The organism is Paucibacter sp. KCTC 42545, assembly GCF_001477625.1.
Taxonomy (GTDB): domain Bacteria; phylum Pseudomonadota; class Gammaproteobacteria; order Burkholderiales; family Burkholderiaceae_C; genus Paucibacter_A.
The window spans coordinates 5,088,679-5,142,704 of record NZ_CP013692.1 but is presented as its reverse complement, the minus strand read 5'-3'; the positions used below and the strand labels follow the sequence as shown (position 1 = coordinate 5,142,704).

Annotated in this window: 67 protein-coding genes and 2 tRNA genes (2 of these 69 only partly in view); 16 read left to right on the top strand and 53 right to left on the bottom strand. The window is 61.4% G+C overall.

The genetic code is table 11. From position 1 onward, the window contains the following. Positions 1-266 carry the 5' portion of a hypothetical protein gene (locus tag AT984_RS22140; protein ID WP_058721955.1) on the bottom strand. The gene continues 262 nt to the left of window position 1, outside the view, so the window shows 266 of its 528 coding nt (coding positions 1-266); its start codon is at positions 264-266; the stop codon falls past the left edge of the window. A 51-nt stretch (positions 267-317) separates the two neighbouring features. Here AT984_RS22140 and AT984_RS22135 point away from each other — a divergent pair, with 51 nt between their 5' ends. The 3 genes from AT984_RS22135 to AT984_RS22125 all read left to right on the top strand — a co-directional run bounded on the left by AT984_RS22135 (position 318) and on the right by AT984_RS22125 (position 3,510). After that, on the top strand, positions 318-1,583 hold the full coding sequence (locus tag AT984_RS22135; RefSeq protein ID WP_082680258.1) for a CaiB/BaiF CoA transferase family protein: 1,266 nt from the start codon (positions 318-320) through the stop codon (positions 1,581-1,583). A 198-nt stretch (positions 1,584-1,781) separates the two neighbouring features. Next, positions 1,782-2,978, top strand: a complete 1,197-nt coding sequence (locus tag AT984_RS22130) for a hypothetical protein (RefSeq protein ID WP_058721954.1) — start codon at positions 1,782-1,784, stop codon at positions 2,976-2,978. A gap of 25 nt (positions 2,979-3,003) precedes the next feature. Further along, on the top strand, positions 3,004-3,510 hold the full coding sequence (locus tag AT984_RS22125) for a TlpA disulfide reductase family protein (protein WP_058721953.1): 507 nt from the start codon (positions 3,004-3,006) through the stop codon (positions 3,508-3,510). A gap of 113 nt (positions 3,511-3,623) precedes the next feature. On the opposite strand, the gene lipA is transcribed toward AT984_RS22125, so the two are convergent. Continuing rightward, on the bottom strand, positions 3,624-4,631 hold the full coding sequence (gene lipA, locus AT984_RS22120) for a lipoyl synthase (protein WP_058721952.1): 1,008 nt from the start codon (positions 4,629-4,631) through the stop codon (positions 3,624-3,626). Positions 4,632-4,673: 42 nt separating this feature from the next. Beyond that, positions 4,674-5,345: a lipoyl(octanoyl) transferase LipB gene (gene lipB / locus AT984_RS22115; RefSeq protein WP_058721951.1), complete on the bottom strand. Its 672-nt coding sequence runs from the start codon at positions 5,343-5,345 to the stop codon at positions 4,674-4,676. A gap of 103 nt (positions 5,346-5,448) precedes the next feature. On the opposite strand from lipB, the gene AT984_RS22110 reads away from it, so the two are divergent. Next, complete coding sequence (locus tag AT984_RS22110; protein WP_058721950.1) at positions 5,449-6,135, top strand: tetratricopeptide repeat protein; 687 nt, start codon at positions 5,449-5,451, stop codon at positions 6,133-6,135. On the opposite strand, the gene AT984_RS22105 is transcribed toward AT984_RS22110, so the two are convergent. The 7 genes from AT984_RS22105 to AT984_RS22075 all read right to left on the bottom strand — a co-directional run bounded on the left by AT984_RS22105 (position 6,119) and on the right by AT984_RS22075 (position 11,100). Continuing rightward, positions 6,119-6,394: a DUF493 family protein gene (locus tag AT984_RS22105; RefSeq protein ID WP_058721949.1), complete on the bottom strand. Its 276-nt coding sequence runs from the start codon at positions 6,392-6,394 to the stop codon at positions 6,119-6,121. The genes AT984_RS22110 and AT984_RS22105 overlap by 17 nt on opposite strands. Positions 6,395-6,408: 14 nt before the next feature. Beyond that, positions 6,409-7,284 (bottom strand): D-amino acid aminotransferase, encoded by an 876-nt coding sequence (locus AT984_RS22100; RefSeq protein WP_058721948.1) that lies wholly within the window; start codon positions 7,282-7,284, stop codon positions 6,409-6,411. 63 nt (positions 7,285-7,347) lie between these two features. After that, a complete protein-coding gene (locus AT984_RS22095) occupies positions 7,348-8,505 on the bottom strand; it encodes a D-alanyl-D-alanine carboxypeptidase family protein (protein ID WP_058721947.1) in 1,158 nt (385 codons plus the stop codon). 50 nt (positions 8,506-8,555) lie between these two features. Next, positions 8,556-9,176: an alpha/beta hydrolase gene (locus AT984_RS22090; protein ID WP_058721946.1), complete on the bottom strand. Its 621-nt coding sequence runs from the start codon at positions 9,174-9,176 to the stop codon at positions 8,556-8,558. A gap of 3 nt (positions 9,177-9,179) precedes the next feature. Then, a complete protein-coding gene (locus tag AT984_RS22085; protein WP_058721945.1) occupies positions 9,180-9,506 on the bottom strand; it encodes a (2Fe-2S) ferredoxin domain-containing protein in 327 nt (108 codons plus the stop codon). 41 nt (positions 9,507-9,547) lie between these two features. After that, entirely contained in the window at positions 9,548-10,660 is a 1,113-nt protein-coding gene (locus AT984_RS22080; RefSeq protein WP_058721944.1) for a VanZ family protein, read from the bottom strand. Positions 10,661-10,671: 11 nt separating this feature from the next. After that, complete coding sequence (locus AT984_RS22075; protein WP_058721943.1) at positions 10,672-11,100, bottom strand: CopD family protein; 429 nt, start codon at positions 11,098-11,100, stop codon at positions 10,672-10,674. 332 nt (positions 11,101-11,432) lie between these two features. On the opposite strand from AT984_RS22075, the gene hemB reads away from it, so the two are divergent. Continuing rightward, on the top strand, positions 11,433-12,449 hold the full coding sequence (gene hemB / locus AT984_RS22070) for a porphobilinogen synthase (RefSeq protein ID WP_058721942.1): 1,017 nt from the start codon (positions 11,433-11,435) through the stop codon (positions 12,447-12,449). A gap of 31 nt (positions 12,450-12,480) precedes the next feature. After that, complete coding sequence (locus AT984_RS22065) at positions 12,481-13,578, top strand: magnesium transporter CorA family protein (RefSeq protein WP_058721941.1); 1,098 nt, start codon at positions 12,481-12,483, stop codon at positions 13,576-13,578. Positions 13,579-13,628: 50 nt separating this feature from the next. On the opposite strand, the gene ybeY is transcribed toward AT984_RS22065, so the two are convergent. Then, positions 13,629-14,066 carry an rRNA maturation RNase YbeY gene (ybeY, locus tag AT984_RS22060; RefSeq protein ID WP_058721940.1) on the bottom strand — a complete coding sequence of 146 codons (438 nt, stop codon included), beginning with the start codon at positions 14,064-14,066 and terminating at the stop codon, positions 13,629-13,631. Continuing rightward, positions 14,063-15,133: a PhoH family protein gene (locus tag AT984_RS22055; protein ID WP_058722539.1), complete on the bottom strand. Its 1,071-nt coding sequence runs from the start codon at positions 15,131-15,133 to the stop codon at positions 14,063-14,065. The genes ybeY and AT984_RS22055 overlap by 4 nt, the downstream gene beginning before the upstream one ends. A 241-nt stretch (positions 15,134-15,374) precedes the next feature. Here AT984_RS22055 and AT984_RS22050 point away from each other — a divergent pair, with 241 nt between their 5' ends. From AT984_RS22050 to AT984_RS22010, 9 genes are all read left to right on the top strand, one after another. Continuing rightward, positions 15,375-16,859 carry a sensor histidine kinase gene (locus AT984_RS22050; protein ID WP_058721939.1) on the top strand — a complete coding sequence of 495 codons (1,485 nt, stop codon included), beginning with the start codon at positions 15,375-15,377 and terminating at the stop codon, positions 16,857-16,859. A 125-nt stretch (positions 16,860-16,984) separates the two neighbouring features. Continuing rightward, positions 16,985-17,638 (top strand): response regulator, encoded by a 654-nt coding sequence (locus AT984_RS22045; protein ID WP_058721938.1) that lies wholly within the window; start codon positions 16,985-16,987, stop codon positions 17,636-17,638. 23 nt (positions 17,639-17,661) lie between these two features. Continuing rightward, complete coding sequence (ruvA, locus tag AT984_RS22040; RefSeq protein ID WP_058721937.1) at positions 17,662-18,234, top strand: Holliday junction branch migration protein RuvA; 573 nt, start codon at positions 17,662-17,664, stop codon at positions 18,232-18,234. Beyond that, positions 18,231-19,289 carry a Holliday junction branch migration DNA helicase RuvB gene (gene ruvB, locus AT984_RS22035; RefSeq protein ID WP_058721936.1) on the top strand — a complete coding sequence of 353 codons (1,059 nt, stop codon included), beginning with the start codon at positions 18,231-18,233 and terminating at the stop codon, positions 19,287-19,289. Before ruvA ends, ruvB begins: the two co-directional genes overlap by 4 nt. 31 nt (positions 19,290-19,320) lie before the next feature. After that, on the top strand, positions 19,321-20,697 hold the full coding sequence (locus AT984_RS22030; RefSeq protein ID WP_058721935.1) for a Gfo/Idh/MocA family protein: 1,377 nt from the start codon (positions 19,321-19,323) through the stop codon (positions 20,695-20,697). Between the two features lie 208 nt (positions 20,698-20,905). Beyond that, positions 20,906-21,538 carry a TetR/AcrR family transcriptional regulator gene (locus AT984_RS22025; protein ID WP_058721934.1) on the top strand — a complete coding sequence of 211 codons (633 nt, stop codon included), beginning with the start codon at positions 20,906-20,908 and terminating at the stop codon, positions 21,536-21,538. A 131-nt stretch (positions 21,539-21,669) separates the two neighbouring features. Beyond that, on the top strand, positions 21,670-22,830 hold the full coding sequence (locus AT984_RS22020) for an iron-containing alcohol dehydrogenase (RefSeq protein WP_058721933.1): 1,161 nt from the start codon (positions 21,670-21,672) through the stop codon (positions 22,828-22,830). Positions 22,831-22,864: 34 nt separating this feature from the next. Beyond that, positions 22,865-23,899, top strand: coding sequence for an NADP-dependent oxidoreductase (locus tag AT984_RS22015; RefSeq protein ID WP_058721932.1), 1,035 nt, complete (start codon positions 22,865-22,867; stop codon positions 23,897-23,899). Between the two features lie 78 nt (positions 23,900-23,977). After that, entirely contained in the window at positions 23,978-24,658 is a 681-nt protein-coding gene (locus AT984_RS22010; protein ID WP_058721931.1) for a type 1 glutamine amidotransferase domain-containing protein, read from the top strand. 429 nt (positions 24,659-25,087) lie between these two features. Here AT984_RS22010 and AT984_RS22005 read toward each other — a convergent pair. The 37 genes from AT984_RS22005 to rpsL all read right to left on the bottom strand — a co-directional run bounded on the left by AT984_RS22005 (position 25,088) and on the right by rpsL (position 47,749). After that, positions 25,088-25,164: transfer RNA gene (locus tag AT984_RS22005), tRNA-Met, on the bottom strand. 90 nt (positions 25,165-25,254) lie between these two features. Next, positions 25,255-25,331 (bottom strand) — tRNA-Met (locus AT984_RS22000). A gap of 38 nt (positions 25,332-25,369) precedes the next feature. Continuing rightward, positions 25,370-27,241, bottom strand: a complete 1,872-nt coding sequence (dsbD, locus tag AT984_RS21995; RefSeq protein WP_058721930.1) for a protein-disulfide reductase DsbD — start codon at positions 27,239-27,241, stop codon at positions 25,370-25,372. A 218-nt stretch (positions 27,242-27,459) separates the two neighbouring features. Continuing rightward, positions 27,460-27,849, bottom strand: coding sequence for a 50S ribosomal protein L17 (gene rplQ, locus AT984_RS21990; protein ID WP_058721929.1), 390 nt, complete (start codon positions 27,847-27,849; stop codon positions 27,460-27,462). A gap of 93 nt (positions 27,850-27,942) precedes the next feature. Further along, a complete protein-coding gene (locus tag AT984_RS21985; RefSeq protein WP_058721928.1) occupies positions 27,943-28,932 on the bottom strand; it encodes a DNA-directed RNA polymerase subunit alpha in 990 nt (329 codons plus the stop codon). Between the two features lie 153 nt (positions 28,933-29,085). Next, positions 29,086-29,709 carry a 30S ribosomal protein S4 gene (gene rpsD, locus AT984_RS21980; RefSeq protein WP_058721927.1) on the bottom strand — a complete coding sequence of 208 codons (624 nt, stop codon included), beginning with the start codon at positions 29,707-29,709 and terminating at the stop codon, positions 29,086-29,088. A gap of 225 nt (positions 29,710-29,934) precedes the next feature. Next, complete coding sequence (gene rpsK, locus AT984_RS21975; protein WP_058721926.1) at positions 29,935-30,339, bottom strand: 30S ribosomal protein S11; 405 nt, start codon at positions 30,337-30,339, stop codon at positions 29,935-29,937. Positions 30,340-30,368: 29 nt separating this feature from the next. Next, positions 30,369-30,734, bottom strand: coding sequence for a 30S ribosomal protein S13 (rpsM, locus tag AT984_RS21970; RefSeq protein ID WP_058721925.1), 366 nt, complete (start codon positions 30,732-30,734; stop codon positions 30,369-30,371). Between the two features lie 33 nt (positions 30,735-30,767). Further along, complete coding sequence (gene rpmJ, locus AT984_RS22725) at positions 30,768-30,881, bottom strand: 50S ribosomal protein L36 (RefSeq protein WP_082680256.1); 114 nt, start codon at positions 30,879-30,881, stop codon at positions 30,768-30,770. Between the two features lie 60 nt (positions 30,882-30,941). Further along, complete coding sequence (gene infA, locus AT984_RS21965; RefSeq protein WP_009855680.1) at positions 30,942-31,160, bottom strand: translation initiation factor IF-1; 219 nt, start codon at positions 31,158-31,160, stop codon at positions 30,942-30,944. A gap of 49 nt (positions 31,161-31,209) precedes the next feature. After that, the gene (gene secY, locus AT984_RS21960) at positions 31,210-32,520 is read right to left on the bottom strand and encodes a preprotein translocase subunit SecY (RefSeq protein ID WP_058721924.1); all 1,311 of its coding nucleotides are present in this window, start codon (positions 32,518-32,520) and stop codon (positions 31,210-31,212) included. A 19-nt stretch (positions 32,521-32,539) separates the two neighbouring features. Next, a complete protein-coding gene (gene rplO / locus AT984_RS21955) occupies positions 32,540-32,971 on the bottom strand; it encodes a 50S ribosomal protein L15 (protein WP_058721923.1) in 432 nt (143 codons plus the stop codon). 27 nt (positions 32,972-32,998) lie between these two features. Beyond that, on the bottom strand, positions 32,999-33,181 hold the full coding sequence (rpmD, locus tag AT984_RS21950; protein WP_058721922.1) for a 50S ribosomal protein L30: 183 nt from the start codon (positions 33,179-33,181) through the stop codon (positions 32,999-33,001). A gap of 20 nt (positions 33,182-33,201) precedes the next feature. Further along, complete coding sequence (gene rpsE / locus AT984_RS21945) at positions 33,202-33,720, bottom strand: 30S ribosomal protein S5 (RefSeq protein WP_058721921.1); 519 nt, start codon at positions 33,718-33,720, stop codon at positions 33,202-33,204. An 18-nt stretch (positions 33,721-33,738) separates the two neighbouring features. Further along, the gene (gene rplR / locus AT984_RS21940; protein WP_058721920.1) at positions 33,739-34,104 is read right to left on the bottom strand and encodes a 50S ribosomal protein L18; all 366 of its coding nucleotides are present in this window, start codon (positions 34,102-34,104) and stop codon (positions 33,739-33,741) included. Between the two features lie 11 nt (positions 34,105-34,115). Beyond that, the gene (gene rplF / locus AT984_RS21935; RefSeq protein WP_058721919.1) at positions 34,116-34,649 is read right to left on the bottom strand and encodes a 50S ribosomal protein L6; all 534 of its coding nucleotides are present in this window, start codon (positions 34,647-34,649) and stop codon (positions 34,116-34,118) included. An 18-nt stretch (positions 34,650-34,667) separates the two neighbouring features. After that, positions 34,668-35,063, bottom strand: coding sequence for a 30S ribosomal protein S8 (gene rpsH, locus AT984_RS21930; protein WP_058721918.1), 396 nt, complete (start codon positions 35,061-35,063; stop codon positions 34,668-34,670). Between the two features lie 25 nt (positions 35,064-35,088). Continuing rightward, positions 35,089-35,394, bottom strand: coding sequence for a 30S ribosomal protein S14 (gene rpsN / locus AT984_RS21925; RefSeq protein WP_058721917.1), 306 nt, complete (start codon positions 35,392-35,394; stop codon positions 35,089-35,091). An 8-nt stretch (positions 35,395-35,402) separates the two neighbouring features. Then, positions 35,403-35,942, bottom strand: coding sequence for a 50S ribosomal protein L5 (gene rplE, locus AT984_RS21920; RefSeq protein ID WP_058721916.1), 540 nt, complete (start codon positions 35,940-35,942; stop codon positions 35,403-35,405). Positions 35,943-35,952: 10 nt separating this feature from the next. Continuing rightward, positions 35,953-36,270 (bottom strand): 50S ribosomal protein L24, encoded by a 318-nt coding sequence (gene rplX / locus AT984_RS21915; RefSeq protein WP_058721915.1) that lies wholly within the window; start codon positions 36,268-36,270, stop codon positions 35,953-35,955. Between the two features lie 25 nt (positions 36,271-36,295). Next, positions 36,296-36,664, bottom strand: coding sequence for a 50S ribosomal protein L14 (rplN, locus tag AT984_RS21910; protein WP_058721914.1), 369 nt, complete (start codon positions 36,662-36,664; stop codon positions 36,296-36,298). Between the two features lie 287 nt (positions 36,665-36,951). Next, positions 36,952-37,461: a peroxiredoxin gene (locus tag AT984_RS21905; protein ID WP_058721913.1), complete on the bottom strand. Its 510-nt coding sequence runs from the start codon at positions 37,459-37,461 to the stop codon at positions 36,952-36,954. Between the two features lie 150 nt (positions 37,462-37,611). Then, positions 37,612-37,884 carry a 30S ribosomal protein S17 gene (gene rpsQ / locus AT984_RS21900; RefSeq protein WP_058721912.1) on the bottom strand — a complete coding sequence of 91 codons (273 nt, stop codon included), beginning with the start codon at positions 37,882-37,884 and terminating at the stop codon, positions 37,612-37,614. Then, positions 37,881-38,081, bottom strand: a complete 201-nt coding sequence (gene rpmC / locus AT984_RS21895) for a 50S ribosomal protein L29 (RefSeq protein WP_058721911.1) — start codon at positions 38,079-38,081, stop codon at positions 37,881-37,883. The genes rpsQ and rpmC overlap by 4 nt, the downstream gene beginning before the upstream one ends. 13 nt (positions 38,082-38,094) lie before the next feature. Then, positions 38,095-38,511: a 50S ribosomal protein L16 gene (gene rplP, locus AT984_RS21890; protein ID WP_058721910.1), complete on the bottom strand. Its 417-nt coding sequence runs from the start codon at positions 38,509-38,511 to the stop codon at positions 38,095-38,097. Between the two features lie 2 nt (positions 38,512-38,513). Beyond that, positions 38,514-39,359 (bottom strand): 30S ribosomal protein S3, encoded by an 846-nt coding sequence (gene rpsC / locus AT984_RS21885; protein ID WP_058721909.1) that lies wholly within the window; start codon positions 39,357-39,359, stop codon positions 38,514-38,516. Between the two features lie 16 nt (positions 39,360-39,375). Then, the gene (gene rplV / locus AT984_RS21880) at positions 39,376-39,705 is read right to left on the bottom strand and encodes a 50S ribosomal protein L22 (protein ID WP_058721908.1); all 330 of its coding nucleotides are present in this window, start codon (positions 39,703-39,705) and stop codon (positions 39,376-39,378) included. An 11-nt stretch (positions 39,706-39,716) separates the two neighbouring features. Further along, positions 39,717-39,995, bottom strand: coding sequence for a 30S ribosomal protein S19 (gene rpsS / locus AT984_RS21875; protein ID WP_058721907.1), 279 nt, complete (start codon positions 39,993-39,995; stop codon positions 39,717-39,719). A 10-nt stretch (positions 39,996-40,005) separates the two neighbouring features. Continuing rightward, complete coding sequence (gene rplB, locus AT984_RS21870) at positions 40,006-40,830, bottom strand: 50S ribosomal protein L2 (protein WP_058721906.1); 825 nt, start codon at positions 40,828-40,830, stop codon at positions 40,006-40,008. Continuing rightward, the gene (gene rplW / locus AT984_RS21865) at positions 40,830-41,147 is read right to left on the bottom strand and encodes a 50S ribosomal protein L23 (RefSeq protein ID WP_058721905.1); all 318 of its coding nucleotides are present in this window, start codon (positions 41,145-41,147) and stop codon (positions 40,830-40,832) included. Before rplW ends, rplB begins: the two co-directional genes overlap by 1 nt. After that, positions 41,144-41,764: a 50S ribosomal protein L4 gene (gene rplD / locus AT984_RS21860; protein WP_058721904.1), complete on the bottom strand. Its 621-nt coding sequence runs from the start codon at positions 41,762-41,764 to the stop codon at positions 41,144-41,146. The genes rplW and rplD overlap by 4 nt, the downstream gene beginning before the upstream one ends. Further along, entirely contained in the window at positions 41,764-42,435 is a 672-nt protein-coding gene (rplC, locus tag AT984_RS21855; RefSeq protein WP_058721903.1) for a 50S ribosomal protein L3, read from the bottom strand. The genes rplD and rplC overlap by 1 nt, the downstream gene beginning before the upstream one ends. 280 nt (positions 42,436-42,715) lie before the next feature. Next, complete coding sequence (gene rpsJ, locus AT984_RS21850) at positions 42,716-43,027, bottom strand: 30S ribosomal protein S10 (RefSeq protein ID WP_058721902.1); 312 nt, start codon at positions 43,025-43,027, stop codon at positions 42,716-42,718. Positions 43,028-43,121: 94 nt separating this feature from the next. Next, positions 43,122-44,312 carry an elongation factor Tu gene (gene tuf / locus AT984_RS21845; protein WP_058721888.1) on the bottom strand — a complete coding sequence of 397 codons (1,191 nt, stop codon included), beginning with the start codon at positions 44,310-44,312 and terminating at the stop codon, positions 43,122-43,124. Positions 44,313-44,551: 239 nt separating this feature from the next. Beyond that, positions 44,552-46,654, bottom strand: a complete 2,103-nt coding sequence (gene fusA / locus AT984_RS21840) for an elongation factor G (protein ID WP_058721901.1) — start codon at positions 46,652-46,654, stop codon at positions 44,552-44,554. A 70-nt stretch (positions 46,655-46,724) separates the two neighbouring features. Next, positions 46,725-47,195 (bottom strand): 30S ribosomal protein S7, encoded by a 471-nt coding sequence (gene rpsG, locus AT984_RS21835; protein ID WP_058721900.1) that lies wholly within the window; start codon positions 47,193-47,195, stop codon positions 46,725-46,727. A gap of 176 nt (positions 47,196-47,371) precedes the next feature. Further along, positions 47,372-47,749 (bottom strand): 30S ribosomal protein S12, encoded by a 378-nt coding sequence (gene rpsL, locus AT984_RS21830; protein WP_058721899.1) that lies wholly within the window; start codon positions 47,747-47,749, stop codon positions 47,372-47,374. Positions 47,750-48,068: 319 nt separating this feature from the next. Between rpsL and AT984_RS21825 the strand changes: the two genes are divergently transcribed. Beyond that, positions 48,069-48,524 (top strand): putative toxin-antitoxin system toxin component, PIN family, encoded by a 456-nt coding sequence (locus tag AT984_RS21825; RefSeq protein ID WP_082680394.1) that lies wholly within the window; start codon positions 48,069-48,071, stop codon positions 48,522-48,524. Positions 48,525-48,544: 20 nt separating this feature from the next. On the opposite strand, the gene tnpC is transcribed toward AT984_RS21825, so the two are convergent. The 4 genes from tnpC to rpoC all read right to left on the bottom strand — a co-directional run. Continuing rightward, positions 48,545-50,047 carry an IS66 family transposase gene (gene tnpC, locus AT984_RS21820; RefSeq protein WP_156422263.1) on the bottom strand — a complete coding sequence of 501 codons (1,503 nt, stop codon included), beginning with the start codon at positions 50,045-50,047 and terminating at the stop codon, positions 48,545-48,547. A 60-nt stretch (positions 50,048-50,107) separates the two neighbouring features. Next, a complete protein-coding gene (gene tnpB / locus AT984_RS21815; protein ID WP_058720432.1) occupies positions 50,108-50,440 on the bottom strand; it encodes an IS66 family insertion sequence element accessory protein TnpB in 333 nt (110 codons plus the stop codon). Beyond that, positions 50,437-50,790: an IS66-like element accessory protein TnpA gene (gene tnpA, locus AT984_RS21810; RefSeq protein ID WP_058720433.1), complete on the bottom strand. Its 354-nt coding sequence runs from the start codon at positions 50,788-50,790 to the stop codon at positions 50,437-50,439. The genes tnpB and tnpA overlap by 4 nt, the downstream gene beginning before the upstream one ends. A 194-nt stretch (positions 50,791-50,984) precedes the next feature. After that, positions 50,985-54,026, bottom strand: partial view of a DNA-directed RNA polymerase subunit beta' gene (rpoC, locus tag AT984_RS21805; RefSeq protein WP_058721896.1) — the 3' portion only. Its footprint extends 1,179 nt past the window's final position; only the last 3,042 of its 4,221 coding nucleotides appear in the window; its start codon lies beyond the right edge, outside the window — the gene reads right to left on this strand; its stop codon occupies positions 50,985-50,987.

The window sequence follows — 54,026 nt, the reverse complement described above, 5'->3', positions numbered from 1 at the left end:
GCCACTTGGGCAGGATCAGCCACCTCGGCCCACGACAGCGAAAAGCTCGCGCCGCCGGCCTTGCATTGCGCCAGCCCCATGCGGCCGGGCGCATGGGCGCCGCCGGCCGGCCGGCTGAGCAGTTCCGGCTTGCAGGGGAATAAGGCCTGCGCGTCCGAACCTTCAGGCCTGACTTCGCGCCAGTCCAGGGTAGGTGCACAGGCGCCGAGCAGGGTGGCGGCAACAGCGGCGAAGCCAAAGGCAACAAAGGTGCGAGCGCTTTTCATGCGGGCATTATGGGAGCGGCGGCCGCCAAACCCTGACGCACAATTCAAGCCATGCCAAACAAGCCTAGCTTTCCCTCCGCCGCCCCGGCATTGCCCGCCATGTCACTGGCCGGCGTGCGGGTGCTGGACCTCTCCCGAGTGTTGGCCGGCCCCTGGTGCACGCAAACCCTGGCCGACCTGGGGGCCGATGTGATCAAGGTCGAACGACCCGGCAGCGGCGACGACACTCGCGCCTGGGGCCCGCCCTATCTGAAAAATGCCGAAGGCGCCGACACCAGCGAGGCCGCCTACTACCTGGGCGCCAACCGCAACAAGCGCTCCATCGCCATCGACATCGCCACGCCCGAGGGCCAAGCTTTGATCCGCCAACTGGCGGCTGGCGTGGACGTGCTGGTGGAGAACTTCAAGGTTGGCGATCTGGCGCGTTACGGCCTGGACGCGCAAAGCCTACAGGCCGCGAACCCTGGCCTGGTGGTCTGCTCCATCACCGGCTTTGGCCAGAGTGGGCCTTACCAAGACCGTGCCGGCTACGACTACGCCATTCAAGGCATGGGCGGCCTGATGAGCGTCACCGGCGAGCGCGATGACTTGCCCGGAGGCGGGCCGCAAAAGGTCGGCGTCGCCGTGGCGGACCTGTTCACCGGGCTTTACGCCACCGTGGCCATCCTCGCGGCGCTGCGCCACCGCGACGCCACCGGCCAAGGCCAAACCATCGACATGGCCTTGCTGGACACGCAACTGGCCATGCTGGCCAATTTGGGCAGCAACTATCTGTGCACCGGCAAGGCACCGGGCCGCATGGGCAATGCGCACCAGAACATCGTGCCCTATCAAGTGTTTGAAGCGGCCGACGGGCATGTCATCGTCGCCGTGGGCAATGACAATCAATTCGCCAAGTTCTGCGACATTCTGGAGCAGCCAGCATGGGCGCAAGACCCTCGCTTCGCCAGCAATGCCGCCCGGGTGCGCCACCGCGAACTCCTGGTGCCACCGATCGCCGCCGTCATCAAAACCCAGCCTCGGCAACACTGGTTGTCGGCCATGGAGGCGGCCAAAGTGCCTTGCGGCCCCATCAACAACTTGGCCGAAGCCTTTGCCGACCCGCATGTGCAGGCGCGCGAGATGACGGTGGCCATGCCCCATCCTTTGAGCGAGCAGCTGCGCCTGGTGGCCAGCCCGATCAAGCTATCGGCCACGCCGGTGCGCTATCGCCATGCGCCGCCCCTGCTGGGCCAGCACAGCCACGAATTGCTGCGCGAAGCCGGCTTGGATGAAGGGCAAATCCAGGCCCTGCTGGCCGCCAAGGTCGTTGCCTGAGCCAGCGGGAATTGGCAAATTTCCCTGGTTTTCGTTAAAACTTACTCGTTTTGCCGCTAACCGGCAGGCATTATCAGGAATTCCCCCGGATCGGGGGATAGACGCTAGCAAGCCTGGCCCCGACCATCAGCGCCGCTGTGGGCACTCCACGAAAAGCCCAAAACCTCTACAAAGGTCTACCCGCAGATTGCACGACCCATGGTCACCAACTCCACTTCCCCTCACTCCGCGAACGCCGGCACCGCTGCCGCGAACGACGTCGCCAGCGCGCCTGACCATGCGCAATGGGGTGAGATCGTGCAATTGCTGGGCGCCGAGATCGCCGGCCCGCTGAGTTCCGCGCTGGAGCGCATCCACAGCCTGGTGAGCACCGGCCAGATCGACCGCCAAAGCCTGCGCGCCCTGCGCGACAGCGTTTCGCAAGCGCGTGAAGCCGGCATGGTGGGCCAGCAACTGGCTCGGCTGGCCTCGGGCCGCTTGCGCCTGTCGCGTGAACGCCTGCACCTGACGCAAATCCTGCGCGGCGTGCTGACCCAGCGCAGCCGTGAAACCCAGGCACGCGGCATCCAGATCCGCCAGTCACTCAAGCCCATCGAAGTGATGGCCGACGGCTCGCTGCTGTTTTCGCTGCTGAACGCCTTGATGGACTGGGCACTGGCCAATACCCACTCCTCCATCGACCTGCGCCTGGACCTCAGCTCCTGGCCGGCCAAGGCTCGCCTGGTCTGCCGCTTTGCGCATCGCTCGCTGGAGCTGCTCGATGCGCAGCAAGAATTCGAAACACCGGCGAACCTGAACGCCCTGGGCTGGCGCCTGGTGGAGCAAACCGCCCTGACCATGGGCGTGCTGCCCCTGCGCGAAGACGAAGCCGGCATCACCGTGCTGACGCTGGAATTCCCCCACACGGTGGGCGAAGAGCCCGGCATGTCGGACGTGGACCCCGAGGGCCGCGAGTCAATCTGGGAATCCAAACCATCGACCACCGCGGGCCGGCGCGACTACCAACCGTCCAGCAACTCCAAGCCCCTGGCCGGCAGCCATGTGCTGATCATTGCCCAGAGCCGCGATCTGCGCACGCAAATCCAGACCGCGATTCAACACATGGGCTTGATCGTCGATGTGGTCAGCAGCATGGACGAAGCCTCGGTGTTCTGCGCCGAGGGCCTGCCGCACGGCATCGTGTTCGAAAGCGCGCTGCGCGGGCCGGACTTCGACATGCTGTTCGAAGACATCATGCGCGAAGTGCCGATGTTCAGCTTTGTCGAGGTGATGGCCGAGTCGCACATGACCCAGCTGTCTACCGCCACCAGCGACGGCCTGGCTCGCATCTCACGCCAGCACCTGAGCGATGCCCTGCCCTCCGTGCTGCTGTTCGAACTCTCCAAAGAGTTCTGAGCCCCGCGCCCGCTAAACTGCGGGTATGAAGACCTCTCGATGGATCGCCCCCGCCCTGCTCCTGCTCGCCCTTGGCGCCGCAGGGCTTTGGGCCACGCTGGGCAGCAAGTATGAAAAAGCGCCGGCAGTCAGCTATGTGCTGCTGGACGGCGCCAAGTTCGATTCCAGCCAGTGGGCCGGCAAGGTCATGCTGGTGAACTTCTGGGCCACCAGTTGCACCACCTGCGTCAAAGAGATGCCCGAACTCATCGCCACGCATGAGAAGTTCAAGGCCAAGGGCTTTGACACTCTGGCGGTGGCAATGAGCTATGACGCCCCGGCCTTTGTGGCCAACTTTGCCGAGAGCCGCCGCCTGCCCTTCAGCGTGGCGATCGACAACACCGGCGAGATTGCCAAACAGTTCGGCAAGGTGCAGCTCACGCCCACCACCTTCTTGATCAATAAGCGCGGCGAGATCGTCAAACGCTATGTCGGCGAACCGGATTTCGCGGCCCTGCACGGCTTGGTAGAAAAGCTGCTGGCCGAGAGCTGAGCGCTTGCGCGCCTTTGCGGCGCCGAAATAGAACAAGCCGCTGAAGTCCCCGACTTCAGCGGCTTGTTTGCTTCTGAGCAGCGCCAAAAAGGCGCCGGCTGCCTGCTGCCTGCTTACTTGCTTGCGGCGGCGTCAATCGCCTGCGTGGCCTGCTCCGCCTGATGGTCGGCGTGATAGCTGGAGCGCACCATGGCACCCACGGCGGCGTGGCTGAAGCCCATCTTGTAAGCCTCGGCCTCGAACATCTTGAAGGTATCCGGGTGCACATAACGGCGCACCGGCAGATGGTGGCCGCTGGGGGCCAGGTATTGCCCCAGCGTCAGCATGTCCACATTGTGGGCACGCATATCGCGCATGACCTGCAGGATCTCTTCGTCGGTTTCGCCCAAGCCGACCATGATGCCGCTCTTGGTCGGCACGCCCGGCACTTCGTCCTTGAAGCGCTTGAGCAGATCGAGGCTGAACTGATAGTCGGAGCCCGGGCGCGCTTCCTTGTACAGGCGCGGCGCGGTTTCCAGATTGTGGTTCATCACGTCCGGCGGCGCGGCACGCAAGATGTCCAGGGCGCGATCGGCGCGGCCGCGGAAATCGGGCGTTAGGATTTCAATCTGGGTGCTGGGGCTGAGTTCGCGAACCTTTTGGATGCACTCGGCGAAATGGCCGGCGCCGCCGTCGCGCAGATCGTCGCGGTCCACGCTGGTGATCACCACATACTTGAGCTTGAGCGCTGCGATGGTCTTGGCCAGGTTCAGTGGCTCGTCCACATCCAGCGGATCGGGTCGGCCATGGCCCACATCGCAGAAGGGGCAGCGGCGGGTGCACTTATCACCCATGATCATGAAGGTGGCCGTGCCCTTGCCGAAGCATTCGCCGATATTCGGGCAGGAGGCTTCCTCGCACACCGTGTGCAGCTTGTGCTCGCGCAGGATTTGCTTGATTTCGTAGAAGCGGGTCGAGGGCGAACCGGCCTTGACGCGAATCCAGTCCGGCTTCTTCAGCATTTCGCCAACCGGCACGATCTTGATCGGGATGCGCGCGGTCTTGGCTTGCGCCTTTTGCTTGGCGCTGGCGTCATAGGCCTCGCCGGTCTTGAGTTCGTGGGTGGTGTTGTCGCTAGCCATTACTGCTTCTTTCGTCAGCTCTTGTGGAGCCCCATTCTTGATTCAGTTTTGCAGCTGCGCGCTGAGGCGCTCGCCAAAGCGCTGGGCCACCGTGGGCCAGTCCGCAAAGACGCCAAGTGTAACGAGGTCCACCGTGGCCAGCCCCGCGTAGCCGCAGGGGTTGATGCCGGCGAAGGGCTTCAGGTCCATGGCCACATTGAGCGCCACCCCGTGATAGGTGCAATGGCGGCTGACCTTGATGCCCAAAGCCGCCACCTTGCCCAGGCCCTGAAAAGGCTGCAAGGGGTCGACCGGCCCGCTCAGCGCCGCATGGGCGCCGGGCTCATCCAAGCGCACATAAATGCCCGGCGCGCCACTGACCCGGTGGCCGGTAAGGCCAAAGCCGCTCAGCGTCTGAATCACCGCCGATTCCAGGCGAAACACATACTCGCGCACAAAGTAGCCGGCGCGCTGCAGATTGATCAGCGGGTAGGCCACCACCTGGCCGGGGCCGTGATAGGTCACCTGGCCGCCGCGATTGGTTTGCACCACCGGGATGCCCTGGGCATCCAGCACATGGTCAGCCTTGCCGGCCAGGCCTTGGGTGTAGGTGGGCGGATGCTCGCACAGCCAGATCTCGTCCGGCGTGTCGGGGCCGCGAGCCTCGGTGAAGTCGCGCATGGCGGCGACGGTGGTCTCGTAGTCGACCAGGCCCAGTGTTTTCACAAGAATCATGGCGGAATGTTAGCGCCAGCCTGTAAGACCCCAGAACCCCGGGCCGACTCAGCTTGAACTAGGCTTGTCAGCCTGGCACCTTGGCAACCGAAAAGGATCTCTTATGCGCGGACCCCTCATCATCGTCACCGCCCTGCTGCTGGGTCTTGCACCGCTGCGCTCTTGGGCCGCAGAAGGCGCCAGCAGCGCCTTGGATCAAGCCCTGGCCGCCTATGAAGCCGGCGATGTGAAGGCCGCAGCCCGCGGCTTCAAAACACTATCCAGCCGCAAGCAACTGCCCTTGGCCGATTACAACCTGGCCATGCTGCACATCCGTGGCGAGCTGCCACGCAATGACCTGAGTCAGGCGCAGCGGCTGTTGAAACGCGCGGCGGCCAACGGTCTGCTGCGCGCCGAATTGGCTTTGGGCACGTTTTACGAGCAAGGCCTGCAATCCGCGACGGGCCGGCCCGATTTGCTGCAAGCCCATCACTGGTACGGCCTGGCGGCCAAGCATGGCAGCAGCGAGGCCCAAGTTGCCCTGGGCACGGCCTACTACCTGGGCCGCGGCGTGGCCACCGACATGGCCCAAGCGGCGCATTGGTTCCGCGCTGCAGCCAATCAAGGTGATGAGGGTGCGCAGTACTTGCTGGCCTCGATGTACGAAGCAGGCCTGGGCCTGACGCAAGACCTGCGCTTGGCGCGCTACTGGTACGAGGCCGCCGCGCACAACGGCGACGTGGCCGCACCCTACAAGGTGAAGGAAATCGATCAGCGCCTGCAGGCGCCGGACCTCACAGCACCACTTTGACCATGGGGTGGGTGGTCAAGGTGCGGTAGAGCTCGTCGAGTTGCTCGCGGCTGGTAGCCAAGACGGTGATGGTGACACCCAGATAGTTGCCGGCCTTGCTGGGCCGGGTCTCCACCGTGGCGGCGTCAAACTCGGGGTCGAAGTTCTTCGCCACCATCACCACCGCCTCGACAAAGCCCTCCACATGGGCGCCCATCACCTTGATGGGGAAACGCGAGGGGTATTCGATCAGCGATTGCTCGGGAGGAACGGGCTTCATGACGGAGACTTTTTCTAAATAGATTGAATGCGTTTGGCCGCTTGATAGGCCTCGAACAGTTTGGCATACACCGGGCCAGGCTTGCCGTGCAGCGCACCGTGGCCGACCGGCTGATGATCCAGGCGCGTGACAGCCAGCACTTCCTTGGTGGCCGAGCTGAGAATGATTTCATCCGCCGCCAAGACCTCGGCCTCGGTGATGGGGCGCTGGTTAAAGCCCAGGCCCGCTTCGGCGCAGAGCTCATGCAGCAACTCCATGCGCACGCCTTCAAGCACATGCTCGCTTTTGGGCGGGCCCAGCAAGGCGCCTTCTTTGACGATCCAGACATTCGAGGCCGAGGCCTCGGTGAGGAAGCCATCGCGGAACAGAATCGTCTCGGCGGCGCCCTCGTCAGCGGAAATCTGCCGGGCCAGCACATTGCCCAGCAACGAGATGCTTTTGATGTCGCCACGCTCCCAGCGGAAGTCGCGCGCGGTGATGCAGGCCACGCCGTGATGGCGCTCTTCCGGCGTCGGCCACTTGGCCGGGCTGCTGTAGGCAAACAAGGTCGGCGCCAAGTCCTGCGGCATCACATGGTTGCGCGGCGCCACACCTCGGGTAATTTGCAAATAAACCCACTGATCCGGCGCATCCACCTTAGAGATCAGCTTGCGCGCCAGCGCCAGCAGTTGCTCGCGCAGCATGGGGCTGCTCATGCGCAACTTGGCCAGGCTGCGTTCCAGCCGCTCCATATGCGCTTCGAAGCGGAAGATGCGCCCACCATAGACCGGCAGCAACTCGTACACGCCGTCGCCAAAGATGAAGCCCCGGTCCATCACCGAGACCTTGGCTTCGGCCAGCGGCGCGAACTCGCCGTTCAAGTAGCACATCACATCGGGCAGTCGGTTCATGCGTGATCCCTCAAAGCTGACGAACACCTCGAAGAACCGAGCTTACGCCCAAGTGCGCCGAAATTACTTGATCCAGAGGCGCAAAGAATCCCAGGCGCGACCCAAGATGCCGGCTTGCGGCACGGCGTCCAGCACCACCAGCGGCACTTCGGAGACGGCCACGCCAGCAGCAGTGGTGACCTTCACCGTGCCGACGCGCTGACCCTTGGTCAGCGGCGCCACCAGTGGGTCGGTGCGCTCAATCTTGGTCTGCAGCTTGGCGCCATCGCCACGCGGCACGGCCACAAACACGGCGCCCGCCGCGCCCAGCTTGGCTTCGGGCGCAGCGCCCTTCCAGACGGGCACGGTGGCAATGGCTTGATCCTTGTCGAACAAGCGCACCGCGTCGAAGCTGGTGTAACCCCAGTTCAGCAGCTTCTGGCTTTCATTGGCGCGGGCTTCCTTGGAGGCCGTGCCCATCACCACGCTGAGCAGGCGGCGCTTGCCATTGGGGAAGTCGCGCTGGGCGCTGGTCACCAGGCAGTAGCCTGCGGCGTCGGTGTAGCCGGTCTTCATGCCGTCCACGGTCGGGTCGCGGCGCAGCAGCAGATTGCGGTTTTCCTGGCGGATCTTGTTGAAGGTGAAATCCTTCTGCGAGTAGTAGCTGTAGTACTCGGGGAAGTCGCGAATCAGGTGCGAGGCGATCACCGACAGATCGCGTGCGCTGCTCTTGTGGCCGGGCTCGGTCATACCGGTGACGTTTTTGAATTCGGTGTTCTTCAGGCCCCAAGCCTGCACCTGGCGATTCATCATCGCCACGAACTGCTCGGTCGAACCGGCCACGCCCTCAGCCAACGCCACCGAGGCATCATTGCCGGACTGCACGATCATGCCCTTGAGCAGCTCTTCGACCTTGGGCGTCATCAAGGTGTCGATGAACATCAGCGAAGGGTCGCCCTTGCGTTCATCCCAGGCGCGCTTGGAGACGGGCAGGGTCTGCTCCAGCGTCAGCTTCTTGTCGCGCAGGGCGCCGAAGACGACGTAGGCGGTCATCAGCTTGGTCAGCGAAGCCGGGTCGTTCGGCTTGTCAGCGTCGTACTCGGTCAGCACGCGGTTGGCGGTCATGTCCAGCAGCAGATAGCTGCGTGCGGCCAGCTCGGGGGACTGCGGGGCTTGGGCCACGACGGTATGGCTGGCGAAAGCGGTGGCCGCGGCCACGCTGAAAACAATCAGTTGTTTCATGGGGAGGAGTCTCGAAATCAGTGAGGCAAGAATGCCGCTCGAATGTTCAGTTAGGCTGACCAGGCGCGCAGCACAATGCTCTTGAGCAGCGGCAGCTGCCCGTGGAAAAAATGACCCACACCGGGAACCACGGTGATGGGCAGGGATTGCGGGCGCGCCCAGTCCAGCACAGAGCTGAGCGGCACGACATCATCTTGTTCGCCGTGGATCACCAAGGTGTCAGCCGGCACGGCGGCTGTATCGAACCGGCTGGTGGCGGGGCCGACCAGCACCAGGCGCTGGGCGCGCTGCTCTTCAGGCAAGCGCAGCGCAGCCTGCGAGGCCACATAGCCACCGAAGGAAAAGCCGGCCAGCACCAGGGGCTCGCCCGGCGAACGCAGCGCCTGCAGCACGGCAAGGGCATCGTCGATCTCGCCGCGGCCTTCGTCCCAGCCGCCTTCGGACTTGCCGATGCCGCGGAAGTTGAAGCGCACGGTGCGCAGGCCCAGTTCGACAAAAGCGCGTGCCAGCGTCTGCACCACCTTGTTGTCCATGGTGCCGCCCTGGGTCGGGTTGGGGTGGCAGATCAGCGCCAGCCCTTTGGGCTCTTGCTCACCGACCGGGCGGTCGAGGGCGCATTCAATCGCTCCGGCGGGGCCGGCGATCACGATTTTCTGGGTACGCGGATTCACAGATCAGCGGCCGATGTTGTCGGGCAGGCGCAGGCGCTCAACCACCACGCCATTCTTCAGATGCTGCTCGACGATCTCGTCGATATCGCTGTTGTCCACAAAGCTGTACCAGACCGCTTCGGGGTAGACCACGGCCACCGGTCCACCGGCGCAGCGATCCAGGCAGCCGGCCTTGTTGACCCGCACCGCGCCCGGGCCGCCCAGGCCCAAATCGCGAACCCGCGCCTTGCAATGGTCAAAGCCCTGCTGCGCGCCATGCTGGGCGCAGCTGTTATCACCGTTCTCACGCTGATTCAGGCAAAAGAAGATGTGACGTTCAAAATAGCTCATGCGGTCTATTGTAGGCAGCCGCATCCTGCGGCCGCAGCCCTTCAGACCACACGTCGCCCAATCAAGGTCAGCAGCCAGGCGATTGCCGCAAAAGGCCAGACCCACCCGATCCACTGCGCCAGGCCGTAGAGGTTGATGAAGCGCCCCTGCTCCCAGGCTTGCTGGCTCAGGTGCAAATAGGGGCTGGTGGGCGCCTGGCTGATCAACCCGATCAGGGCGCACATCACCACCAGGCCCAAGGCCGCACACAAGCGCCGCGGCAGCAGCATGGCCAAAAGCGCCAGCAACATGGCCAAAGCCAGGCCCGGCCAGGTGGCCAGGGTCAGCCAGGCCCAGATATGCTGCGGCCCGAAATTCATCGCGGTGGACAGCGCGGTGGCGAACATGCCCAGCGCCAACGCGCCAAACACCAGCACCAGGCGGCGCCAACCGGGCCGCGCTACGGCCAGCGCCAGCAAGATCGGCGACAGCAAGCCCAGCGCAATCACCAGCGCCTCCAGGCCCGGCGGCAGGGCGCGGGCCATGTCCAGGGCGACATCGGTGTCGTCGGCCCATTGCACGGCCCAGGGCGTGTCGGCCAACAAACTCACCGCCAAGTTCTGCAGGCGCGGCAGCCATTGGCCCAAGCCTAGGGGTACGGCGGTGGGGAACAGCAAACCCACCGGCCACAAGGCCAGCAGCGCCAGCGCGCCGGCGCTGTGCGGCTGAAACCAGTACTCGCTCAGCTCATGCCAGCGCCGCAGGCCGCCAACAGCATGCAGCAGCGCGCCCAAGGCCACGCCGGCCCAGGCCCCGCCGACATTGAGCAGCCAGTCCAGCGAGGAAGGCACACGCCCGGGCAGGAAGTACTGCAAGCTCTCCAACGCAAAAGACAAGACCGGCGCGAGCAGCAGACCTAAGGCCAAACTGCCGCGCAAACCCCAGCCACTGCGCAGCGCCGCGGCAAAAGACAGCAGGCCCAGGGGCAGATAGCCCAGCGCATTGGCCTGCATGTCGAACGTGCCGAAATAGCGCGGCCAAGGCAGGCCGATCAGATCGGGCAGCGCCATGCCCGGCGGCCAGGTCCAGGGCCAGAACGGGTAAAGGCTGGCATAGACCACCAAGGCCAGATAGGCCAGCAGCAGCCAGGTGGCGGAACTTTGCCGGCGCACCATGGTTTGGGCGCTCAGAAGGGCTTGACCACCACCAAAACCACGATGGCGATGAAGAGCAGAACCGTGACTTCGTTGAAGACCCGGAACCAGCGATGGCTGCGCCGATTGCTGAGCGTTTCAAAGCTGCGCAAGATGCGCCCGCAAGCATGGTGGTAGCCGCCCACGGCCAGCACCAGCGCCAGCTTGGCATGCATCCAGCCATTACCCGGGCCACGGCCGATGCCGTAGTAAAGCCACAGCAGCAGGCCCAGGGCCAGGGCGGGCAACATCAGCAGCGTGCAAAAGCGATAGAGCTTGTGCGCCATCAACAGCAGGCGTTCGCGCTCGGCGTGGCTGTCTGTGGGCACCATGGCCAGGTTGACGAACAATCGTGGCAGATAAAACAAGCCGGCAAACCAGCTGGCCACGAAGACGATATGAAAGGCTTTGATCCAGAGCATGGCGCCATTATGCGGGGCGGGATCAACTGGGCTTGATCGAGCGGGCGGCCCATCGCGCCGGCAAAAGCGCGGGCAAAAAAAACCCCGGCTCAAGGCCGGGGTGAGAAAGCCCTATCGCTGTCATGACGCTAAGGCTCCTGCTCAGGGAGGAAAAGCAGGGAACGACCACCTTGCGGCTATCATTCAGAAGAAATAATAACAGAATTGATACAGATGCACAGTACGCGCAATTGCTTAGATTGAGCAATTTCGGCGCGAAACCGCCTCAGCCAGATACGGTGACGCCTCAGCGCCGCCGCCCACATCAGACCCCTTGCCGCCGCATGCCCACTATGAAAAGTGCTATTCCTGCCCCCTTTCCCGCCAGCCGGCCACGCCGCCTGCGCCGCGACGCCTTCACCCGCGCCCTGGTGCGTGAAAACGGTTTGCGCAGCAGCGATCTGATACTTCCCGTTTTTGTGCACGAGGGCGCCAACCGCGTCGAGCCCGTGCTGTCCATGCCCGGCGTGTCGCGCCTGAGCCTGGACCGGCTGCTTGATGTGGCGCGTGAATGCGTGGACCTGGGCATTCCGGTGCTGGCCCTGTTTCCAGTCATCGACGCCAGCTTGAAGACACCCGACGGCATCGAAGCCACCAATCCCGACGGCCTGGTGCCGCGCGTGGTGCGCGCCCTCAAAGCCCAAGTGCCCGAGCTGGGCCTGCTGACCGACGTCGCCCTGGACCCCTTCACCAGCCACGGCCAGGACGGCGTGCTGGACGAGCGCGGCTACATCATCAATGACCGCACCGTCGAGTTGCTCACCGCGCAAGCGCTGGTGCAGGCCGAAGCCGGCGTCGACATCGTGGCCCCCAGCGACATGATGGATGGCCGCATCGGCGCCATCCGCCAGGCGCTTGAGGCCAAAGGTCACATCCATACCCGCATCATGGCCTACAGCGCCAAGTACGCCAGCGCCTTCTACGGCCCCTTCCGCGATGCCGTGGGCTCGGCTGCCAATCTGGGCAAGGCCGACAAAAAGACTTATCAGATGGACCCCGCCAACAGCGACGAGGCCCTGCGCGAAGTGGCACTGGATCTGGCCGAAGGCGCGGACATGGTGATGGTCAAGCCCGGCATGCCGTATCTGGACATCGTGCGCCGGGTCAAGGACGAGTTCCGCGTGCCCACCTTCGCCTACCAGGTCAGCGGTGAGTACGCCATGATCAAGGCGGCCGCCGCGAATGGCTGGCTGGACCATGACGCGGTGATGATGGAAGCCCTGCTGGCCTTCAAACGCGCCGGCGCCGATGGCGTGCTGACTTACTTCGCACTGGAAGCAGCCCGCTTGCTCAAGGCCGGCAAGGCCTAAGCCCGTTCGCCAAGCCGCCTCCGCCCCGCCCATGCGCTTTTTCCACATCCACGACGAGCACTTCATCGAGCTGGCCCAGCTGCCTTCGGACCGCCCCGCCGAAGGCTTTTTGTGGATCAGCTATGCGCGCAAGGAATTCGATCAGCAATACCTGGAGCTGCAACTGGCCTTGCAACGCTGGGACTGCGGCCAGCTGGTGGATCTGCACATCGCCGATCTGCTCAACCCGCAGCTGGCCTCGAACTTCGACTACACGTCTTGGTATGACTTGATGATCTTCCAGCGCCTGGCGGCCCAGCCCGCCGGTGAAGAGCCGGCGCCAGACGATGTGAAGGCCAATCTTGCTGCGGCGGAGACGGCGCTCAAAAACATCGACACCAGCCCGCTCGGCTTCGCGGTGTTTGACCATGTGCTGATCACCATCCACCCCGATGCCTGCTCGGTGCGCGAGTTCTTCGCCGACAAGCTGGGGCAGCTGACCGAAGGGCGCGATCTGCGCGGTAGCTCACGCCTGCCCAGCAGCCCGGCCGAGCTGATGCTGCGCATGGTCAACCACCTGGTGGACAACTTTCTGGAGTTGCGCCGCCAGCTCAGTCGCCACTTGGGCAGCTTGCAGCGCGCGCTGATGGACGGCCACACCCATTTCGACAACTGGCCCCTGCTGCTGGCCTCACGCGACGCGCTGCACCGGCTGGAAGAAATCAGCGAGGACCAGCGCAGCGCGGTGCAGGAATGGATCGACTCGCTGGACGAATGGCCGGCCAGCGATAACGCCAAGATTCAGCGGGAACGGGAGCTGCTGCGGGTGCGCTCGCGCGATGTGCTGGAGCATATCGAGCGGGTACTGACCCATGTGCGGCGCCTGGAGTCCTCCAGCGAGGCGGCGGTGCAAATGCACTTCTCGGCCCTGGGTCACCGCACCAACGCCATCATGCGCACGCTGACGGTGCTGACCGCCATCTTCCTGCCGCTGAATCTGATCACCGGCATCTTCGGCATGAACTTCGATGGCCTGCCACTGATTCACAAGGCCACCGGCGTTTGGTTCGCCTTCGGTCTGATGCTGGCGGTGGGCTTAGGGCTGGGCCTGTTCTTCTGGCGCAAGCGCTACCTCAGCAGCCGCCACTGAGCTGCCGCGCCACGCTTGGCAACAGGCCAGTCGGGCGATCAATCAACCAATCAGTAAGGGTCGGCGAAGCCCAGCGCCAGCATCAACTCGGTCTCACGCGCTTCCATGCAGGCGGCCTCGTCGTCCTCCTCGTGGTCGTAACCCTGGGCGTGCAAGGTGCCGTGCACCAGCATATGGGCGTAGTGAGCGGCGATGTCGATCTTGGCGTCCAGGGCCTCACGCTCCACCACCTCGGCGCAAATCACCAGATCGGCGCAGACCACCGGCTCATGGCTGTAGTCGAAGGTCAGCACATTGGTGGCGTAGTCCTTGGCGCGGAACTCTTTGTTGAGGCGCTGGCCTTCTTCGGCGCCAACAATGCGCACGGTGATTTCACCCGGCAACTCCAGCGCCGCGCGGATCCACTTGGCCACTTTGTGGCGGGGCAAGAGGGCGCGGTGGCGTGGGTCAGCAAACTGCAGGGACAAATTCAATTCCGGCTGACTCATGCAGCGCTCCTCTTGATGGCTTGGGCTTCTTGTTTGGCCTGCAAGGCGCTGCGGGCCTCGTAGGCTTCAACGATGCGGGCCACCAGCGGATGGCGCACCACATCGGCACTGGTGAACCGCGTCATAGCAATGCCCTTAACCTTGGCCAAGACTCGCTCGGCATCGACCAAGCCGCTCAGCGTGCCCTTGGGCAGGTCCACCTGGCTGGTGTCCCCGGTCACCACGCATTTGCTGCCGAAGCCGATGCGGGTCAGGAACATCTTCATCTGCTCGGGCGTGGTGTTCTGCGCCTCGTCCAGGATCACGAAGGCATGGTTGAGCGTGCGCCCGCGCATAAAGGCCAGGGGTGCGACTTCCAGCAAGCCCTTCTCAAAGGCCTTGGTGACGCGATCGAAACCCATCAAGTCGTAGAGCGCGTCGTACAGCGGGCGCAGATAGGGGTCGACCTTCTGGGTCAGATCGCCAGGCAGAAAGCCCAGGCGCTCACCGGCCTCCACCGCCGGGCGGGTCAGGATGATGCGCTGCACGGTGCTGCGCTCCAGCGCGTCCACCGCGCAGGCCACGGCCAAAAAGGTCTTGCCGGTGCCGGCCGGCCCGAGGCCGAAGGTGATGTCGTGCGCCATGATGTGGCGCAGGTATTCGTGTTGACGCGCCGTGCGGCCGGCCAAGTCGGGGCGGCGGGTGCGCAGCACCAGCGCATCTGCGCCGACGGCTGCGGCCGCTGCAGGCGCGGGCTCAGCATCAGCTTTGCTGGCACTCTTGCGGCCCTTGGCTGGGCCTGCTCCACCCTTAGCGCTTGCTGCCATCAGTTCGGCGGTGGCCTCGGCCAGCGCCAGCTGCAGGGTCTCGGGCGGAATGGCGCGGCGGGCGCGCTCATACAGCGACTCCAGCAATTGCTGCGTGCGCAGGGCTGCCGGCTTCAGCCCGTCGATGCGGAAATGATCATGCTGGCGACTGATGCGCACGGCCATGGCGGCCTCTATCTGGCGCAGGTGTTCGTCCAGGCTGCCGCAGAGGTGGGCCAAGCGCTTGTTGTCGACCGGCGTGAAGTCAAGGCGAAGAATCACAAAAGCACTTTCTTGAGAGAACGTGAAGGGAGCGAAGGCGGGCAATAGGAGGCCGTGGAAGGGCTTGAGCTTGGCAAGCCCTCGGCTGATGCCGGGCTTAGCCACTCATGTCCGCGCATATCTACAGATGTGCCTACTGATATCCACCCACGACGCACGCATATTGTCGCCCGTAGCCGCCATCACCCCCCGCAGACACAGGGGCATCCAGGGTCACATAGCTCCTGCACAATCGCCCCTCATGCAAAAAATCAAACAAAAGATGCGCGCCGGCCTATCGCGGGTAAGCCTGCGGGGCAAAGCCGCCCTTGGCCTACTGGCTGCAAGCGCCTTGCTGCTACCCACCGGCCTGCTGGCCCAGGCGGGCACAGCGCTTGAGCCCGCCGCGCTGCAGCTGGGTTTTTCGGCCTCCCTGGCCCAGCAATGGCTGACCGGCATGCTGCTGGTTTTGAGCGTCATGAGCAGCATCGTCGCCAAGCTCTACCGCCGTGAGGCGCAGCTCAGCTGCCTGGGCAGCATGATGCTGGCGGGCGTGGCCTTCCAAGTGCTGCACTACGCCAGCCCTGCCCCAGTGTTGTGGCTGCAAGCCGGCTGCGTGCTAACGCTGGCCCTGGTGCTGAACTTTGGCGCGCAGTACCTGCTGCGCCAGCTGGCGGTGCAGCAGCCCAAGCTGGAGCAGCTGATGTGGCTGCAGACCTTGTTCATGCCCATCAGCCTGATGCTGGCAGGCGGATCATTCGGCGCTTGGCTCAGCCAGGCCTGGCATGGCCTGTTGGTCTTGGAGTTATTGGCCCTGCTGGCATGGTATATGCGCCAACGCTGGCAAGCCTTGCGCAGCACCTTGCCGGTGGACGAGGGTGCCAACGGCGACCTGCGCTGGCTGAGCCTGCTGCTGGCCCTGAGCGGCGCCGCCCTTTTGGCCGATGTGGTCCTGAGCCTGACTCTGGCGCCCGAAGCGGCGCTGCGCTGGAGCCTCTGGCTCGGCCTTGGCCTGCCGCTGATCATGGTGGGCCTGTGCCTGCACTTCTGCGCCGGTTTCGCACGCGCCCGGCGCGACAGTGATTTGCAGCAAATTCAGCTGGAACAGCGCATGGGTGAGCGCGTTGCCGAGATGGAGCGCAACTTCGCCACCTCCGTGGAACAAAAGCTGGAGCAAGTCACCGAACGCGAGCGCAAGCGCATCGCCGCCGATCTGCATGACGACTTGGGCGCCAAGCTGCTGACCATCGTGCACACCAGCGAGTCGGATCGCATCTCCACCCTGGCACGTGAAGCGCTGGAGGAAATGCGCTTGTCGGTGCGCGGCCTGACCGGCAAGCCGGTGCAATTGCTGGATGCCCTGGGCGACTGGCGCGCCGAGGTGGTGTCGCGCCTGGGCCAAGCCAATATCCTGGCAGAGTGGAAGGCGCCGGCCGAAGACGTGGTGCACACCTTGCCAGCGCGGGCCTATGTGCAGACCACGCGGATCTTCCGCGAGGCGGTCAGCAACATCATCAAACACAGCGGCGGCACCCATTGCACGATCAGCTGCAATGTGCAGGGCGGTGACTTTCAGGTCATCATCCAGGACAACGGCCAGGGCATTCCGGCCGAATTGGATGGGCGCCTGGACCGCGGCCACGGCATGGCCAGCATGAAGTCGCGTGCCAAACAAATGCACGGGCAATGCCTGGTGGAGTCCGGCCCCGGCTGGGGAACCGTGATCCGCCTCACGATTCCGCTCTGAAAATGCCCTGAGCCGGCTTCATTGCCCTTGGCAGTGAGCCGATAAAGCCTTACCGTTGAGCGGCTAACCTGCTGGTTGGCTAGCGCGCCGCTTCAGCGACCTACTACCGGGAAACTCACAAGACCATGGACCATATCCTTCTGCTGGAAGACATTCCGGAAATTCGTGCTTGGCTCAAAGCCCTGGTCAAGCAGGTCTTCGTCAACGCCGAAATCACCGAATGCTCACGCGTGCAGGACGCCCTGGCCCTGGTGAACAGCCAGCGCTTCAACCTGGCTTTGCTGGATCTGGGCCTGCCCGACGGCTCGGGCGTGGACGTGATTGCCGCGCTCCGCGAGCGCCAGCCCGAGGCGCAGTCGGTCATCGTCACCATCCACGACGACGACGAACACCTCTTCCCTGCCCTACAAGCCGGTGCTTTTGGCTATCTGCTGAAAGAGCAATCGCGCGAGCTGCTGTTTGAACAGCTGCAGCGTATGAGCCAGGGCGAGCCGCCACTGTCGCCTTCCATCGCCCGCAAGGTGATCGCGCATTTCGCCAATCAAAAGCGCCCGCAGGTGGCTGCGGTGCTGCATGAGGTGTCGCTGACGGACCGCGAAACCGAGGTCTTGCTGCGCGTGGCCAAGGGCTACACCCTGCCCGAAATCGGCGTGCAGCTGGGCCTGTCCCGCCACACGATTGCGGACTACGTCAAGCAGATCTATCGCAAGCTCAATGTCTCTTCGCGCGCCGAAGCGGCACTTGAAGCGCAGCGGCTCGGCCTCTTCGGACGCAACTGATTTGACGGCCCGATAATGGGCCGATGATCGGTCGACTCACTGGCGTCATCGCGGAAAAATCGCCCCCGCAGGTTCTCATCGATGTGCAGGGCGTCGGCTATGAAGTCGACGTGCCCATGAGCACCTTTTACAACCTTCCCGGCCTGGGCGAGAAGGTCGCGCTGCTGACCCATTTCGTGGTCCGTGAAGATGCGCAAATCCTGTTCGGCTTCCTGAGCAGCGAAGAGCGCGGCACTTTCCGCCAGCTCATCAAGATCACCGGCGTGGGCCCGAAGATGGCTTTGAGCCTGCTGTCGGGCTTGTCGGTGGCGGAGTTGGCGCAAGCCGTCACCAAACAAGAACTCGGCCGCCTGGTCAAAGTGCCTGGCATCGGCAAGAAGACCGCCGAGCGCCTGCTGCTGGAGCTGAAGGGCAAGCTCGGCGCCGAGTTGGGCGGCCCGGTCAGCGTGGGCAGCGACAACCAGGCCGACATCCTGCAAGCCCTGATCGCCCTGGGCTATAGCGAAAAAGAAGCTGGCCTGGCGCTGAAAGCGCTGCCGCCGGATGTTGGCGTTAGCGACGGCATCAAGCTGGCCTTGCGGGCACTGTCCAAATGAGCATTCAGACCGACGACTTCGCCAGCGCCCCGCAGCAGCGGGTCATCGCCGCCAGCCCCAGCTCGCCGCGCGAAGAAGCGATTGAACGCGCCCTGCGGCCCAAGCTGCTGGACGAGTATGTGGGCCAGACCAAGGCGCGCGAGCAGCTGGAGATCTTCATCGGCGCGGCCCGCAAACGCGACGAGGCCATGGACCATGTGCTGCTCTTCGGCCCGCCGGGCCTGGGCAAGACCACGCTCTCTCACATCATCGCCGCCGAACTGGGCGTGAACCTGCGCCAGACCTCGGGCCCGGTGCTGGAAAAGCCCAAGGATCTGGCCGCCATCCTGACCAATCTCGAGAAGAACGATGTGCTCTTCATCGACGAGATTCACCGCCTCTCCCCAGTGGTGGAAGAAATCCTGTACCCGGCGCTGGAGGACTACCAGATCGACATCATGATCGGCGAGGGCCCGGCCGCCCGCTCCATCAAGCTCGATCTGCAGCCCTTCACCCTGGTTGGCGCCACCACCCGCGCCGGCATGTTGACTAATCCGCTGCGCGACCGCTTCGGCATCGTGGCGCGCCTGGAGTTCTACACCGCCACCGAGTTGCAGCGCATCGTCACCCGCTCGGCGGCGCTGCTGAACACGCCGATTGATGAGATGGGCGCGCTGGAAATTGCCCGCCGCTCACGCGGTACACCGCGCATTGCCAACCGTTTGCTGCGCCGGGTGCGCGACTACGCCGAGGTCAAGGGCAATGGCCATATCGGCAAGACCGTGGCCGACAAAGCCCTGGCCATGCTGGACGTGGACCCGCAAGGCTTTGACCTGATGGACCGCAAACTGCTGGAGGCCATCGTGCACCGTTTCGATGGCGGTCCGGTGGGCCTGGAAAACGTGGCAGCCGCCATCGGCGAAGAGGCCGGCACCATCGAAGATGTGATCGAGCCTTATCTGATCCAGCAAGGCTATTTGCAGCGCACGCCGCGCGGCCGAGTCGCCACTCTGGCGGCCTTCAAGCATTTGGGCGTGACGCCGCCCAAAGCGGCCGGTAGCCTGTTCGACGAGTAAACATCCCCCTGCCTCCCTGGCCAGCAACACCATGACGCTTCAACGCCGCCAATTTCTCCGCGCCTCCAGCGCCAGCCTGGCCACCACGCTGGGCGCGAGCACCCTGCCCGTCTGGGCGCAAGCCGGCGGCAAGGGCCGGCGGCTGCGCCTGGGCTTGATCGGCACCGGCATGCGGGGTCAGGTCTTGCTCAAGGAGTTGCTGCGCCGCGAAGACGTGGACGTGGTGGCCCTTTGCGATATCGAACCCATCATGCTGGGTCGCGCCCTGGCCATGTGCCAGAGCTTCAAAAAGCCCCAGCCGCGCATCTACGGTGAGCGCGGCGATGCGCTGGCTTACCGGGCACTGCTGGAGAGCAAGGACTTGGATGGGGTCATCATCGCCACGCCTTGGGAGCTGCATGCGCCGATGGCGATTGACGCGATGAACGCCAAGATCGCCGTGGGCTGCGAAGTGGTGGCGGGCATCAGCCTGCAAGATCACTGGGATGTGCTGCGCACCCAGCAACGCACCGGCACGCCTTATATGCTGCTGGAAAACGTCTGCTACCGGCGCGATGTGATGGCGGTGCTGCAGATGGTGCGCGCCGGCATGTTCGGCGAGCTGGTGCATTTGCAAGGCGGCTATCAGCATGATTTGCGGGCCGTGAAGTTCAACTCCGGCGACCCGGCCAAGCCCTATGGCGGCGGTGTTGAGAGCGGCGCCAAGGCCTGGTCCGAAGCCCGCTGGCGCACCCAGCACTCGGTGCAGCGCAATGGCGAGCTTTACCCCAGCCACGGCATCGGCCCTTGCGCGATGTTCACCAATATCCATCGCGGCAACCGCTTCACCCACATCAACAGCTTCGCCAGCAAGGCGCGTGGCCTGCAAGACTATGTGGGCAAGAAGATGGGCGCCAAGGATCACCCCAATGCCAAGCAAAGCTATCAGCTGGGCGATGTGGTGACCACCACTTTGGCCTGCCAGAACGGCGAGACGATTCTGCTGCAGCACGACACCTCGCTGCCGCGGCCCTACTCCTTGGGTTTTCGGGTCCAGGGCACCGACGGGATCTGGATGGACCTCAACCGCTCGGTGCACATCGAAGGCGTCAGCAAGCCGCATGCCTGGGAAGACTTTCAGGCCTATCAGGACCAGTTCGATCACCCCCTGTGGAAAAAGTACGCGACCACGGCCGAGGGCGCCGGCCATGGCGGCATGGACTTCTTTGTGGTTCACGCCTTTGTTGAGGCGCTGAAGGCGCAAGCGCCCATGCCCATCGACGTCTACGACGCAGTGGCCTGGAGCGCCATCACGCCGCTGTCAGAGCAGTCGATTGCCGAAGGCTTCAAGACCCTGCCCTTCCCCGACTTCACCGAAGGGCGCTGGCAGAACCGCAAGCCCATCTTCGCCTTCGGCGACCAGTACTAAGAACTTATCTGCGAATAGCTGGGGCCTGCTGGCGGACAAGTTCTAAGCCGGCAGCGCCGTCACCGACCTAGCCTCCGCCGCCGAAGTTCAGCCGCAGCGGCCGCAAATTTCGGCGCATCCCGCCGCCTGCCGCCAAAGACCCAGCAATCCGCTCGGGTAATTCGGCAAGAACTCTAGACGACTGGTCTATTTGCGCGATGATTGCGGCATGGCAAACGAGCACTCAGCAACCAAAGACCACATCCTCAACTGCGGCGAGCGCTTGATCGCCAGCAAGGGGTTCGTGGGCGTGGGCCTCGCGGAGATCCTGACAGTGGCCAATGTGCCCAAGGGCTCGTTCTATCACTACTTCAGCTCCAAAGAACGCTTTGGCGAAGAGCTGCTCAAGCGCTATATCGACGACTACCTGGCTAGGCTCGACACCTTGCTCAAGACCGATGGCAGCACGGCGCGGGCGCGCTTGATGCGCTACTGGTCATATTGGAACGTCAGCCAATGTGGCGCTGATGGTGGAGTTGGCGATGGCGATTGCGCACAGGCGCCGGCGGGCGCCAAATGCCTGATCGTCAAACTCAGCGCCGAAGTGGCGGATATCTCGGAAGCGATGCGGCTTACCTTGCGTGAGGGCACGGACCGCGTAATTCAGCGCCTCGCCCAATGCCTGGATGAGGCGCGCCAAGATGGCTCGGTCGCCGCAGGCTTGAACGCGAGCGATACCGCTGTGACGCTTTACCAACTTTGGTTAGGCGCCAGCTTGCTGGCCAAGCTGCGCCGCGATGGCAGCCCGTTCGAGCACGCGCTGCGCAGCACCGAGTTGCTGCTGGCGCCTGCTGCGGTTTAACCGGCAAGGGCACCTAGATTTCAAACGTTTCAATGGCCTTCGGGCCACTTGCTCCGATTTTTCACACTCAACTAGTTGACCGGTCTATTTGCATCATTTGCAAATATTTTTTCACCCCTCCCGAGGACATCATGCTGAACTTTGACTATCACAACCCCACCCGCATCGTTTTCGGCCAGGGCCGCATTGCCGATCTCGCCACGCTTGTGCCCGCCAACGCCCGGGTGCTGATCCTGGTCGGTGGCGCCAGCGCCGAGAAAACCGGCACGCTGGGCGAAGTGCGCGAAGCCCTGGGCACGCGCCAGCACAGCACCTTCAGCGGCATTGAGCCCAACCCCAGCTTTGAAACCGCGATGAAGGCGGTGCAACAAGTCCGCGAGGGTGGCTTTGACTTTTTGCTGGCCGTGGGCGGCGGCTCGGTCATCGACGCCACCAAGTTCATCGCCGCAGCCGCCCTGTTCGAAGGTGATCCCTGGACCATCTTGACCAGCTGGGGCAGCAAGGTCACCCAGGCGCTGCCCTTCGGCACCGTGCTGACGCTGCCGGCCACCGGCTCGGAGATGAATGAGGGCGCGGTGATCACCCGCCGCGACATCGGCGCCAAGCGCCCCTTCCGCAGCCCCAAGGTGTTCCCGCTGTTCTCGGTGCTGGACCCGACCAAGACCTACACCCTGCCGCCCGCGCAAATCGCCAACGGCGTGGTGGACGCCTTCGTGCACACCATCGAGCAATACCTGACCTACCCGGTCAATGCCGCGGTGCAAGACCGCTTCGCCGAAGGCCTGCTGCAAACGCTGATCGAGATCGGCCCGCGCTTGCTGAACGCGCCCAGCCCCGTCTACGACGACCGCGCCAACCTGATGTGGACCGCCACCCTGGCCCTGAACGGCCTGATCGGCGCCGGCGTGCCGCAGGACTGGGCCACGCACATGATTGGCCATGAGCTGACCGCCCTGCACAACATCGACCATGCCCGCACCCTGGCCATCGTTTTGCCGGCCCTGCTGGAAGAGCGCCGCACGCAAAAGCATGCCAAGCTGCTGCAGTACAGCGAACGGGTGTGGGGTATCACCACCGGCAGCGACGAGGAGCGCATCAGCGCCGCCATCGCCAAGACCCGCGCCTTCTTCGAGGCCATGGGCATTCCCACTCGCCTGAAGGATTACGGCCTGGGGGCGGAGGTGATCGACATCGTCATCCGCCAGCTCGAAGCGCACGGCATGACGCAACTCAGCGAGCACCGCGATCTGAGCCTGGACATCAGCCGCCGCATTCTCACCGCCGCGCTTTAAACGCTTTTCCGAACACAGTTTCTAAGGCCATCACATGACTCAAACCACAAGCCATAACCGCCAAATTCAACTGGCTGCCCGCCCCGTGGGGGCCCCCACCACCGCCGACTTCCATCTGGCCAGCACTGCAGTGCCCAGCCCCGGCCCCGGCGAAGTGCTGCTGCGCACCGTGTATCTGTCGCTGGACCCCTATATGCGCGGCCGCATGAGTGATGCAGCAAGCTACGCCGCCGCCGTCAACTTGGGCGACCCCATGGTGGGCGCCACCGTCAGCCGTGTCGAGCAATCGAACAACTCCAAGTTCGCGGTGGGCGACTGGGTGCTGGGCTTTGCCGGCTGGCAGGACTATGCCGTTTCCAACGGCAGCGGCCTGACCCCGCTGGACCCCAAGCTGGGCCCGCTGTCTTACGCCCTGGGCGTGATGGGCATGCCCGGCTTCACCGCCTATATGGGTTTGCTGGACATTGGCGCGCCCAAAGCCGGTGAGACCGTGGTGGTGGCCGCTGCCACCGGCGCGGTGGGCTCGGTCGTCGGGCAAATCGCCAAGCTCAAGGGCTGCCGCGTGGTGGGCATTGCCGGTGGCGCTGACAAATGCCGCTCCGCCGTGGAAGAGCTGGGCTTCGACGCCTGCATCGACCACCACAGCCCCGATCTGCCCGCCCTACTCGCCGCGGCTTGCCCGGCCGGCATCGATGTCTATTTTGAAAACGTCGGCGGCAAGGTGTTTGATGCCGTCTTGCCCCTGCTCAACACCGGAGCCCGCGTACCGGTTTGCGGCCTGATTGCGCAGTACAACGCCACCGCCTTGCCGAGCGGCCCCGACCGCTCGCCCCTGCTGATGCGCACGCTGCTGACCAAGCGCATCCGCATGCAAGGCTTCATCATTTTTGACGACTACGGCCACCGCTATCCCGAGTTCGCCAAAGACATGGGCCAATGGCTGGCGCAAGGCAAGATCAAGTTCCGGGAAGACATCGTCGACGGCCTGGAGAACGCCCCGCAAGCCTTGATCGGCCTGCTCGAAGGCAAGAACTTCGGCAAGTTGATCGTGCGCGTTGCCAAAGACTAAAGACCACCTCGTGAACTCAATTCACGGCTTCAGTGAGCGCCTGTAGGTCGCTCACTTCACCCCTACTCAGGAACTGATATGAACAAGATTTTGATGGTGCTGACCTCTCACGACCAACTCGGTGACACAGGCGCCAAGACCGGCTTCTGGCTGGAAGAATTCGCAGCACCCTACTACGCCTTCAAGGACGCCGGCGCTCACATCACCCTAGCCTCGCCCCTGGGCGGCCAGCCGCCGTTGGACCCCAAGAGCGATGACCCTGCCTCGCAAACCGAAGCCACTCTGCGCTTCAAAGCCGACCCCGCCGCCCAGGCCGTGCTGGCCAGCACGCTCAAATTGAAAGATATGTCGGCCACTGACTTCGACGCCGTGTTCTACCCCGGCGGCCACGGCCCCTTGTGGGACTTGGCCGAAGACGCCAACTCCATCGCCCTGATCGAAAGCATGCTCAACGCCGGCAAGCCCGTGGCCGCCGTCTGCCATGCGCCAGGCGTGCTCCGCCACCCCAAAACGCCCGCCGGCGCATCGGTGGTGACAGGCAAGCAGGTGACGGGCTTCACCAACACCGAGGAAGAAGCCGTTGGCCTGACGAAGGTCGTGCCCTTTTTGGTTGAAGACATGCTCATGCAACAGGGCGGCATCTACTCCAAGGTCGCCGACTGGCAGCCTTACGTCGTCACCGATGGGCTTCTGATCACCGGCCAAAACCCAGCGTCTTCTGAACCCGCGGCGCTGGCCTTGCTCAAAGCATTGGCTTGATGCCGAGCCCGGCGGCTGCAGTAGAACCATCTAGGAAGCCGGGCAGGCCGGCTTTTCAGATCTCGCTGCACTGCCGGGCATGGGGCAAGTCAGCCGAGTCGACGGCACAGTGAACGGCGCGCAGTCTGAGCCCGGTAGCTTGGCTGGACCGACAAGTCTGGCGCCCTAGCAAGACCAGTGCGGCGCGAGCCACCGAGGTCGCAGGGCAGTGCAAAAGAGGCGTCGGCAGGAATTTCGGCTGGTGCCAAAGGACTTCGGCGATTTGCGAGCTACGCACGACGCCGACAGCTCTCGGCGCGAACAAGTCCAGAACCGAAATGCCACGATTGCGTGGGCACAGCATGGGCCAAAGTTGGGCGCAGAATGCAAAACGCCAACCTTTCGGCTGGCGTCTTATCAACGTAAGTGTTTGATTTACTTACGATTTTTTGGTTGCGGGGGCAGGATTTGAACCTACGACCTTTGGGTTATGAGCCCAACGAGCTACCAGACTGCTCCACCCCGCGACTGATCTGAAACAAAAGCCGCTCTGGTTGGGCGGCTCTTTTTTTGCTATTTCGCCGACCTGCATTCTGGATCGACGAACAACTGAATTTTGGTTGCGGGGGCAGGATTTGAACCTACGACCTTTGGGTTATGAGCCCAACGAGCTACCAGACTGCTCCACCCCGCGACTGAAGCTAGCAGTATAGCGCACTTTTAGGGTTTACGTCAAAGTCCTGCCATATTGAGTGAAGAAAGAAAGCGTTCGGCGTTTTGAAAGCCGATTACTCGCACACCCGCCAGCTCCTGACCCTGGGCATCAAAGAAGATGGTGCCCGGCGGGCCGAACAACTTGAAGCGCTTGAGCAAGGCGCGGTCTTCGGGACTGTTGGCTGTCACATCGGCCTTCAATAGCAGCGCGCCAGCGAGCTTGGCCTTGACGGCCGGGTCCGTGAAAGTGAAACGCTCCATCTCTTTGCAGGACACGCACCAGTCGGCATAAAAGTCCAGCATCACTGGCCGGCCCGCCTGGGCGATCGCCGCGTCGAGCTCAGCTACGCTGCTGATCTTCTGGAACTTCAGTGCGCCTGCCGGCTCGGCACCAAGGCTTTGCGCCTCGACACGACCGAAGCCAGCCAAAGGTTTGAGCGGGTCGGTGCCGCCTGCCGCGGCTCCCACCAATTGCAGCAATCCAAAAACAAGCGACACCACCGCAGCCGTCTTACGCAACCAGGTGCGCGGACGATGAATGGCATGGGCCGGCTGGAACAGACCCAGCATGGCCGCCGTGCCGATCAGCAAAGCACCCCACAACGCCTGTGTCACACCAGCTGGCAGCACCGGTTGCACCGTCCACAAAGCCACCGCCAACAGCAGCATGCCGAAGAAATGCTTGACCCCGTCCATCCAGGCACCGGCACGTGGCAGCAGGCTGCCAGCGGAGGCGCCAAGCAGCAGCAAGGGGACACTCATGCCACAGGCCAGTGCAAACAGCGCGCTGCCACCCAACATGACGTCGCGGGTTTGGCTCAGGTACAGCAAAGCACCAGCCAAGGGCGCCGCCACGCAGGGGCTGACGATCAAGGCAGACACACCGCCCATGACAAAGACACCCAGGAAGCGGCCTGCTGGCAGACGTTGTGAAGCCTGCGACAGACCGCCTGTCAACCCGCTCGGCAACTGCAACTCATACGCACCGAACATGGACAAGGAGAACAGCACCAACGCCACGGCGAATGCCGCCAAGACCCAGGGCTTTTGTAATGTGGCCGCCAAGCCCTCTCCGGCGAGACCGGCTGCGACGCCCAAAGCGGTATAGATCAAGGCCATGCCCAAGGAATAGCTCATGGCCAAGGCCAGACCGCGGCTGCGGCTCGCCTTGCCTGCACCCGCTGTGCCCACGATGATGGACGACAAGATCGGCAGCATCGGCAAGACGCAAGGCGTCAACGACAACAGCAGCCCGGCAACGAAGAACACGCCCACCACGGTCCAGAAACGACCCGACTGCAGGGCGGCATCCAAACGCCCTATCTCGGAGGCTGGGCCTGCGCTCACTGCGCCGGGAGCGGGCTTCGAGGACGACGTTTCCGTGCCTGCGGCAATACCCTGCGTTGCACTACCCGGCTCGATGGACTCAGCCCGCTTGACGCTGCCCTCACCACCAAAGCCCGGCAGGCTTACCTCGTACACCGCCGTCATCGGCGGATAGCACAAGCCTTTGTCTGCACAGCCTTGACCCGTGATCGACAAATTGAACTTAGCCGCCGCCTGACTGACCGTGACCGGCACGTTCAAGCCATCGCGGTAGACCTCCACCGTCTTTTGAAAGGTCTCGTCAAACTTGGTTTTCCCAGCAGGGATGGCAATGGCCCCTAGCGTGGCCCCAGCCGCCTCGAGCTTGAACTGCTCGCGGTACATATAGTAGCCAGGCGCAATCTCATAGTTGATGGCCAGCTTGTCCCCGCCAATGGCTTTGACGGTCAGCTTGAATGCTTGTTCGGGCTCCAGGAAATCATCGGCACGTGCCAGCCCCGGCAGGAGCGCCAAAGAAAACAGGGCCAGTAGCGCGAGCGCTTTGAACTTGAGAAGTCGAGTCATGGAAATTGGAATTCACGAGAAGGCAAGCCCTGAGCGGCGTGCGGGTCGCCAGCTTATACGCATTCACAGCGCTAAGCTTGGGAGCCCGAGCCTTACTGGCTGCACCGCGAGATCAGTACGCGAACAATAGGCGAAAAAAAGGCCAGCGATTAGCCGGCCTTTCAACTCAGTTGCCGCGCTTGCGCACCCGAAGGGCAGCAAGCTCGGTAACCGTTAACTTACTCGACGGCTTCGCCAGCGGTCTCGCCTTCGGCGCGATCCACCAGTTCAACATAGGCCATCGGTGCATTGTCGCCAACGCGGAAACCCATCTTCAAGATGCGGGTGTAGCCGCCCGGACGCGCGGCGAAACGCGGGCCCAGTTCGTTGAACAACTTGGTGACCATGTCGCGGTCACGCAGGCGGTCGAATGCCAGGCGGCGGTTAGCCAGCGTGGGCACCTTGGCCAAAGTGATCAAAGGCTCGACAACGCGACGCAGTTCCTTGGCCTTGGGGACCGTGGTCTTGATGGCTTCGTGTTGCAGCAGCGAGTTGCACATATTGCGCAACATTGCCTTGCGGTGTTCGCTGGTACGGTTGAGCTTACGGAGGCCGTTACGGTGACGCATGGTGCTATTCCTTTCTAGATTAATCCCAGCAGCCGTATCAGGTACTGCCCGGGGGCACCGGGTGGCGGTTAGCCACCCTTTTTCAAAAACTAATTAACGCTTGTCCAGACCTTGCGGGGGCCAGTTCTCCAGGCGAGCGCCCAGAGTCAAGCCACGCGAAGCCAGAACTTCCTTGATTTCGTTGAGCGACTTGCGACCCAGATTCGGGGTCTTCAGCAACTCGGTCTCGGTGCGCTGGATCAGATCGCCGATGTAGTAGATGTTCTCTGCCTTCAGGCAGTTGGCCGAACGAACGGTCAACTCGAGCTCATCCACAGGACGCAGCAGGATCGGGTCGAAGCTGCTGGAACGCTGGGCCGGCTGGTCGAAGATATCGCCCACGTCCGTGCCTTGCAGCTGTGCGAACACCGCCAGTTGTTCCACCAGGATCTTGGCCGACGCACGGATCGCTTCCTCAGGCGAAATAGCGCCGTTGGTTTCGATTTCCATGACCAGCTTGTCCAGATCGGTACGCTGCTCAACGCGGGCGTTCTCAACGGCGTAGCTCACGCGACGCACGGGCGAGAAGGACGCATCCAGAACGATACGGCCAATCGACTTGGTCGGCTCGTCACCGTAGCGGCGCATCGTGCCGGGCACATAGCCACGGCCCTTTTCAACCTTGATCTGCATGTCCAACTTGCCGCCTTGCGACAGATGGGCGATGACGTGCTCAGGGTTGATGATCTCGACGTCATGCGGCGTCTGGATGTCGGCAGCCGTCACCGGGCCTTCACCTTCCTTGCGCAGGACCAGGGTCACTTCTTCACGGTTGTGCAGACGGAAAACCACGCCCTTGAGGTTCAGCATGATGTGAACCACGTCCTCTTGCACGCCGTCGATTGCCGAGTACTCGTGCAAGACACCAGCAATGGTCACTTCCGTCGGCGCATAACCCACCATCGAAGACAGCAGCACGCGACGCAGGGCGTTGCCCAGCGTGTGGCCATAGCCGCGTTCGAACGGTTCCAGCGTTACCTTCGCGCGATGACCGCCGAGGGGTTCCACATTGATGGATTTGGGCTTGAGCAGATTTGTTTGCATGAGGTCTTTCTTTCAATACCCTCGGTTCGTTACACCGATAAGGCTGAGGGACCAACCGGGCAGAGCCACAGATAGGCCTAGCCCAGACGAGGGAACGCCGACAGGGCCCGCTAACTTTTTAGTCAAAGGGCACCGCCGGCAACAGCGAAACGATTAACGCGAGTACAACTCAACGATCAGCGATTCGTTGATCTCAGCGCCGAACTCATCACGGTCAGGCGCCTTCTTGAACACACCTTCCAGCTTGGTGGCGTCAACCGTCACCCAGGCCGGCAGGCCGATCGACTCAGCCAACTTCAGCGCGTCGATGATACGCAGCTGCTTCTTGGCCTTTTCGCGCACGGCGACGATGTCACCGGCCTTAACCAAGTAAGAAGCAATGTTGACGACTTCACCGTTCACGGTGATGCCCTTGTGCGACACGAGCTGACGTGCTTCAGCGCGGGTCGAACCGAAACCCATGCGATAGACGACGTTGTCCAGACGCGATTCCAGCAGAGCCAGAAGGTTGGTGCCGGTCGAGCCCTTACGGCGCTCGGCTTCAGCGAAGTAGCGGCGGAACTGACGCTCCAAAACGCCGTACATACGCTTGACCTTCTGCTTTTCACGCAGTTGCAGACCGAAGTCCGACGTACGCTGGCCAGAAGTGCGGCCGTGTTGGCCGGGCTTGCTGTCAAATTTAGCCTTGTCGCTGATCGGGCGGCGAGCGCTCTTCAGGAACAGATCGGTGCCTTCGCGGCGGGAAAGTTTGGCCTTGGGGCCGAGATAACGTGCCACTTTGCGTGTCCTTATTCAATCTGACGTACGGCCGAATGCTTTGAAGCAAACTGCTCGCACGCGAGTCTGGCCAGTGTTTTTTTACGACTCAGACGGTGGTCTTACAAACTTCGGCACAGAAACTGCACCTGCAAGTTCAACGAAACAGCCGGCGCGGCACTTGCGTGCCCGCCGGCGCGGGAAAAACGTCGATTATGGCATCTTCCGCATCAAAAGGGAAAGCCCTTAGATACGACGACGCTTTTGCGGACGGCAGCCGTTGTGCGGCACTGGCGTCACGTCAGAGATCGAGTTGATCCGGATGCCCAGGGCGCCCAATGCGCGCACCGAGGACTCACGGCCAGGACCTGGGCCCTTGATCTTGACATCCAAATTCTTGATGCCTTGATCTTGAGCTGCACGACCTGCAACTTCAGCAGCGACTTGAGCTGCGAAAGGCGTCGACTTGCGCGAGCCCTTGAAGCCTTGTCCGCCACTGGAAGCCCAGGACAGTGCGCCGCCTTGGCGGTCAGTGATCGTGATGATCGTGTTATTGAACGACGCGTGAACGTGTGCAATGCCATCGGCGACGTTCTTGCGAACCTTCTTGCGAACGCGCTGCGCAGCCGAGTTATTGGGTGCTTTTGCCATCTTGACCTTCTTTCAATGCTTAGCGCAGATCACTTCTTGCCCGTAGCGGCCGACTTACGCGGGCCTTTACGAGTGCGAGCGTTCGTGCGGGTGCGCTGACCGCGCATCGGCAGACCGCGACGATGACGGAAACCACGGTAGCAACCGAGGTCCATCAAACGCTTGATGTTGATCGACATCTCGCGGCGCAGATCGCCTTCGATGGTCATGCGGCCCACTTCGTCACGGATCTTTTCCAGATCAGCGTCGGTGAGGTCCTTGACCTTCTTGTCGAACGGAATCGCGCAAGTTGTGCAGATCTTCTGGGCGGTCGTACGGCCAATGCCGTAGATCGAAGTCAGACCGATCTCAGTGTGCTTGTGCGGTGGAATATTAATACCAGCAATACGTGCCATTTGCGTCCTCTAATTCGCTCGTTAATGCAGCAATCAGCCCTGACGCTGTTTGTGGCGCGGATCTGTACAGATCACACGCACCACACCCTTGCGACGGATGACTTTGCAATTGCGGCACATCGGCTTGACGGATGCCGAAACTTTCATAGTCTGCTCCTTGACCTTCTCAAAAGCGCTCTCAGCGCGGAACCCGGGGAATTAAAAAGCTCACTTCGCCCGGAACACGATGCGAGCACGACTCAAGTCGTACGGGGTTAGTTCAACGGTGACCTTATCACCTGGCAAGATACGAATGTAATGCATACGCATCTTGCCCGAGATGTGGCCGAGAACGACATGCCCGTTCTCCAGCTTCACACGAAACGTAGCATTTGGAAGATTCTCAAGAATCTCGCCTTGCATCTGAATGACGTCGTCTTTCGCCATGCCTTCGTTTCTGTTCTGATGGATCTTGGTTAAACGTTGACTCAGCTTTTCAGCTGGCCTTGAAATTCGACTTCTTCAACAGCGATTCGTACTGCTGACTCATCACGTATGACTGCACTTGAGCCCAGAAGTCCATGGTGACCACAACAATGATCAACAAGGAGGTGCCACCGAAATAGAAGGGCACGTTGTACTTCAAGGTCAAGAACTCAGGCAACAAGCACACACCGGTGATGTAGATGGCGCCAGCCAGAGTCAGACGGGACAAAATCTTGTCAATATGTTTCGCAGTTTGCTCACCTGGGCGAATGCCCGGGATGAACGCGCCACTCTTCTTCAGGTTGTCTGCTGTCTCACGGCTGTTAAACACCAGAGCCGTATAGAAGAAGCAGAAGAACACAATGGCTGAGGCATACAGCAGCACGTAAATCGGCTGACCTGGATGCAGCATATCCGCGATGTTCTTCAACCAACGCATGCTGTCACCGGTTGCAAACCAACTCACCATGGTGGTCGGCAGCAGGATGATAGACGACGCGAAGATTGGCGGAATCACGCCCGACATATTGAGCTTGAGAGGCAGATGCGAGCTCTGGCCGCCGTAGACCTTATTGCCCACTTGGCGCTTGGCATAGTTCACCAAGATCTTGCGCTGACCGCGCTCGACAAACACCACCAAGTACGTCACAGCGACCACAACGGCCACAATGAACAAAGAGGACACAGGACCCATGGCACCGGTTTGCACCAGCCCCAACAAACCACCGATGGCACCTGGCAGACCTGCAGCGATACCGCCGAAGATCAGGATCGAAATCCCGTTGCCCAAGCCACGCTCGGTAATCTGCTCACCCAACCACATCAGGAACATGGTGCCTGCCACCAAGCTGGAAACTGCCGTGAGGCGGAAACCAAAACCGGGGCTGATCACCAGGCCTGCCGAACTTTCCAGCGCCAGAGCAATGCTCAAGGACTGAAAAATCGCCAGGCCCAAAGTGCCATAACGCGTGTACTGCGTGATCTTGCGGCGCCCTGCTTCGCCTTCCTTCTTCAGCGCTTCCAACGCCGGCACCACATAAGTCATCAATTGGATGACGATGGAAGCCGAGATGTAGGGCGTGATGCCCAGCGCGAAGACGGTAAAGCGCGACAGCGCACCGCCCGAAAACATATTGAACAGGGAAAGGATGCCACCCTCCTGACCCTTGAAGAACTGCTTCAGCTGGCCTGGATCGATACCGGGCACGGGGATATGCGCCCCGATTCGGTAGACCACCAGTGCCAGCAATAGAAACACAAGCCGACGACGCAAGTCGCCGAACTTGCCGCTCTTGGCCAGTTGGTTTGCGTTGGTAGCCACAGTTCCCTTGCCGTTCTATTTAGGCAACCGAGCCGCCAGCGGCTTCAATCGCAGCCTTAGCACCGACCGTTGCAGCCACGCCCTTGAGCGTAACTTTGCGGCTGATGGCGCCAGACAGAATGACCTTAGCATTGCGAGCCAGTTCAGGCACCAAGCCAACAGCCTTCAGCGTCAGCAGGTCGATCTCTTCGGCAACCAGGTTTTGCAGGTCGTCGAGGTTGATCTCAGCATTGAACTTCAGCGTGGTCGACTTGAAGCCGCGCTTAGGCAGGCGACGCTGCAAAGGCATTTGACCGCCTTCGAAGCCCACCTTGTGGTAACCACCAGCACGCGACTTTTGACCCTTGTGGCCGCGGCCGCAAGTTTTGCCCAAGCCCGAACCGATGCCACGGCCCACACGGCGCTTCGAGTGCTTAGCACCAGACGCGGGTTGAATCGTATTGAGTTGCATCTTCTTGTCCTCTAATCGTGATGGTGCTTAGAGCACCTGCACGAGGTAGGCGATCTTGTTGATCATGCCGCGAACCGCAGGCGTATCTTCCAGCACCTTGGTGCTGTTGAGCTTGCGCAAGCCGAGGCCAACCACGGTAGCACGGTGCGAAGCACGTGTGCCGATGGGGCTGCGAACCAGCTTGACGGTCAGAGTTTTCTTGTCAGACATATGTGACTCCAGTGCTGCGATCAGCCGAGAATTTCTTCGACCGACTTGCCGCGCTTGGCAGCAATTTGCGTTGCCGTCGTGGAGCGCTTGAGAGCGTCCAAGGTGGCACGCACCAGGTTGTAAGGGTTGGTCGAACCGTGGCTCTTGGTCACGATGTCGGTCACGCCCATCACTTCGAAGACTGCGCGCATCGGGCCGCCAGCAATAACGCCGGTACCGGGCTGTGCAGGCACCATCATCACGTGCGAAGCGCCATGCTCGCCCACCACATTGTGGTGAATCGAACCGTTGCGCAGATCGACCTTGATCATGTTGCGGCGAGCGGATTCCATGGCCTTTTGCACGGCGACGGGAACTTCCTTCGCCTTGCCTTTGCCCATGCCGATACGACCTGCGCCATCACCGACCACCGTCAGAGCTGCGAAAGACAGCGTACGGCCGCCCTTCACAACTTTGGTGACGCGGTTGATCGCGATCATCTTTTCCTTCAGGCCGTCGTCATTGCCTTCGGTCTGAACGCGGGGTTGAAACTTTGCCATTTCGAATTCCTTTGTGCGTCAGAACTGCAGACCGGCTTCGCGGGCTGCTTCGGCCAGGGCCTTGATCCGGCCGTGGTAGGCAAAGCCTGCGCGGTCGAAAGCAACCTTCTCGACGCCAGCGGCCTTGGCCTTCTCGGCGATACGCTTGCCAATCAGTGTCGCGGCAGCGACGTTGCCGCCCTTGCCATTGCCACCGAGTTGTTCGCGAACTGCCTTCTCGGCGGTCGAAGCGCTTGCCAGCACACGGGTGCCGTCGTCGGAAATGACGCTGGCGTAGATGTGCAGATTCGAGCGGAACACCGTCAAGCGCACAACGCGCTGGTTGGCGATGCGAGCACGGGTCTGACGCGAGCGACGGATGCGCTGTTCTTTTTTGGTCAACATTGCGCTGCTCCTTACTTCTTCTTGGTCTCTTTGAGAGAGACCTTTTCGTCAGAATAGCGGATGCCCTTGCCCTTGTAGGGCTCTGGCGGACGGAAGGCGCGCACTTCGGCGGCGATCTGACCGACCACTTGAGCGTCCGAGCCCTTGATCAGGATTTCGGTCTGAGTCGGGCACTCAACCTTGATGCCAGCCGGCATGTCTTTCACCACAGGGTGAGAGAAGCCGATTTGCAGGTTGAGCTTCTGACCTTGAGCCTGGGCACGGAAGCCCACGCCGACCAAGTTCAGCTTGCGCTCGAAGCCCTTGCTAACGCCAGTGACCATATTGGCCACCAAGGCGCGCACGGTGCCACTCATGGCACCAGCAGCAGTCGAGTCGTCCGTCGGGGCGAAGCTCAGCTTGCCGCCTTCGCTCTTGACCGACACCAGGCTGTTGATCGGACGCACCAGCGTACCGAGCGAGCCCTTGACGCTGATTGATTCAGCAGTAACGGTAACGTCCACACCTTGCGGGATGGCGACCGGCATTTTTCCAACGCGGGACATTGTTATATCTCCTTGCGCTTAGGCGACGTAGCAGAGCACTTCGCCGCCGATACCGGCTTGACGTGCTTTGCGGTCAGTCATCACGCCTTGCGGAGTGGTGACAATCGCCACACCCAGGCCATTCATGACCTGAGGAATGTCGTGGCGGCCCTTGTAGATGCGCAGGCCGGGACGGCTCACGCGCTCAATGCGCTCGATCACGGGCTTACCGCCGTAATACTTCAGCGAAATCTCCAGCTCAGGGCGGGCGGCTTCGCCACGCACCGCGAAACTGTCGATATAGCCTTCGTCCTTCAGGACTTTGGCGATCGCCACTTTCAACTTCGAGGACGGCATCACGACGCTGACCTTCTCAACGCTCTGGGCGTTGCGAATACGGGTCAGCATGTCGGCGATAGGATCACTCATGCTCATTTGCGATTTCTCCTAATCGTGCCGATTACCAGCTAGCCTTGACGACACCAGGGATGTCGCCTTTGAAGGCCAGCTCGCGAATCTTGTTACGGCCCAAGCCGAACTTGCGGAAAGTACCGCGGGGACGTCCTGTCAACGCGCAGCGGTTACGCTGGCGAGTGGGGTAGGCGTTGCGGGGCAGCTTCTGCAGCTCAAGACGAGCAACGTAACGCTCTTCGTCGGACTTCTTGGCATCGTTAGCGATGCCCTTCAGTTCGGCGTATTTCTTTGCATACTTGGCCACAAGCGCGTCGCGCTTGAGTTCACGTTGCTTAAGGGATGTTTTTGCCACGAGTCACCTCAGTTCTTGAACGGGAACTTGAATGCAGCCAGCAAGGCCTTGCACTCGTCGTCCGTCTTGGCGGAAGTGGTGATGCTGATGTTCAGCCCACGCAGCGCATCCACCTTGTCGTAGTCGATCTCAGGGAAGATGATCTGTTCTTTGACGCCGATGTTGTAGTTACCACGGCCATCAAACGAACGACCCGAGATACCACGGAAGTCACGCACACGCGGCAGAGCGATGGTGACAAAGCGGTCAAGGAACTCATACATCTGCACACCGCGCAGAGTCACCATGCAGCCGATAGGCACGCTGTCACGAATCTTGAAGCCGGCAATCGCCTTCTTCGACTTCGTCACAACAGGCTTCTGACCTGCAATCTTGGTCAAATCATTGACCGCGTGATCCATGACCTTCTTGTCGGCGACTGCTTCACTGACACCCATGTTCAGGGTGATCTTGGTGATGCGAGGCACTTCCATGACCGAGGTGTAACCAAACTTCTCGGTGAGGCCAGGCACAACTTTTTCGCGATAAAACGCTTGCAAACGAGCCATGTCTAACCCCTTAAGCCTTGATCTCTTCGCCGGTCGACTTGTAAACGCGCACCTTCTTGCCATCGGCGAGGGACTTGATGCCCACGCGATCGGCCTTGCCGGATGCAGCGTTAAAAATCGCCACGTTGGATTGATGAATAGGCATTGTCTTGTCGACGACGCCGCCAGTCGTACCCTTCATGGGGTTCGGCTTGACGTGCTTCTTGACGACGTTGATACCTTCCACAACGATGTGGTCGGCATCAATGCGTTGCGCAACTGCGCCACGCTTGCCCTTGTCGCGACCGGTCAAAACAATGACTTGGTCGCCTGTACGAATCTTGTTCATGGCTTACCTTTGACTGTGACCGAGCTCAGAGAACCTCTGGCGCCAGCGACACGATCTTCATGAAGCGCTCGGTACGCAGTTCACGCGTCACGGGGCCGAAGATACGGGTGCCGATCGGCTCCAGCTTGGCATTCAGCAGCACGGCGGCATTGCCGTCGAACTTCACCAGCGAGCCGTCTTGACGACGGACACCCTTGGCGGTACGAACGACCACAGCGCTGTAGACCTCACCCTTTTTCACTCGGGCACGAGGAGCAGCTTCTTTGATGCTGACCTTGATAATGTCGCCAATGCCTGCGTACCGACGCTTGGAACCACCAAGCACCTTGATACACATGACGGACTTGGCGCCAGTGTTGTCCGCGACGTCGAGTCGCGATTGCATTTGAATCATGTTATCCCCAACTTTTCTTAAATTCCCCGCCACCCAGGATCATCCCAGCGCAACAGAGTCATCAAGCAGTCTTGGGCCCGTTGACCAAACTCAAAACCTTGCTCACGTCAGTGAGAGTCTTGCGCTCAGCAGTTGAGGGCGGATCCGAGGCCAGAGCACACCACCGGATGTGTCTTGCGTTCGGCGAAGCTTTAGATTGTGCACTGAACGCACCTGGTGCGTCAAGCACTTTCTCAAAAGAAATTAAGGCGCAGGGCAGAAAACAGCTCTACCCTGCGCCTAGTCAATCAGTTTGCCTTGGCTTGGGCCAGCATGGTGGCCGCATCGCTCACTTCAAACTTGCCCGGTCCCTCGATGTTGAGCGTCTTGACCTGGCCATTGACCAGCAACATCGAATAACGCTGCGAGCGCAAGCCCATGCCATGCGCGCCCAACTCCAAAGTCAGGCCCGTAGCCTTGGTGAAGTCGGCATTGCCGTCGGCCATCATACGGATGACGCCGTTCGTCTTCTGGTCGCGCGCCCATGCGCCCATCACGAACGCGTCATTGACGGAAACACACCAGATCTCGTCAACGCCAGCAGCCTTCAGTGCCTCAGCCTGCTCTTTGTAGCCCGGCACATGCTGAGCCGAGCAAGTGGGCGTGAAAGCGCCTGGCAGCGCGAACACAGCAATCTTCTTGCCGGCAGTAGCCGCGGCAATATCCACGGCATTTGGGCCGAGCGAGCAGCCCTCGCCCGCGACTTCAATGAATTCCTGCAGTTTGCCTGCGGGCACTTGATCACCAATCTTCAACATAGCAGCTCCTTGTTTGGTGAGAAAGGCGTCGCCGTACTTATGCGGCGCCAATAAAAAAACGGTCGGCCGCTAGTATTCCAGCGTTCCGACCGTTTCATGCTTTATGCGGCACAAGACCACACAAAGCAAACGTCTTCAATCAACGAGAGATTAGACGGCTTGAGCCTTCTCAACCAAGCGGGTCACAACCCAGCTCTTGGTCTTGGACAGCGGACGGCCTTCGGCGATCTCGACCACATCACCCATCTTGTACTCGCCATTTTCATCATGGGCGTGGTACTTGCGGGAGAGGGCCACGATCTTGCCGTAGAGCTCGTGCTTGGCACGACGCTCGACCAGCACGGTCACGGTCTTGGAGCGCTTGTCGCTGACCACACGGCCCACCAGGGTACGTGTGTTCGTAGTTGCTTGAGCTTGCGTCATTTCGCGGCTCCCTTCTTCTTCTCGTTCAAGATGGTCTTGACGCGAGCGATGTCACGGCGCGTGTTGCCCAAAACAGTGTGATTGCTCAACTGTTGTGTGGCTTTTTGCATGCGCAGGCCGAAATGGGCCTTGAGCAGATCGGTCACTTCCTTTTCCAAGGCAGCGACGTCTTTGCCACGCAGTTCAGATGCTTTCATGGTGTTCTCCGCTTCAGGTGCCGACCTGGCGCGTCACGAAGGTGCAGCTCAGGGGCAGCTTTGCAGCCGCCAGAGTGAACGCTTCGCGAGCCAGGGCTTCCGGCACACCGTTGATCTCGTAGAGCACCTTGCCAGGCTGAATCTCAGCGACATAGTACTCTGGGTTGCCCTTACCGTTACCCATACGGACTTCGGCAGGCTTCTGGGAGATCGGCTTGTCAGGGAAGATGCGGATGAAGATACGACCACCGCGCTTGATATGGCGCGAGATAGCACGACGTGCAGCTTCGATCTGACGAGCCGTCAAACGGCCGCGCTCGGTTGCCTTCAGGCCGAAATCGCCAAAAGACACCGCAGCACCACGGGTAGCAACACCCGTGTTACGACCCTTTTGCTCCTTGCGATATTTGCGACGAGCTGGTTGCAGCATTGTTATTCTCCTTTGGCTTCGCCAGCCACCGGTGCGGCCTTGCGGACCACACGCTTGGCAGCGGGCTGAGCAGCGTCACCGGCCGGCTTGTCACCGTCGGCGCGCGGGCCACGGTCACCACCGGGACGGCCACGGCCACTCGGTGCGCCAGGACGGGTATTGCGACGTGGGCGACGATCGTCTTCACCAGCTTCGCTCTTGATCACGGGGGCATCGCCATTGGCGAGGCGGTCACCGCGATAGACCCAGACCTTGACACCGATGATGCCGTAGGTCGTGCTGGCTTCAGAGAAACCGTAGTCAATGTCAGCCTTCAGGGTGTGCAGCGGCACACGGCCTTCACGGTACCACTCGCAACGAGCGATTTCGATACCGTTCAGACGGCCCGACGACATGATCTTGATGCCCTGAGCGCCCAAACGCATTGCGTTCTGCATCGCACGCTTCATGGCGCGACGGAACATGATGCGCTTTTCCAGCTGCTGGGTGATCGAGTCAGCGATCAGTTGAGCATCGATTTCAGGCTTGCGCACTTCTTCGATGTTCACTGCCACTGGCACGCCTAGACGCTTGGTCAGCTCGGCCTTCAGGTTTTCGATGTCTTCGCCCTTCTTGCCGATCACCACGCCCGGACGAGCCGAGTAAATGGTGATACGTGCGTTCTTGGCAGGACGCTCGATCAGAATGCGCGACACAGCGGCATTCTTCAGCTTGGTCTTCAGGTATTCGCGAACTTGCAGATCTTCGGCCAGCATGGTGGCGAAGTTCTTGTTCGACGCGTACCAACGCGAAGCCCAATTACGGGTGACTGGCAGGCGAAAGCCAACCGGATGGATTTTTTGTCCCATAGTCTTCCTTCAGCCTTCAGTTGCCGACCGACACGAAGATGTGGCAAGTGGGCTTGCTGATGCGGTTGCCACGGCCTTTGGCGCGGGCAGAGAAACGCTTCAGAGTTGCACCTTGCTCCACATAGATCGTGGTGACCTTGAGCTCATCAATATCAGCGCCGTCGTTGTGCTCGGCGTTGGCGATGGCGCTTTCCAGCGCCTTCTTGATGATGACTGCAGCCTTCTTCTGGGTGAATTCCAGGATGTTCAGCGCGTGGTCCACCTTCTTACCGCGGATCAGGTCAGCCACCAGGCGGCCCTTATCACACGACAGGCGAACACCGCGAACGATTGCTTTGGTTTCCATCGTTGGCATCCTTATTTCTTCCCGGCCTTCTTGTCGGCGGGGTGGCCTTTGAAGGTGCGGGTCAGCGCGAATTCGCCCAGCTTGTGGCCGACCATCTGGTCCGACACATAAACTGGCACGTGTTGCTTGCCGTTGTGCACAGCGATCGTCAGTCCGATGAATTCGGGCAGGATCGTCGAGCGACGCGACCAAGTCTTGATAGGCTTTTTGTCCTTGTTGGCAACCGCCTTCTCGACCTTAGCCAAGAGGTGATGGTCAATGAAGGGGCCCTTCTTGAGTGAACGAGTCATGGCCTACCCTTTACTTCTTGCGACGCGAAACGATGAACGTCTGCGTACGCTTGTTGTTACGAGTGCGGTAGCCCTTCGTGAGGGTGTTCCACGGCGACACGGGCGCTTGGCCTTCGCCGGTACGACCTTCACCACCACCGTGCGGGTGATCCACCGGATTCATGGCAGTACCACGAACGGTCGGACGGATGCCCTTCCAACGGATGGCACCGGCCTTGCCGTACTGGCGCAGCTGATGTTCTTCGTTAGACACTTCACCAATGGTGGCGCGGCAGTCGATGTGAATGCGACGGACTTCGCCCGAACGCAAACGCAGCTGAGCGTAAACACCTTCACGCGCCATCAACACCACCGAAACGCCAGCCGAACGGGCGATTTGAGCACCCTTGCCTGGCAGCATTTCAACGCAGTGGATTGTGGAACCCACCGGGATGTTGCGGATCGGCAGGGAGTTACCGGCCTTGATCGGGGCTTCCGCGCCGCTCAAGATGGTTGCACCGACTTCCAGACCGCGAGGAGCGATGATGTAGCTACGCTCGCCGTCGGCATAGCACACCAGAGCGATGTGGGCCGTACGGTTCGGGTCGTACTCAATCGTCTCAACCTTGGCCGGAATTCCGTCCTTGTTGCGCTTGAAGTCGACCACGCGGTAGTGGTGCTTATGACCACCGCCCTTGTGGCGAATCGTGATGTGACCGTTGTTGTTACGGCCAGAATTCTGGATTTGCGGCTCAAGCAAAGCTGCGTGGGGCGCGCCCTTGTGCAGATGCTTGTGCACGACCTTCACAACGGCACGGCGGCCGGGTGAGGTTGGCTTGACTTTAACGACGGCCATTACGCAGCCTCCCCGGAGAAGTTGAGCTCTTGGCCCGGCTTCAGCGACACGTACGCCTTCTTGACGTGGTCGCGTCGACCGATGGAGCGGCCAAACTTCTTGACCTTGCCCTTGACCTGAACAACGTTCACAGCCGCAACCTCGACCTTGAACATCAGTTCAACAGCGGCCTTGATTTCGGGCTTGGTGGCGTCACGCAAGACCTTGAACAACACTTGGTTGTGCTTCTCAGCAACCGCCGTAGCCTTTTCAGACACGATGGGCGCCAACAGCACCGAGGCCAAACGGCCTTCAGAATAAGTTTTCACAGCGCTCATGCCAGCATCTCCTGGAGTTGCTCCATTGCGGCCTTAGTCACCAACACCTTCTTGTAGAAGACGAGCGACAGCGGGTCAGCGTAACGGGGCTCACAAACCAGCACATTGGCCAGATTGCGCGAAGCGAGCAACAGGTTGTCGTCCACTTGGTCGGCAATCAGCATCACCGATTCCAGGCCCATGGCCTTGAACTTGGCAGCCAACAGCTTGGTCTTGGGGGCTTCGAGGGAAATCGAATCCACCACGGCCAGGCGACCTTCACGAGCCAGCTGCGACAAGATGGCGGCCATACCGGCGCGGTACATCTTCTTATTCAGCTTGTGCGTGAAGTTTTCGTCGGGCATGTTCGGGAAAATCCGACCACCGCCACGCCACAAAGGCGAGGAGGTCATACCAGCACGCGCGCGGCCAGTTCCCTTTTGACGGAACGGCTTCTTGGTCGAGTGCTTGACTTGTTCGCGGTCCTTCTGGGCGCGGGTACCTTGGCGAGCGTTGGCCTGGAAGGCCACGACCACCTGGTGCACCAGGGCTTCGTTGTAATCGCGAGCAAACAGCGTGTCAGGAGCGTCCACCTTGGCAGTGGCCTGACCTTGCTCATTCAGGAGCTCGAGCTGCATCAGTTGGCTCCCTTCTTGACCTTGACCTTGACGGCAGGGCGCACGACCACGTGGCCGTTTTTGGCGCCCGGAACGGCACCGCGGACCAGCAGCAATTGACGAGCTTCGTCAACGCGCACGATGTCCAGGTTTTGCACGCTCACGGTCACATCACCCAGGTGGCCCGACATCTTCTTGCCAGGGAACACACGACCGGGATCCTGGGCCATCGAGATGGAGCCAGGAACATTGTGCGAACGGCTGTTACCGTGGGACGCACGCTGCGAATGGAAGTTGTGACGCTTGATGGTGCCTTCAAAGCCCTTACCGATGGAAGTGCCTTGCACGTCCACCAGCTGACCCGCTGCGAACAGCGAGACCGGCACTTGCGCGCCCAGCTTGTACTCAGCAGCGACTTCAGCGGCAACGCGGAATTCGCTCATCACACGACCGGCTTCAACACCCGCCTTGGCGAGGTGACCGGCTTCCGGCTTGGTCACGCGCGAAGCTTTGCGCGAACCGAACACCACCTGAATGGCGGTGTAGCCGTCGTTTTCTACGGTCTTGATCTGGGACACGCGGTTATCGGACACATCCAACACCGTCACAGGCACGGCATCGCCGTCGTCCGTGAAGATGCGCATCATGCCCACCTTGCGGCCCAGCAATCCGAGACGATTGCTTAGACTCATGGTTTTCTCCAGCCCCACAGGTTGACCCTGGAAGCCATTTACAAACACCCGACAACGATTGGCCGGGGCGACCTCGACACCGATTAACCAACAAGGACCAAAATCCTCGCCAATTACCGGTGCGAAAAATCCCGCGCAGGAGATTCCAACGCGGGAAAGCTTGCGAGTATAGCGTGCACGCCTTGTTTCAGGCAAGCACTACTTGCTAAGCGCCATAAAAAAGGGCAGCCGAGGCCGCCCTTCTTCATTTGCAACCCGAGAGGCTCGGGCCAGCAAACTTTTACTGCAACTTGATTTCGACGTCCACGCCAGCCGGCAGGTCGAGCTTCATCAAGGCATCAACCGTCTTGTCGGTCGGGTCCACGATGTCCATCAGACGCTGGTGAGTGCGGATTTCGAACTGGTCGCGCGAAGTCTTGTTGACGTGCGGCGAACGCAGGATGTCGAAACGCTGCATGCGTGTCGGCAGGGGCACGGGGCCCTTGACGATGGCGCCAGTGCGCTTAGCCGTCTCAACGATTTCGGCAGCCGATTGGTCGATCAGCTTGTAGTCAAACGCCTTCAGGCGGATGCGGATCTTTTGCTTTTGCATGACGATTCCTTCAAAGAACGAGCGACCGAAGTCGCGATGGTGGTGAAGCCCGGGCGCCGCTTTAAACAGCTCCCGGGACGATCACGCAAAAGACTTAGGCCAGGATGGTGGCAACCACGCCCGAACCCACGGTACGGCCACCTTCGCGGATAGCGAAGCGCAGACCGGTTTCCATGGCGATCGGAGCGATCAGCTTCACGGTGATGCCGACGTTGTCGCCAGGCATGACCATTTCCTTGTCGGCGGGCAGCTCAACAGCGCCGGTCACGTCAGTCGTACGGAAGTAGAACTGAGGACGGTAGTTGTTGAAGAAAGGCGTGTGACGGCCGCCTTCTTCCTTGCTCAGAACATAGATCTCAGCAGTGAAGTGGGTGTGCGGCTTGATCGAGCCGGGCTTGGCCAGAACTTGGCCGCGCTCGACGTCTTCACGCTTGGTGCCGCGCAGCAAGATGCCGACGTTGTCGCCAGCTTGACCTTGGTCCAGCAGCTTGCGGAACATTTCCACGCCGGTAACGGTGGTCTTCTGAACGTCGCGGATACCGACGACTTCGATTTCCTCGCCGACCTTGATGATGCCGCGCTCAACACGACCGGTCACCACAGTGCCGCGACCCGAGATCGAGAACACGTCTTCCACGGGCAGCAGGAAAGCGCCGTCAACGGCACGGTCAGGCTGAGGGATGTAGGTGTCCAGTGCATCGGCCAGACGCATGATGGCTTGCTCGCCCAGGTCGCCCTTGTCGCCTTCCAGAGCCAGCTTGGCCGAACCCTTGATGATGGGGGTGTCGTCGCCGGGGAAGTCGTACTTGGACAGCAGCTCGCGCACTTCCATTTCGACCAGTTCCAGCAGCTCAGCGTCGTCGACCATGTCGCACTTGTTCAGGAAGACGATGATGTACTTCACGCCGACCTGACGAGCCAACAGGATGTGCTCGCGAGTCTGGGGCATTGGGCCGTCAGCGGCCGAGCAAACCAGGATCGCGCCGTCCATCTGAGCGGCGCCGGTGATCATGTTCTTCACATAGTCAGCGTGGCCGGGGCAGTCAACGTGAGCGTAGTGGCGGTTAGCCGTTTCGTACTCAACGTGAGCGGTGTTGATCGTGATGCCGCGCGCTTTTTCTTCGGGGGCTGCGTCGATCTGGTCGTAGGCCTTGGCCTCGCCGCCGAACTTGGCCGACAGCACGGTTGCGATTGCAGCCGTCAGCGTGGTCTTGCCATGGTCAACGTGACCGATGGTGCCGACGTTGACGTGCGGCTTGGTGCGCTCAAATTTACTCTTTGCCATTGCTATTGCTCCAAAAAGAACATGTCGCCAGTCTGAGGGTTTAGCGTTTCCGTGCACTCTTGATTTCCCGCCGACTGGCAAACGGGAAGAGCCTCACGAAGACGATTCAAATGAAGTGAGTGAACCAAGGCGATAAAACCTCAGCCCAACTCAGTAGGAGGGGCCAGATCGGTTGCGCAGACCCAACCCCAACTCAATCAATGGGGTCGGAGCCGCTGCGCGGGTCCAACCCCAAGACTTTACTTACCGCGAGCGGTAATGATGGCTTCAGCCACGTTCTTAGGAGCTTCGCTGTAGTGCTTGAACTCCATGGTGTACGTAGCGCGGCCTTGCGTTGCGGAACGCAGAGTCGTCGAGTAGCCGAACATTTCCGACAACGGGACTTCGGCCTTGATGACCTTGCCGCCGCCGACCATGTCGTCCATACCTTGAACCATACCGCGACGGCTGGACAGGTCGCCCATCACGTTACCGGCGTAGTCTTCAGGCGTCTCAACTTCCACGGCCATCATCGGCTCCAGGATCACCGGCGAAGCCTTACGGCAGCCTTCCTTGAAGCCCATCGAAGCGGCCATCTTGAAGGCGTTTTCGTTCGAGTCAACTTCGTGGTACGAACCGAAGGTCAGTGTGACCTTGACGTCAACCACGGGGAAGCCTGCCAGCACGCCGTTAGGCAGGCTGTCGATGACGCCCTTCTCAACCGCGGGGATGAATTCGCGAGGAACCACACCGCCCTTGATAGCGTCGACGAACTCGAAGCCCTTGCCCGGCTCTTGCGGCTCAACCGTCAGAACCACGTGGCCGTACTGACCCTTACCACCGGACTGGCGAACGAACTTGCCTTCGACGTCGGTTGCGGTCTTGCGGATGGTTTCGCGGTAAGCCACTTGCGGCTTGCCCACGTTGGCTTCCACGCCGAACTCACGCTTCATGCGGTCGACAATAATTTCCAGGTGCAACTCGCCCATGCCGGAAATGATGGTCTGGCCCGATTCTTCGTCGGTACGCAGGCGGAAAGAAGGATCTTCCTTGGCCAGACGGCCCAGGGCGATACCCATCTTTTCCTGGTCAGCCTTGGTCTTGGGTTCCACGGCCTGCGAAATCACAGGCTCAGGGAACACCATCTTTTCCAAGGTGATGATCGACTCGGGATCGCACAGGGTTTCGCCTGTGGTCACGTCCTTCAAGCCCACGCATGCAGCGATGTCGCCGGCCAGAATTTCCGAGATTTCTTCGCGCTGGTTGGCGTGCATCTGCAAGATCCGGCCGATACGCTCTTTCTTGCCACGAATCGGGTTGTAAACCGAGTCGCCCGACTTCAGCACGCCGGAGTAAACGCGCACGAAAGTCAGCTGACCGACGTAGGGGTCGGTCATCAGCTTGAAGGCCAGAGCCGAGAACTTGGCCGAGTCGGAGGCGTCACGCGTCACCGGCAGGTCATCTTCGTCGGTGCCAGGCACGGGAGGAACGTCGATCGGCGAAGGCATGAAGTCCAGCACGCCGTCCAGCATGCGCTGCACGCCCTTGTTCTTGAACGCGGTACCGCAGAACATCGGCTGGATTTCGGCAGCCAGAGTACGCGTACGGATGCCCTGCATGATTTCAGCTTCGCTGAGCTCACCGGTTTCCAGGTACTTGTTCATCATGTCTTCGTTGGCTTCGGCGGCGGCCTCAACCAAGTTGTCACGCCACTTTTGAGCTTCTGCCAGCAACTCGGCAGGGATCTCGCGGTAGTCGAACTTCATGCCCTGGGAAGCTTCGTCCCAGTAGATCGCCTTCATGACGATCAGGTCGATCACGCCCTTGAAGTTTTCTTCGGCGCCGATCGGCAGCACGACGGGAACCGGGTTCGCCTTCAGACGAGCCTTCATCTGGTCAACGACTTTGTAGAAGTTGGCGCCAGTTCGGTCCATTTTGTTGACAAAGGCCAGACGCGGCACTTTGTACTTGTTGGCTTGACGCCAGACGGTTTCCGACTGCGGCTGCACGCCACCCACGGCGCAATAGACCATGCAGGCGCCGTCCAGCACGCGCATGGAACGCTCCACCTCAATGGTGAAGTCCACGTGGCCGGGGGTGTCAATAATGTTGATGCGATGCTCAAGGCGGCTCGCGTCCATGCCCTTCCAGAAGCAGGTCGTTGCTGCGGAAGTAATGGTGATGCCGCGCTCTTGCTCCTGCTCCATCCAGTCCATGGTGGCGGCGCCATCATGCACTTCACCGATTTTGTGGTTCACACCGGTGTAGAAGAGGATCCGCTCGGTCGTCGTGGTTTTGCCAGCGTCGATGTGCGCCGAGATACCGATATTGCGGTAGCGCTCGATGGGGGTCTTGCGTGCCATGATGTCACTCCAAAAAGGCAGGAGCCGCCAACGGGTCAGTAATAACCCGAGGCGGCTGAATCGAACTAGTTTAGAAGCGGAAGTGCGAGAAGGCCTTGTTGGCTTCTGCCATGCGGTGAACTTCGTCACGCTTCTTCATGGCGCCGCCGCGGCCTTCTGCGGCCTCGAGCAACTCATTGGCCAAACGCTGCGACATGGACTTTTCACCACGCTTGCGGGCCGATTCTTTCAGCCAACGCATGGCCAAAGCCATACGGCGGACAGGACGAACTTCCACGGGAACTTGGTAGTTCGCACCGCCAACGCGGCGTGACTTCACTTCGACCATTGGCTTGACGTTGTTCAAGGCGACCAGGAACACTTCCAGGGGGTCCTTGCCAACCTTCTTTTCGACTTGTTCCAGGGCACCGTAGATGATGCGCTCTGCAACAGCCTTCTTGCCCGATTCCATGATGACGTTCATGAACTTGGACAGATCGACATTACCGAACTTAGGATCAGGCAGGATGTCCCGCTTGGGTACTTCGCGACGACGTGGCATGGGATTCTTCCTCTTGCTTCAGTTGGTAGGGACCAAAGATCCGTACCGCTGGATATCCACCAAGAGCCGGGGCTCTGTTTGGGGCTACCCACTTACTCGGTTGCTGCCAGGGCTTTCGCCTCAGACACAAACCGCTAAATATCTTGCGCGAGCATAGTGCTTGCGCGTGACAACTCTTACTTGTTCTTCGGACGCTTCGCGCCGTACTTGGAACGCGACTGCTTGCGGTCTTTCACGCCTTGCAAGTCCAGCGAGCCACGCACGATGTGGTAACGCACACCAGGCAAGTCCTTCACACGGCCGCCGCGAACCAGCACAACGCTGTGTTCTTGCAGGTTGTGGCCTTCGCCGCCGATGTAGGAAATCACTTCGAAACCGTTCGTCAGACGAACCTTGGCAACCTTACGCAGGGCCGAGTTAGGCTTCTTAGGAGTGGTGGTGTACACGCGAGTGCACACGCCACGACGCTGGGGGCAACCCTGCATCGCTGGCGATTTGGATTTCGTGACCTCGGTCTCACGACCGTGGCGCACGAGTTGATTGATGGTTGGCATAAGTAACTTGTTCCCGTTTGAAGTCACACGCTTCGGCGGCGAGGCTCAGGATGAGCTGACCTAAAAATCTTGTCTCAAGGCTTGAGAGGCTGGCCGGAGTGAATCCGGTCTAACTGGGGGAGGCACGAATGCCCGCCAGATCAAAATTCGTGACCGCGCGCGAAATGCGCAGCAAGGCCCACCGAAGAGCCTGTGATTGTAGACCAGATCACTGAAAAGGCACAAGCGGTGCGGCGATTCGCCCTTCTGACATGGGCTGCTGCAGGTATTCTTGTCGGCTTTTCCGCAATTTTCGACGGCCTTCGCCACTAACAAGCCCATGCCCAACACGCCAACTGCGCCCCGCCTTTCCACATCGCCCCCGCCGGCTGTGGTGATCGACACCCAAGTCGTGATGGACTGGCTGGTCTTCAACGATGTGCGCGTGCAGTTGCTGGTGGCCGAAGTGAGCAGCGGGCGCCTGCGCTGGCTGGGGCAGCCCGCCATGCTGGATGAAATCTTGCACGTCTTGGGCCGAGGTGTGGCGGCCAGCTACGCCCCCGATCCGGCGCAGGTGAGCGCAGGCTTTGCCCAGTACTGCAGCATGGCAAGCCAAGTGCCGCCGCGGGCCGTGCGCCTGATTTGTCGCGATCCGGATGACCAAATGTTCATCGACCTAGCGGTTGAAGCCAAGGCGCGCTGGCTGATTTCGCGCGACCGGGCGGTTTTGGCGCTGGCCAAACGGGCGCGCGCCTTCGGGGTGGAAATCCGTATGCGTCCAGCCAAGTCATCTTGACTGGCTGACCTGGCTTCAAGCTATGACGGCTGCGCCCAGCGATGCGGCAGCAACTCAGCGATACGGCTGGCGGGCTGTGTCGGCAGCCTGGTCAGCACGTCCTTCAGGTAAGCCCATGGCTCCAGCCCATTGAGCTTGGCCGATTGGATCAAGCTCATGACGGCCGCAGCTCGCTTGCCCGCGCGCAGGCTTCCAGCGAAGAGCCAATTCGAACGCCCCAGCGCGACAGGCCGGATACGGTTCTCGACCCAGTTGTTGTCGATGGGCAGCATGGGGTCATCAAGGTAGCGCATCAGCGCCACCCAGCGTTTGAGGCTGTAGTCGATGGCCTTGGCTGTGGCTGAGCCGTCTAGCACCTTCTGCCGGTGCAGCGTGAGCCAGAGATGCAAGGCATCGGCCACGGGCTTGGCCTGCCGCTGCCTGGCCTGCAGTCGCTGCTCTGGTGCAGATGCCTGCACCTCGCGCTCGACCTCGTACAGCTTGCCGAAGTGGCTCAGCGCCTGCTCGGCGATCTGGCTGCGATGGTTGGCCCAGAGTTCGTAGAACTTGCGCCGCGCATGCGCCATGCAGCCCACCTCAGTCATGCCCTTGGCCAGCAGAGCCTTGTAGCCGGAGTAGTCGTCGCAAACCAGCGCACCGCGCCAGTCGCCCAGGAACTCCATCGCATGCTTGCCCGCGCGACTCTCGGCGAAGTCGTAGACGACGATGCGGCTGTCCTCGAACTGGCCGGTGCAGTAGCTCCACAAATAGGCCCTGTGCGTCTTGCCAGCACCTGGATCGAGCATCGCGACCGGTGTCTCGTCGGCATGCAGCACGCGGTGGCTGAACATCTCGGCCTTGAGTGCGTCCACCAGCGGCTGCAACTGCACGCCGCAGGCGCCGACCCAGGCGGCCAGTGTCGACCGCGGCAAGGCCACACCGGAGCGGGCGTAGATGCTTTCTTGCCTGTACAGCGGTTGATGGTCGGCGTACTTAGCGACCAGCACCTGCGCCAGCAGGCCAGCGGTGGGAATGCCCTTGTCGATGACGTGCGCCTCGACCGGCGCTTGCACCAAGCGCTCACACTTGGCACAGGCCCACTTGCCACGGATGTGACGCTCGACGGTGAACACGCCGGGCTCGTAGTCCAGCTTCTCGGCCACGTCCTCGCCGATGCGCTTCATCTGGCAGCCGCACGTACACAGGGTGCTGTCAGGCTCGTGGCGGAACTCGCGGCGTGGCAGCTCGGCCGGAAGAGCCTGGCGCCTGGGTGTCTGGCGCTCTGGGCTGGCTGGCCTGGTGGCGAGTTGCTGCAGTTCGCTTTGCACCGCCTCCAGGTCTTCGTCGACCGAGTCTTCGAGCAGGCTGCGCTGATCGCCTTGGAACACTTCGCTGCTGGCCGCGAACTTCATCCGCTTGAGCACCGCGTTCTCGTGCGTGAGCTTGTCGATGGTGGCCTGCTTGTGGCGTACCTCGTTCAGCAGTCGCTCGGTCAGCACGCGCAACTGCGCGGGTGTCAGGTCATCGAGTTGGGCTTCGTGGATCACGAGAATGCATCTTGCCCGCTTCGATACCAGCAGGCATCGGCACTTCCGGCAATTGCACTACAGCACGCGAATGACTCCGGCCTCGCCCATCATCTGCCATGGCAAGCCCAGCACGAGCGCGTCGAGTTGCTCGCGGCTCAGACTCAATGTGCCTTCGACGTGATGGGGCCAGATGAACTTGCCGCGATGCAGCCGCCGGGCGGCCAGCCAGATGCCGACACCGTCGTGCACCAGCACCTTCATACGGTTGGCGCGTCGATTGGCGAAGAGGTAGGCGGTGTGCGGGTGAGCAGCGCCGAAGACCTTGACCACGCGGGCCAACGCCGACTCGGTTCCGGCGCGCATGTCCAGCGGCTCGACAGCCATCCACACAGCGTCGATGCGGATCAACGCAGCAACTCGCGGGTCCAGGCGGCGAACTCGGCCGCCGCCGATGTCGGCCAGTTGATCGTCATGGCGATGGCGCCGCGTCGCAGGTCGACCTGGATGGCGGCGCTGGAGACAGGATCAGGCGCAGGTGTCGATGCAAGCGACACCGGAACGAAGCCGCTTGAGATCGTGGGCACTGATGGCTTGCCTTCGCGCGCCAGTTGCCGCCAGCGGTGCACGACGTTGGCATTGATGCCGTGGCCCAGGGCCACCTTCGCCACCGATGTGCCTGGCGCTGCGCATTCGGCCAGCACCTGTACCTTCAACGCCTCGCTATACGTCCGTCGCCTCGTGGGCTTGTCGCTTGCCATCGTGTCCACCTGTGATTACGTGGACACGATCCTTGCAGTCGCAATGCCTCAATTCAAGACGGGATGCCCGGACGCATACGGAAATCCTCACGCCGGAACGCTGGACCGAGCAGCACCTAAAAGGCACCCTGCCGCCAACGCCATAAAAAAAAGGCCACCCGAAGGTGGCCTTTGCTTTCCAGCACTAGCGAAGCTTATTCGGCTGCGCCTTCTTGTCCAGCATCCACGCTGGCCATTTGTGCGGAAGCCAATTCCTCGGCTTCTTGCTGAGCAATGGCGCGGCGCTCGGCGTCGTCCATCTTCTCCTTGGCGTAGCGGGCGCGGTGGAAGGCCATGCCGGTACCAGCCGGGATCAGGCGACCCACGATGACGTTTTCCTTCAGACCGCGCAGCTCGTCGCGCTTGCCCATGATGGCAGCCTCAGTCAGCACGCGGGTGGTTTCCTGGAAGGAAGCCGCAGAGATGAAGGAATCGGTCGACAGCGAAGCCTTGGTGATACCCATCAGCACGTCCGAATGGGTGGCAATCATCTTGCCTTCCTTACGCAGACGGTCATTGGTGTCCAGCAGCTCAGAGCGTTCCACTTGCTCGTTGATGATGTAGGACGAATCGCCAGAGTTGGTGATTTGCACGCGACGCAGCATCTGGCGAACGATCACTTCGATGTGCTTGTCGTTGATCTTCACGCCCTGCAAGCGATACACGTCCTGCACTTCGTCGACGATGTAGCGAGCCAGCTCTTCGATACCCAGCAGGCGCAGGATGTCTTGCGGGTCGGCGGAGCCGTCCACAATCAATTCGCCGCGGTTGACCACTTGGCCTTCGTGCACCAAGATGTTCTTTTCCTTGGGCACCAGCTCTTCGTGCTTCTTGCCGTCCGGGTCGGTGATTTCCAGGCGAATCTTGCCCTTGGTCTCCTTACCGAATGACACGGTACCGGTTTGCTCGGCCAGGATGCCGACATCCTTGGGCGAGCGGGCTTCGAACAACTCAGCCACGCGCGGCAGACCGCCGGTAATGTCTCGAGTCTTCTGACCTTCCATCGGGATACGTGCCAGCACTTCGCCGGGAGCCAATTCCTGGCCATCGCGCACCTGAATCAGCGAGCCCACGGGGAAGCCGATGGTCACCGAGTGGTCGGTGCCAGGGATCTTCACCTCATTGCCGTTCACATCCAGCAGCTTGATCTGCGGACGGATGATCTTGGCGGCGCCACGGCGCTTCGGATCGATCACCACCAGGGTCGACAAGCCGGTCACTTCGTCGACCTGCTTGGCCACGGTGACGCCCTCTTCCACGTTCTCGAACTTCGCCGTACCGGCGAATTCGGTAATGATGGGGCGGGTCAGCGGATCCCAATTGGCCAAGATGGTGCCAGCCTTGATGGCCTGGTCCGGCTTGATGCTCAGGATGGCGCCGTACGGCACCTTGTGACGCTCACGCTCACGGCCGTGCGGGTCGGCAATGATGATTTCGCCGGAACGGCTAATCACCACCAACTCGCCCTTGCCATTGGTCACGTAACGCATGGTGGCGTTGAAGCCGATCAAGCCTTCCGACTTGGCATCGACGCTCGAAGCCACTGCCGCACGCGAAGCCGCACCACCGATGTGGAATGTACGCATGGTCAGCTGTGTACCTGGCTCACCGATCGACTGCGCAGCAATCACGCCGACAGCTTCACCGGTGTTGACCAGACCACCACGACCCAGATCGCGGCCGTAGCAATGGGCGCACAGGCCGAAGCGAGTGGCGCAAGTCAGCGGCGTACGAACCTTGACCTCGTCCACGCCGGCAGCTTCCAGCATGTCCAGGACGTCTTCGTCCAGCATGGTCTTGGGAGGCAGCAGCACGGCTTGCGTCTCGGGGTGCAGCACCTCGATGGCAGTGACACGGCCCAGCACGCGGTCGCGCAGGGATTCGATCACTTCACCGCCTTCAACCAAGGCGCGCATGGCCAGGCCGTTGTCGGTACCGCAATCGTCCTCGATCACCACCAAGTCTTGCGTCACGTCCACCAGACGACGAGTCAGGTAACCCGAGTTCGCTGTCTTCAAAGCCGTATCCGCCAGACCCTTACGAGCACCGTGGGTGGAAATGAAGTACTGCAGAACGTTCAGGCCTTCGCGGAAGTTCGCCGTAATAGGCGTCTCAATGATGGAGCCGTCAGGCTTGGCCATCAAACCGCGCATACCGGACAGCTGGCGAATCTGGGCCGCGGAACCGCGGGCGCCGGAGTCGGCCATCATGTAGATGGAGTTGAAGGACTCCTGATCCACTTCCTTGCCGTGACGGTCGGTCGTCTTCTGCTTGGACAGCTGGCTCATCATGACCTTACCGACTTCGTCGCCGGTCTTGCCCCAGATGTCCACCACCTTGTTGTAGCGCTCGCCGGCTGTCACCAGACCGGAGATGTACTGCTGCTCGATTTCCTTGACTTCCTGCTCGGCGCGAGCGATCAGCACGGGCTTCTCGGGCGGCACCAACATGTCGTCAATCGCGATCGAGATACCGGCGCGCGTGGCCAGACGGAAACCGCTTTGCAGCAGCTTGTCGGCCAACACCACGGTTTCCTTCAGACCGCACTTGCGGAAGGAGGTATTGATCAGGCGCGAGATTTCTTTCTTCTTCAGCGCCTTGTCAATGTTCGCGAACGGCAAGCCCTTGGGCAGGATTTCGCTCAGCAGTGCGCGGCCCACCGTCGTGCTGGTCAGCTTGACTTCAGGGATCCACTCGCCCGGCTCAGCACCCTTGGTGTAATGCACCATGCGCACATTGACGCGGGCAGTGATTTCCACGGCGCCGTTTTCCAGCGCACGGATCAGCTCGGAGATGTCCGAGAAGACCATGCCCTCGCCCTTGCCGTTGATGCGCTCGCGGGTCGCGTAGTACAGACCCAGCACCACGTCTTGCGAAGGCACGATCGACGGTTCGCCGGAGGCCGGGAACAGCACGTTGTTGGAGGCCAGCATCAGCGTGCGGGCTTCCATCTGCGCTTCGATCGACAGCGGGATGTGAACGGCCATCTGGTCACCGTCGAAGTCGGCGTTGAAGGCCGAGCAAACGAGCGGGTGCAGTTGGATCGCCTTGCCTTCAATCAGCACGGGCTCAAAAGCCTGAATACCCAGGCGGTGCAGCGTAGGCGCACGGTTCAGCAGAACCGGGTGCTCCTTGATGACCTCTTCCAGGATGTCCCAGACCACGGGGGTGCCGGATTCGACTTCCTTCTTGGCGGC

Bases quoted from the DNA above. Each gene is read 5' to 3' on its own strand.
- infA (WP_009855680.1), bottom strand. From the start codon at position 31,160: ATGGCGAAAGACGACGTCATTCAGATGCAAGGCGAGATTCTTGAGAAT.
- AT984_RS22065 (WP_058721941.1), top strand. From the start codon at position 12,481: ATGCGCTTTTTCCACATCCACGACGAGCACTTCATCGAGCTGGCCCAG.
- AT984_RS22025 (WP_058721934.1), top strand. From the start codon at position 20,906: ATGGCAAACGAGCACTCAGCAACCAAAGACCACATCCTCAACTGCGGC.
- rplV (WP_058721908.1), bottom strand. From the start codon at position 39,705: ATGGAAACCAAAGCAATCGTTCGCGGTGTTCGCCTGTCGTGTGATAAG.
- AT984_RS22045 (WP_058721938.1), top strand. From the start codon at position 16,985: ATGGACCATATCCTTCTGCTGGAAGACATTCCGGAAATTCGTGCTTGG.
- rpmD (WP_058721922.1), bottom strand. From the start codon at position 33,181: ATGTCTGACAAGAAAACTCTGACCGTCAAGCTGGTTCGCAGCCCCATC.
- rplQ (WP_058721929.1), bottom strand. From the start codon at position 27,849: ATGCGTCACCGTAACGGCCTCCGTAAGCTCAACCGTACCAGCGAACAC.
- rplE (WP_058721916.1), bottom strand. From the start codon at position 35,942: ATGGCTCGTTTGCAAGCGTTTTATCGCGAAAAAGTTGTGCCTGGCCTC.
- rpsL (WP_058721899.1), bottom strand. From the start codon at position 47,749: ATGCCAACCATCAATCAACTCGTGCGCCACGGTCGTGAGACCGAGGTC.
- fusA (WP_058721901.1), bottom strand. From the start codon at position 46,654: ATGGCACGCAAGACCCCCATCGAGCGCTACCGCAATATCGGTATCTCG.
- rpmJ (WP_082680256.1), bottom strand. From the start codon at position 30,881: ATGAAAGTTTCGGCATCCGTCAAGCCGATGTGCCGCAATTGCAAAGTC.
- rplB (WP_058721906.1), bottom strand. From the start codon at position 40,830: ATGGCCGTCGTTAAAGTCAAGCCAACCTCACCCGGCCGCCGTGCCGTT.
- AT984_RS21985 (WP_058721928.1), bottom strand. From the start codon at position 28,932: ATGCAAACAAATCTGCTCAAGCCCAAATCCATCAATGTGGAACCCCTC.
- rpsE (WP_058721921.1), bottom strand. From the start codon at position 33,720: ATGGCAAAGTTTCAACCCCGCGTTCAGACCGAAGGCAATGACGACGGC.
- ruvA (WP_058721937.1), top strand. From the start codon at position 17,662: ATGATCGGTCGACTCACTGGCGTCATCGCGGAAAAATCGCCCCCGCAG.
- AT984_RS22100 (WP_058721948.1), bottom strand. From the start codon at position 7,284: ATGAACCGACTGCCCGATGTGATGTGCTACTTGAACGGCGAGTTCGCG.
- lipB (WP_058721951.1), bottom strand. From the start codon at position 5,345: ATGATTCTTGTGAAAACACTGGGCCTGGTCGACTACGAGACCACCGTC.
- rpsC (WP_058721909.1), bottom strand. From the start codon at position 39,359: ATGGGACAAAAAATCCATCCGGTTGGCTTTCGCCTGCCAGTCACCCGT.
- AT984_RS22110 (WP_058721950.1), top strand. From the start codon at position 5,449: ATGCGCGGACCCCTCATCATCGTCACCGCCCTGCTGCTGGGTCTTGCA.
- ruvB (WP_058721936.1), top strand. From the start codon at position 18,231: ATGAGCATTCAGACCGACGACTTCGCCAGCGCCCCGCAGCAGCGGGTC.
- dsbD (WP_058721930.1), bottom strand. From the start codon at position 27,241: ATGACTCGACTTCTCAAGTTCAAAGCGCTCGCGCTACTGGCCCTGTTT.
- rpsM (WP_058721925.1), bottom strand. From the start codon at position 30,734: ATGGCACGTATTGCTGGTATTAATATTCCACCGCACAAGCACACTGAG.
- AT984_RS22130 (WP_058721954.1), top strand. From the start codon at position 1,782: ATGGTCACCAACTCCACTTCCCCTCACTCCGCGAACGCCGGCACCGCT.
- AT984_RS22020 (WP_058721933.1), top strand. From the start codon at position 21,670: ATGCTGAACTTTGACTATCACAACCCCACCCGCATCGTTTTCGGCCAG.
- AT984_RS22030 (WP_058721935.1), top strand. From the start codon at position 19,321: ATGACGCTTCAACGCCGCCAATTTCTCCGCGCCTCCAGCGCCAGCCTG.
- rplR (WP_058721920.1), bottom strand. From the start codon at position 34,104: ATGTTGACCAAAAAAGAACAGCGCATCCGTCGCTCGCGTCAGACCCGT.
- rpsQ (WP_058721912.1), bottom strand. From the start codon at position 37,884: ATGACGCAAGCTCAAGCAACTACGAACACACGTACCCTGGTGGGCCGT.
- tnpA (WP_058720433.1), bottom strand. From the start codon at position 50,790: ATGGCAAGCGACAAGCCCACGAGGCGACGGACGTATAGCGAGGCGTTG.
- AT984_RS22050 (WP_058721939.1), top strand. From the start codon at position 15,375: ATGCAAAAAATCAAACAAAAGATGCGCGCCGGCCTATCGCGGGTAAGC.
- AT984_RS22015 (WP_058721932.1), top strand. From the start codon at position 22,865: ATGACTCAAACCACAAGCCATAACCGCCAAATTCAACTGGCTGCCCGC.
- rplX (WP_058721915.1), bottom strand. From the start codon at position 36,270: ATGAACAAGATTCGTACAGGCGACCAAGTCATTGTTTTGACCGGTCGC.
- rplF (WP_058721919.1), bottom strand. From the start codon at position 34,649: ATGTCCCGCGTTGGAAAAATGCCGGTCGCCATCCCGCAAGGTGTGGAC.
- tuf (WP_058721888.1), bottom strand. From the start codon at position 44,312: ATGGCAAAGAGTAAATTTGAGCGCACCAAGCCGCACGTCAACGTCGGC.
- rpsH (WP_058721918.1), bottom strand. From the start codon at position 35,063: ATGAGCATGAGTGATCCTATCGCCGACATGCTGACCCGTATTCGCAAC.
- AT984_RS22010 (WP_058721931.1), top strand. From the start codon at position 23,978: ATGAACAAGATTTTGATGGTGCTGACCTCTCACGACCAACTCGGTGAC.
- rpsJ (WP_058721902.1), bottom strand. From the start codon at position 43,027: ATGCAAAAGCAAAAGATCCGCATCCGCCTGAAGGCGTTTGACTACAAG.
- AT984_RS22105 (WP_058721949.1), bottom strand. From the start codon at position 6,394: ATGAAGCCCGTTCCTCCCGAGCAATCGCTGATCGAATACCCCTCGCGT.
- rpmC (WP_058721911.1), bottom strand. From the start codon at position 38,081: ATGAAAGCATCTGAACTGCGTGGCAAAGACGTCGCTGCCTTGGAAAAG.
- AT984_RS22125 (WP_058721953.1), top strand. From the start codon at position 3,004: ATGAAGACCTCTCGATGGATCGCCCCCGCCCTGCTCCTGCTCGCCCTT.
- rpsG (WP_058721900.1), bottom strand. From the start codon at position 47,195: ATGCCACGTCGTCGCGAAGTACCCAAGCGGGACATCCTGCCTGATCCT.
- AT984_RS21825 (WP_082680394.1), top strand. From the start codon at position 48,069: ATGCCCAACACGCCAACTGCGCCCCGCCTTTCCACATCGCCCCCGCCG.
- AT984_RS22085 (WP_058721945.1), bottom strand. From the start codon at position 9,506: ATGAGCTATTTTGAACGTCACATCTTCTTTTGCCTGAATCAGCGTGAG.
- AT984_RS22095 (WP_058721947.1), bottom strand. From the start codon at position 8,505: ATGAAACAACTGATTGTTTTCAGCGTGGCCGCGGCCACCGCTTTCGCC.
- rplC (WP_058721903.1), bottom strand. From the start codon at position 42,435: ATGAGTCTAAGCAATCGTCTCGGATTGCTGGGCCGCAAGGTGGGCATG.
- rplD (WP_058721904.1), bottom strand. From the start codon at position 41,764: ATGCAGCTCGAGCTCCTGAATGAGCAAGGTCAGGCCACTGCCAAGGTG.
- rplO (WP_058721923.1), bottom strand. From the start codon at position 32,971: ATGCAACTCAATACGATTCAACCCGCGTCTGGTGCTAAGCACTCGAAG.
- lipA (WP_058721952.1), bottom strand. From the start codon at position 4,631: ATGGCTAGCGACAACACCACCCACGAACTCAAGACCGGCGAGGCCTAT.
- hemB (WP_058721942.1), top strand. From the start codon at position 11,433: ATGAAAAGTGCTATTCCTGCCCCCTTTCCCGCCAGCCGGCCACGCCGC.
- AT984_RS21905 (WP_058721913.1), bottom strand. From the start codon at position 37,461: ATGTTGAAGATTGGTGATCAAGTGCCCGCAGGCAAACTGCAGGAATTC.
- AT984_RS22080 (WP_058721944.1), bottom strand. From the start codon at position 10,660: ATGGTGCGCCGGCAAAGTTCCGCCACCTGGCTGCTGCTGGCCTATCTG.
- ybeY (WP_058721940.1), bottom strand. From the start codon at position 14,066: ATGAGTCAGCCGGAATTGAATTTGTCCCTGCAGTTTGCTGACCCACGC.
- rplN (WP_058721914.1), bottom strand. From the start codon at position 36,664: ATGATTCAAATGCAATCGCGACTCGACGTCGCGGACAACACTGGCGCC.
- rpsK (WP_058721926.1), bottom strand. From the start codon at position 30,339: ATGGCAAAAGCACCCAATAACTCGGCTGCGCAGCGCGTTCGCAAGAAG.
- rpsS (WP_058721907.1), bottom strand. From the start codon at position 39,995: ATGACTCGTTCACTCAAGAAGGGCCCCTTCATTGACCATCACCTCTTG.
- AT984_RS22135 (WP_082680258.1), top strand. From the start codon at position 318: ATGCCAAACAAGCCTAGCTTTCCCTCCGCCGCCCCGGCATTGCCCGCC.
- rplW (WP_058721905.1), bottom strand. From the start codon at position 41,147: ATGAGCGCTGTGAAAACTTATTCTGAAGGCCGTTTGGCCTCGGTGCTG.
- rplP (WP_058721910.1), bottom strand. From the start codon at position 38,511: ATGCTGCAACCAGCTCGTCGCAAATATCGCAAGGAGCAAAAGGGTCGT.
- AT984_RS22075 (WP_058721943.1), bottom strand. From the start codon at position 11,100: ATGCTCTGGATCAAAGCCTTTCATATCGTCTTCGTGGCCAGCTGGTTT.